At 73.9% G+C, this 57,671-nt stretch carries 49 protein-coding genes (1 of these 49 running past the window's edge); 25 read left to right on the forward strand and 24 right to left on the reverse strand.

The window, feature by feature from the left end; translation table 11 throughout:
• Positions 1-266 precede the first annotated feature (266 nt).
• Together M8330_RS11500 and M8330_RS11505 are read left to right on the forward strand one after the other, a co-directional pair.
• A complete protein-coding gene (locus M8330_RS11500; RefSeq protein WP_250827438.1) occupies positions 267-950 on the forward strand; it encodes a hypothetical protein in 684 nt (227 codons plus the stop codon).
• 146 nt (positions 951-1,096) lie between these two features.
• Entirely contained in the window at positions 1,097-2,230 is a 1,134-nt protein-coding gene (locus tag M8330_RS11505) for a glycoside hydrolase family 6 protein (protein WP_250827439.1), read from the forward strand.
• Between the two features lie 156 nt (positions 2,231-2,386).
• Here M8330_RS11505 and M8330_RS11510 read toward each other — a convergent pair whose 3' ends face one another.
• On the reverse strand, positions 2,387-2,593 hold the full coding sequence (locus M8330_RS11510; protein WP_250055761.1) for a hypothetical protein: 207 nt from the start codon (positions 2,591-2,593) through the stop codon (positions 2,387-2,389).
• 199 nt (positions 2,594-2,792) lie between these two features.
• On the opposite strand from M8330_RS11510, the gene zwf reads away from it, so the two are divergent.
• Entirely contained in the window at positions 2,793-4,214 is a 1,422-nt protein-coding gene (zwf, locus tag M8330_RS11515) for a glucose-6-phosphate dehydrogenase (protein WP_250827440.1), read from the forward strand.
• Positions 4,215-4,307: 93 nt separating this feature from the next.
• Here zwf and M8330_RS11520 read toward each other — a convergent pair whose 3' ends face one another.
• Genes M8330_RS11520 through M8330_RS11535 form a run of 4 tightly spaced genes read right to left on the reverse strand, consistent with a single transcriptional unit; the run spans position 4,308 to position 11,822 of the window.
• A complete protein-coding gene (locus M8330_RS11520) occupies positions 4,308-7,397 on the reverse strand; it encodes an FtsX-like permease family protein (protein WP_250827441.1) in 3,090 nt (1,029 codons plus the stop codon).
• The gene (locus M8330_RS11525) at positions 7,397-9,850 is read right to left on the reverse strand and encodes a hypothetical protein (protein ID WP_250827442.1); all 2,454 of its coding nucleotides are present in this window, start codon (positions 9,848-9,850) and stop codon (positions 7,397-7,399) included. The genes M8330_RS11520 and M8330_RS11525 overlap by 1 nt, the downstream gene beginning before the upstream one ends.
• Positions 9,847-10,815 (reverse strand): ABC transporter ATP-binding protein, encoded by a 969-nt coding sequence (locus M8330_RS11530; protein ID WP_250827443.1) that lies wholly within the window; start codon positions 10,813-10,815, stop codon positions 9,847-9,849. The genes M8330_RS11525 and M8330_RS11530 overlap by 4 nt, the downstream gene beginning before the upstream one ends.
• On the reverse strand, positions 10,812-11,822 hold the full coding sequence (locus M8330_RS11535; RefSeq protein WP_250827444.1) for an ABC transporter ATP-binding protein: 1,011 nt from the start codon (positions 11,820-11,822) through the stop codon (positions 10,812-10,814). The genes M8330_RS11530 and M8330_RS11535 overlap by 4 nt, the downstream gene beginning before the upstream one ends.
• Positions 11,823-12,084: 262 nt before the next feature.
• Here M8330_RS11535 and M8330_RS11540 point away from each other — a divergent pair, with 262 nt between their 5' ends.
• Positions 12,085-13,365, forward strand: coding sequence for an MFS transporter (locus M8330_RS11540; protein WP_250827445.1), 1,281 nt, complete (start codon positions 12,085-12,087; stop codon positions 13,363-13,365).
• Between the two features lie 15 nt (positions 13,366-13,380).
• On the opposite strand, the gene M8330_RS11545 is transcribed toward M8330_RS11540, so the two are convergent.
• Positions 13,381-13,896, reverse strand: coding sequence for a mycothiol transferase (locus tag M8330_RS11545; RefSeq protein ID WP_250827446.1), 516 nt, complete (start codon positions 13,894-13,896; stop codon positions 13,381-13,383).
• Positions 13,897-13,995: 99 nt separating this feature from the next.
• On the opposite strand from M8330_RS11545, the gene M8330_RS11550 reads away from it, so the two are divergent.
• The 5 genes from M8330_RS11550 (at position 13,996) to M8330_RS11570 (ending at position 21,376) form a co-directional block, all read left to right on the forward strand.
• Positions 13,996-14,958, forward strand: a complete 963-nt coding sequence (locus tag M8330_RS11550; RefSeq protein WP_250827557.1) for a sigma factor-like helix-turn-helix DNA-binding protein — start codon at positions 13,996-13,998, stop codon at positions 14,956-14,958.
• 89 nt (positions 14,959-15,047) lie between these two features.
• Entirely contained in the window at positions 15,048-15,584 is a 537-nt protein-coding gene (locus M8330_RS11555) for a hypothetical protein (protein ID WP_250827447.1), read from the forward strand.
• A 111-nt stretch (positions 15,585-15,695) separates the two neighbouring features.
• Positions 15,696-16,676: an ATP-binding cassette domain-containing protein gene (locus tag M8330_RS11560; protein WP_250055781.1), complete on the forward strand. Its 981-nt coding sequence runs from the start codon at positions 15,696-15,698 to the stop codon at positions 16,674-16,676.
• Positions 16,673-17,512 (forward strand): ABC transporter permease, encoded by an 840-nt coding sequence (locus tag M8330_RS11565; RefSeq protein ID WP_250827448.1) that lies wholly within the window; start codon positions 16,673-16,675, stop codon positions 17,510-17,512. The genes M8330_RS11560 and M8330_RS11565 overlap by 4 nt, the downstream gene beginning before the upstream one ends.
• 627 nt (positions 17,513-18,139) lie before the next feature.
• Complete coding sequence (locus M8330_RS11570) at positions 18,140-21,376, forward strand: SCO7613 C-terminal domain-containing membrane protein (protein ID WP_250827449.1); 3,237 nt, start codon at positions 18,140-18,142, stop codon at positions 21,374-21,376.
• Positions 21,377-21,422: 46 nt separating this feature from the next.
• Here the strand turns inward: M8330_RS11570 and M8330_RS11575 are convergent, their stop codons facing one another.
• Positions 21,423-22,667 carry a patatin-like phospholipase family protein gene (locus M8330_RS11575; protein WP_250827450.1) on the reverse strand — a complete coding sequence of 415 codons (1,245 nt, stop codon included), beginning with the start codon at positions 22,665-22,667 and terminating at the stop codon, positions 21,423-21,425.
• A 183-nt stretch (positions 22,668-22,850) separates the two neighbouring features.
• On the opposite strand from M8330_RS11575, the gene M8330_RS11580 reads away from it, so the two are divergent.
• From M8330_RS11580 to M8330_RS11590, 3 genes are all read left to right on the forward strand, one after another.
• Positions 22,851-23,279 (forward strand): pyridoxamine 5'-phosphate oxidase family protein, encoded by a 429-nt coding sequence (locus M8330_RS11580; protein WP_250055788.1) that lies wholly within the window; start codon positions 22,851-22,853, stop codon positions 23,277-23,279.
• Between the two features lie 166 nt (positions 23,280-23,445).
• Entirely contained in the window at positions 23,446-23,868 is a 423-nt protein-coding gene (locus M8330_RS11585; protein WP_250827451.1) for a hypothetical protein, read from the forward strand.
• Between the two features lie 388 nt (positions 23,869-24,256).
• Entirely contained in the window at positions 24,257-24,757 is a 501-nt protein-coding gene (locus tag M8330_RS11590; protein ID WP_250827452.1) for a hypothetical protein, read from the forward strand.
• Positions 24,758-24,799: 42 nt separating this feature from the next.
• On the opposite strand, the gene M8330_RS11595 is transcribed toward M8330_RS11590, so the two are convergent.
• Entirely contained in the window at positions 24,800-26,056 is a 1,257-nt protein-coding gene (locus M8330_RS11595) for a RimK family alpha-L-glutamate ligase (RefSeq protein ID WP_250827453.1), read from the reverse strand.
• 109 nt (positions 26,057-26,165) lie between these two features.
• On the opposite strand from M8330_RS11595, the gene M8330_RS11600 reads away from it, so the two are divergent.
• Together M8330_RS11600 and M8330_RS11605 are read left to right on the forward strand one after the other, a co-directional pair.
• Positions 26,166-26,693, forward strand: a complete 528-nt coding sequence (locus M8330_RS11600) for an ATP-dependent zinc protease family protein (RefSeq protein ID WP_250055795.1) — start codon at positions 26,166-26,168, stop codon at positions 26,691-26,693.
• 262 nt (positions 26,694-26,955) lie between these two features.
• On the forward strand, positions 26,956-27,957 hold the full coding sequence (locus M8330_RS11605) for a succinylglutamate desuccinylase/aspartoacylase family protein (RefSeq protein WP_250055797.1): 1,002 nt from the start codon (positions 26,956-26,958) through the stop codon (positions 27,955-27,957).
• Between the two features lie 33 nt (positions 27,958-27,990).
• Here the strand turns inward: M8330_RS11605 and M8330_RS11610 are convergent, their stop codons facing one another.
• Both M8330_RS11610 and M8330_RS11615 read right to left on the reverse strand, forming a co-directional pair.
• Positions 27,991-28,773: a class I SAM-dependent methyltransferase gene (locus tag M8330_RS11610; protein WP_250827454.1), complete on the reverse strand. Its 783-nt coding sequence runs from the start codon at positions 28,771-28,773 to the stop codon at positions 27,991-27,993.
• Positions 28,774-28,810: 37 nt separating this feature from the next.
• On the reverse strand, positions 28,811-29,011 hold the full coding sequence (locus M8330_RS11615; RefSeq protein WP_250827455.1) for a hypothetical protein: 201 nt from the start codon (positions 29,009-29,011) through the stop codon (positions 28,811-28,813).
• Positions 29,012-29,198: 187 nt separating this feature from the next.
• Between M8330_RS11615 and M8330_RS11620 the strand changes: the two genes are divergently transcribed.
• Complete coding sequence (locus M8330_RS11620) at positions 29,199-29,693, forward strand: acyl-CoA thioesterase (RefSeq protein WP_250827456.1); 495 nt, start codon at positions 29,199-29,201, stop codon at positions 29,691-29,693.
• Between the two features lie 12 nt (positions 29,694-29,705).
• Here the strand turns inward: M8330_RS11620 and M8330_RS11625 are convergent, their stop codons facing one another.
• From M8330_RS11625 to M8330_RS11640, 4 genes are all read right to left on the reverse strand, one after another.
• Positions 29,706-32,276, reverse strand: a complete 2,571-nt coding sequence (locus tag M8330_RS11625; protein ID WP_250827457.1) for a family 78 glycoside hydrolase catalytic domain — start codon at positions 32,274-32,276, stop codon at positions 29,706-29,708.
• 100 nt (positions 32,277-32,376) lie between these two features.
• Positions 32,377-33,207, reverse strand: coding sequence for a carbohydrate ABC transporter permease (locus M8330_RS11630; protein WP_250827458.1), 831 nt, complete (start codon positions 33,205-33,207; stop codon positions 32,377-32,379).
• Between the two features lie 2 nt (positions 33,208-33,209).
• On the reverse strand, positions 33,210-34,094 hold the full coding sequence (locus tag M8330_RS11635) for a carbohydrate ABC transporter permease (RefSeq protein ID WP_250827459.1): 885 nt from the start codon (positions 34,092-34,094) through the stop codon (positions 33,210-33,212).
• 117 nt (positions 34,095-34,211) lie between these two features.
• On the reverse strand, positions 34,212-35,528 hold the full coding sequence (locus tag M8330_RS11640) for an ABC transporter substrate-binding protein (RefSeq protein ID WP_250827460.1): 1,317 nt from the start codon (positions 35,526-35,528) through the stop codon (positions 34,212-34,214).
• Positions 35,529-35,760: 232 nt separating this feature from the next.
• Here M8330_RS11640 and M8330_RS11645 point away from each other — a divergent pair, with 232 nt between their 5' ends.
• Both M8330_RS11645 and M8330_RS11650 read left to right on the forward strand, forming a co-directional pair.
• Entirely contained in the window at positions 35,761-36,792 is a 1,032-nt protein-coding gene (locus M8330_RS11645; protein ID WP_250827461.1) for a LacI family DNA-binding transcriptional regulator, read from the forward strand.
• A gap of 72 nt (positions 36,793-36,864) precedes the next feature.
• The gene (locus tag M8330_RS11650) at positions 36,865-37,824 is read left to right on the forward strand and encodes a diacylglycerol/lipid kinase family protein (RefSeq protein ID WP_250827462.1); all 960 of its coding nucleotides are present in this window, start codon (positions 36,865-36,867) and stop codon (positions 37,822-37,824) included.
• Between the two features lie 116 nt (positions 37,825-37,940).
• Here M8330_RS11650 and M8330_RS11655 read toward each other — a convergent pair whose 3' ends face one another.
• From M8330_RS11655 to M8330_RS11670, 4 genes are all read right to left on the reverse strand, one after another.
• A complete protein-coding gene (locus tag M8330_RS11655; RefSeq protein ID WP_250827463.1) occupies positions 37,941-38,585 on the reverse strand; it encodes a hypothetical protein in 645 nt (214 codons plus the stop codon).
• Positions 38,586-38,619: 34 nt separating this feature from the next.
• Positions 38,620-39,360, reverse strand: coding sequence for a hypothetical protein (locus M8330_RS11660; RefSeq protein WP_250827464.1), 741 nt, complete (start codon positions 39,358-39,360; stop codon positions 38,620-38,622).
• 88 nt (positions 39,361-39,448) lie between these two features.
• Positions 39,449-39,823 carry a hypothetical protein gene (locus M8330_RS11665; RefSeq protein WP_250827465.1) on the reverse strand — a complete coding sequence of 125 codons (375 nt, stop codon included), beginning with the start codon at positions 39,821-39,823 and terminating at the stop codon, positions 39,449-39,451.
• 108 nt (positions 39,824-39,931) lie between these two features.
• Positions 39,932-42,634, reverse strand: a complete 2,703-nt coding sequence (locus M8330_RS11670; protein WP_284704593.1) for a replicative DNA helicase — start codon at positions 42,632-42,634, stop codon at positions 39,932-39,934.
• Between the two features lie 590 nt (positions 42,635-43,224).
• Here M8330_RS11670 and M8330_RS11675 point away from each other — a divergent pair.
• Positions 43,225-44,577 (forward strand): MATE family efflux transporter, encoded by a 1,353-nt coding sequence (locus M8330_RS11675; RefSeq protein WP_250827466.1) that lies wholly within the window; start codon positions 43,225-43,227, stop codon positions 44,575-44,577.
• An 83-nt stretch (positions 44,578-44,660) separates the two neighbouring features.
• Here the strand turns inward: M8330_RS11675 and rplI are convergent, their stop codons facing one another.
• From rplI to rpsF, 4 genes are all read right to left on the reverse strand, one after another.
• The gene (gene rplI, locus M8330_RS11680) at positions 44,661-45,107 is read right to left on the reverse strand and encodes a 50S ribosomal protein L9 (protein WP_250055832.1); all 447 of its coding nucleotides are present in this window, start codon (positions 45,105-45,107) and stop codon (positions 44,661-44,663) included.
• Between the two features lie 15 nt (positions 45,108-45,122).
• Entirely contained in the window at positions 45,123-45,359 is a 237-nt protein-coding gene (rpsR, locus tag M8330_RS11685) for a 30S ribosomal protein S18 (RefSeq protein WP_250055834.1), read from the reverse strand.
• Between the two features lie 95 nt (positions 45,360-45,454).
• Complete coding sequence (locus M8330_RS11690) at positions 45,455-46,027, reverse strand: single-stranded DNA-binding protein (protein ID WP_250055836.1); 573 nt, start codon at positions 46,025-46,027, stop codon at positions 45,455-45,457.
• A 164-nt stretch (positions 46,028-46,191) separates the two neighbouring features.
• Positions 46,192-46,482: a 30S ribosomal protein S6 gene (rpsF, locus tag M8330_RS11695; protein ID WP_250827467.1), complete on the reverse strand. Its 291-nt coding sequence runs from the start codon at positions 46,480-46,482 to the stop codon at positions 46,192-46,194.
• Between the two features lie 263 nt (positions 46,483-46,745).
• On the opposite strand from rpsF, the gene M8330_RS11700 reads away from it, so the two are divergent.
• From M8330_RS11700 to M8330_RS11715, 4 genes are read left to right on the forward strand one after another with little or no spacing between them, the layout of a single operon-like run.
• Positions 46,746-47,720, forward strand: coding sequence for a serine/threonine-protein kinase (locus M8330_RS11700; RefSeq protein WP_250827468.1), 975 nt, complete (start codon positions 46,746-46,748; stop codon positions 47,718-47,720).
• Positions 47,721-47,746: 26 nt separating this feature from the next.
• Positions 47,747-48,559, forward strand: a complete 813-nt coding sequence (locus tag M8330_RS11705) for a deoxyribonuclease IV (RefSeq protein WP_250827469.1) — start codon at positions 47,747-47,749, stop codon at positions 48,557-48,559.
• A 10-nt stretch (positions 48,560-48,569) separates the two neighbouring features.
• The gene (locus M8330_RS11710) at positions 48,570-49,766 is read left to right on the forward strand and encodes a lipid II:glycine glycyltransferase FemX (RefSeq protein ID WP_308196281.1); all 1,197 of its coding nucleotides are present in this window, start codon (positions 48,570-48,572) and stop codon (positions 49,764-49,766) included.
• 7 nt (positions 49,767-49,773) lie between these two features.
• Positions 49,774-50,919, forward strand: coding sequence for an alanine racemase (locus M8330_RS11715; protein ID WP_250827470.1), 1,146 nt, complete (start codon positions 49,774-49,776; stop codon positions 50,917-50,919).
• A gap of 34 nt (positions 50,920-50,953) precedes the next feature.
• On the opposite strand, the gene M8330_RS11720 is transcribed toward M8330_RS11715, so the two are convergent.
• Both M8330_RS11720 and M8330_RS11725 read right to left on the reverse strand, forming a co-directional pair.
• Positions 50,954-52,465, reverse strand: a complete 1,512-nt coding sequence (locus M8330_RS11720; protein WP_250827471.1) for a glycosyltransferase family 87 protein — start codon at positions 52,463-52,465, stop codon at positions 50,954-50,956.
• 40 nt (positions 52,466-52,505) lie between these two features.
• The gene (locus M8330_RS11725; RefSeq protein ID WP_250827472.1) at positions 52,506-54,896 is read right to left on the reverse strand and encodes a transglycosylase domain-containing protein; all 2,391 of its coding nucleotides are present in this window, start codon (positions 54,894-54,896) and stop codon (positions 52,506-52,508) included.
• Between the two features lie 244 nt (positions 54,897-55,140).
• Here M8330_RS11725 and M8330_RS11730 point away from each other — a divergent pair, with 244 nt between their 5' ends.
• From M8330_RS11730 to M8330_RS11740, 3 genes are all read left to right on the forward strand, one after another.
• The gene (locus M8330_RS11730) at positions 55,141-55,752 is read left to right on the forward strand and encodes a PadR family transcriptional regulator (protein WP_250055850.1); all 612 of its coding nucleotides are present in this window, start codon (positions 55,141-55,143) and stop codon (positions 55,750-55,752) included.
• Positions 55,753-55,766: 14 nt separating this feature from the next.
• Positions 55,767-56,852, forward strand: coding sequence for an inositol-3-phosphate synthase (locus M8330_RS11735; protein WP_250827473.1), 1,086 nt, complete (start codon positions 55,767-55,769; stop codon positions 56,850-56,852).
• A gap of 126 nt (positions 56,853-56,978) precedes the next feature.
• Positions 56,979-57,671: the 5' portion of an IclR family transcriptional regulator gene (locus M8330_RS11740; RefSeq protein WP_250827474.1), read on the forward strand. It continues 75 nt past the right edge of the window; 693 of the gene's 768 nt are visible here — the first part of the coding sequence; its start codon is at positions 56,979-56,981; its stop codon lies off the right edge, out of view.

Consider the following 57,671-nt stretch of genomic DNA (forward strand, 5'->3'; position numbering starts at 1 on the left):
GGCGGCCGCCGCCCGGCCCGCCACGCCCCGGGCGGCCGCGGCCCCCGTCGAGCGGGCCGTCGGCGGGACTGGTGTCGAAGGTGTCGTCGTTCATCTGTGGTTCCTCGTTCTCGTGGTGTCGCTCCCTTCGGAACGATCTGTTGGCGATATATCGCGACTGTACGCCGATGATCGGCCGCTGCCAAGAGGTGCGGGTGAGCACCGCGGAGCGGGCGCCTCCTCTACGCTGCTCGGACCGCACGGACCACCGACGCAGAGGCAGGGCCATGACCGACTGGGGGGCGCTGTACGCCGCCGTGGTGGCCGCGGTCGCCGACCTCGCCACCGAGATGCTCGAGGAGCAGGGGCCGGACGCGCTCGAGGTCGTCGTCCCGGCGACGCCCGCCTGGCGTGCGCGCGACGTGCTCGCCCACCTCGCCGGCGTGGCCGCCGACAACGTCTCCGGCGACGAGGCGGACATGGCCGGTGCGCCGAGCCCCGCCTGGACGGCCCGGCAGGTCGCCACGCGCGCCGAGGCCCCGGTGGCCGCGCACCTCGCCGAGCTGCGCGGCCACGTGCCCGCCGTCCGGGCCCTCGTGGCCGACGCGTCGCGGCCCGCCGTCGTGTGGGACGTCTGCGTCCACCACGCCGACCTCTGCGAGGCCCTCGGGACGGGGCGGCCCGACCCGGCGCTGTGGCGGCCGGTCGCGCACGCGGTGGCCCCCGGCCTGCTGAGCACCGTGACGGCGCGCGTCACCGTGGGCGCTGCCGTCTACGGGGCCGGCGGACCCGAGGACCCCGTGCTCGCCCTGGACGAGTACGAGCTGTTCCGGGGCGCGTTCTCCCGCCGCTCCCGCCGGCAGATGGCCGGCTGGCTCGACGGGCTGCTCGACACCGACGCGCTGGACGCCCTGTGCATCTTCGGCCCGCGCGACGACGACCAGCCGCTGCCCGTGGCCGCGCCGGCCTGAGCCACGCCCCGTACGGGTCCGCACGACGGGAGCACGACCGCGCCCTGCGAGGACGACCGTCCCGGGCGCAGCCCCGGCCGGGGACCCGTGCGCGGATGTTGCCCGTTGGCGGGACGTCGACGCCGCCTCGTCCCTACCCTGGTGCGGTGCCCCTCCCCGACCGGCGTGCACGCCGGGTGGGGCCCTCGTCCCGGACGACCCTCCTCGGGCTCGTCGGGCTCACCGCCGCCGCGGTGCTGCTCGGCCTCCTCCCGACCGGGTCCGCCGGTGCGCAGGCCCCCGCCGCGACGACCGCCACCACCGCCCTGAACACCGCCCCTAACACCGCCCAGAACACCGGCCTGAACACCGGAACCAGCACCGGGCTCAGCAGCCTGAGCACCGACACGAGCACCGCCGCCCGCAAGGACCCCCGCCGCCGGCTCGGCCTGTTCGTCGACGACCACATGCCCGTGCACGGCCAGGGCCGGCGCTACCGCGGCATCGCCAAGTTCGCGCAGGCCTTGTGGCTCTCCCACGACTACTACGCCACCCGCGAGATCAAGGGCGTCGCCCGCGCCTACCTGCGACGGGCCAAGGACGCCGGCAAGACCCCGATCCTGGTCGTCTACTCGCTGCCGAACCGTGACTGCGGGGGCTGGTCCAGCGGTGGCGCCAGCGGCAAGCGGCCCTACAAGCGGTGGGTCAGCAAGCTGGCCGAGGGCATCAAGGGCAGCAAGCCGCTGCTGGTGCTGGAGCCCGACGCGCTGCCGTTCTACGGCCAGCACAGCTGCGAGGGCACCAAGCCCTGGCCGGAGCTGATGCGTTTTGCCACCAAGCGGCTCTCCGCGGCCGGCGCCTGGGTCTACCTCGACGCCGGGCACTCCGGCTGGACCCCGTACAAGAAGCGGGCGCGGCTGCTCAAGCGCGCGGGCGTCCAGTACGCCCGAGGCTTCTCCACCAACGTCTCCAACTTCCGCCCCACCGGCGACGAGAAGCGCTACGCCCGCTTCCTGGTGCGGCGACTGAAGGCCCTCGGGGTCACGGGCGTGCACTACGTCGTGGACACCTCGCGCAACGGCGCGAAGGACCCGGTGGACGGTGACGTCATCAACCCGACGTGGGCGCGGATCGGCGCCGGGCCGCGGCTGCTGTTCCGCCGCGCGTTCGACGGGCGGCTGTGGGTCAAGCACCCGGGCGAGTCCGACGGCGAGGTCAACGGCGGCAACGCGTCCGGGTCCTGGTGCGACCTGCTCGCCGACCGCCTGATGGGCCGGAGCAAGGTCCGCAACTACTGCTGAGCCCCCGGCAGCCCTGCACAGGTGGACTCAGCAGGAGGGCTCAGGCACCACGAGCGGCGGCCCGGTCGGGCTGCCGCTCGTCGTGGTCGTGGGGGAGGTGGTGCTCAGGGGTGGTGGTGCTCAGGGTGCTGCTGGTGGGGGTGGTGCCGAGGTCGGTCAGACGTCGTCGTCGGTGGACGGTACGGGGGCCGTCTCCGCGCGCAGGTTCATCAGGTCGAGCGCCGACAGCAGCTCGTCCACGCTGTCGTAGACCTCGGACGCCTTCTCGAGGAGCACGGTGCTCCACGTCGGCTCGTCGATGAAGACGTTGCCGCCGAAGTAGGCCCCGATGGCCTCGGCAGCGCTGTCATTGCTCATGCTCATGACAGCAATATGACAGGTCAGAGGCCATTTGGGGACACCCAACCCACAATTGCGGCGACCAGGGTCACACCACGGGGTGAGGCCCCGGGCACCAGCAGGGTGGTGGGAGGAACGACCGTACGGGGTTCTGTGGAGGGAGAGGAGGGGGCGGTGCAGACGTCCTCACCGTCCTGACCCACCACCGACAGAAGGTACCCACATGTCCGAGCAGCAGCAGTCCGGCGACGCGCTGCGACCCCACGTCCTCGTGCTCTTCGGGGCGACGGGGGACCTGGCCGCCCGCAAGCTCTTCCCCGGCCTCTACCACCTCGCCGCGGCCGGTCGGCTGCCGCAGGAGTACGCGATCATCGGCTCGGGCCGGCACTCCCCCGGCACCGACGAGGAGTTCCGGGACCAGATCCGCTCGGCCCTGGAGGAGTTCGTCGACGACCTGGACGGCGGCGTGGCCGACGACCTGCTCGGCCGGCTGTCCTTCCAGACCTCCGACGCCGACGACGGCGCCGACCTCGCGAAGGCCGTGCGGGCCGCCGAGGAGCAGATGGCGGACGACGTCGGCGAGGTCCGCCGCCTCGTCTACATGTCCATCCCGCCGGCCGCGATGAAGCCGATGATCGCGATGCTGGGCCGCGAGGAGATCACCGAGCGCGGCCGCCTCGTGGTGGAGAAGCCGTTCGGGCTCGACCTGGACTCCTCCCGCGAGCTCGACGCCGCCCTCAAGGAGGTCGCCGACGAGGAGCAGGTCTTCCGCATCGACCACTTCCTCGGCAAGGAGGCCGTGCAGAACCTGCTCGCCGTGCGGTTCGCCAACGGGCTGTTCGAGCCCGCCTGGAACCACGAGACCGTCTCCTCGGTGCAGATCGACGTGCCCGAGGAGCTCGGGCTCGAGGGTCGGGCCTCCTTCTACGAGGGCACCGGTGCCCTGCGCGACATGATCTCCACCCACCTCTCCCAGCTGCTCGGCTTCGTCGCGCTGGAGGACCCGGGCGAGTTCGACGCCGACGCGCTGCGCGACGCCAAGTCCGCCGTGTTCGCCGCGATGCGCCCGCTCGACCCCTCCCGGGCCGTCTTCGGCCAGTTCGAGGGGTACCGCGACGAGGAGGGCGTCGACCCGGACAGCCAGGTGGAGACGATGGTCGCCATCGAGGCGTTCGTCGACAACGACCGCTGGCAGGGCGTGCCGTTCTACCTGCGCACCGGCAAGGCCATGGCCAGCGGCCAGCGGGTCATCACGCTGCGGTTCAAGACCCCCGACACCGAGATCTTCGCCGGCCGCACCGCCTGCAACGAGATCCAGTTCGACCTCTCCGACAACCCGAAGATGCGCGTCGCGCTCCAGACGAAGAACCCCGGCCCCGACATGACCCTCGGCCGCTCCTTCATGACCCTCGACATGGGCCAGCAGGAGCACGACGAGGAGCCCCTCGAGGCCTACGAGCGCCTCCTGCTGGACGTGCTGCGCGGCGACCGCACCCTCTTCACCCGCGCCGACGAGGTCGACCGCATCTGGCAGGTCGCGCAGCCCCTGCTCGACGACCGCCCCCAGGTGCAGCCCTACGCCCAGGGCTCGTGGGGCCCCCAGGCCGCGCTCGACCTGCCGGAGGGTGGCTGGAGCTTGCACTGATCGGTCGCCTCCGGCGACATGTCGCGAGTCCGGGAGAGCACGATCCCCAGAGGTACACCTCCTGTGCCTCTGGGGATCAGTGCGTTCTCCGGGCTACCTCCCGTCCTCGCGGAGCACCGCACCCCGCGCACCGCGGACGGTGAGCACCGCGCTGGTGCCGGCGACGACACCCAGGACGACGGCCGCCACGACGGCGAGCAGCACGAGCCGGACGACGTCGACCCCGCTGGTCAGGGCCGGCGTGGAGAGGGTGTCGACGTAGCCGAGGACGAGGGTCCGCAGCACCACGACCTGGGCGAGCGTGCCCGCGAGCAGGCCGGCCACCGCGGTGCCGCCGAGCACGACGCCCAGCTCGAGCAGGACCGCCCGCGCCACCGCGCGGCGCGGCACGCCGACGACGCGCAGCGCTGCCGCGTCCCGCCGCCGGGCCGGTAGCTGCACGGCGGTGGAGACGGCGAGCGAGGCCAGGGCCATGACCAGCACGAGCAGCGCGACCACGGCGTAGAGCCGCAGCGCCAGCGCGTACGGCGTCGAGTCGAGGCCGGCCTTCACCTCGGCGTAGGTGGTGTCCTCGGTGACGCCGGCGCGCAGCAGCGCCCGACGCAGCGGCGCGGGCAGGCCGTCGCGGGCGAGCACGTAGGTCTGGGTGCCCTGGTCGTAGAGCGACCGGTCGAGGGTGAGGGTGTCGACGTCGACCAGCCGGCCGACGGGGCCCAGCAACGGCACCGAGCTCGCCTCGAGCACGCCGGTGGAGTAGATGTCCCCGCGGGTGCGGATGGCCTGCGCGTCGTCCCCCATGGCGGGGGCGTCGACGCCCGCGACCACGGGCAGCGCGGCGCCCAGGCCGCCGGTGGAGAGCTGCACGATGGCCGTGTCCTCGCCGGTGTCGACGTCGACGGTGAGGGCGTCGTCGGTGACCTCCACGCCCTCGACGACCTCGGGGCTGGAGGCATCTGCGGAGACACCCCAGTCGGCCGGTCCCAGCCAGTCCGCGACCGGCTCGCCGTCGGCGGTGAGGCCGCTGAGCGTGAGGCTCCCGGTGAGCCGGGTGGGGCGGGCCACCGTGGTGCCGATGGTGACGCCCTCGAGGCGGCAGCCTCGGGCGCAGCCCTCCAGGTCGAGGTCGAGGCGGGTCGTCTCGCCCGTGGGCAGCGGCAGGGAGTACACCGTGTGGCCGTCGCCGCCGTCGGAGACGAGGTCGAGGCGCACCACGACGGGCTCCTCGGAGGTCAGGTCGTTGGTGACGTCCACGCCGAGGCTGGTGCCAGCGACCTCAGGGATCTCGCCGGGCGGGCGCAGCAGGTCGCTGACCTCCTCGGCGTCGGTGCCGGGGGTCCAGGAGTCCGGCCACCGGCCCACGGCGGCCAGCCGGTCGGTGTCGAGCACGGCGTAGGACTCCGAGGTCGTGTAGAAGGCCCCGGCGGCCATGAGCCACTCGCCGTCGGGGTCGAGCCGACGCGTGAGCGCGACCGTCTCCTCCAGGCCCAGCTGGGAGGTCCACACCTGGTCCGCCGGGGCGCGGGTGGCGGCGACGCTGGAGCGCCACTCGGCCGCGCTCTGGTCCACGCCCGCGCCGAACACGCCGATCGCGACGGCCGCGGTGAGCGGCAGGATCACCAGCGTGCCCTCGCGCCGGCGGCTCAGGGTGCGGGCCGCGACCCAGCCGGCCACCGAGCGCCCGTGCGGACGACGGCGGGTCACCCAGCGCGCCAGCACCTGCGTCAGCCGGCTGGCGGCGAGGCCCGCCACGGACGCGAGCAGCACGGGCAGCACCAGGTCGACCAGGTCGGGGTCCGAGCTCCCGGAGGTGAGCCGGCTGACGACGGCGGCCACCGCGAGCGCGACGAGCACCAGCTGCGCCAGCACGGCCGAGCGCCGGCTCGCGCCGGGGCGGCGCACCCCGGCCAGCTGCTCGTCGAGGCCGGTGCGCAGCACGAGCCGCACCGCCAGTGCGGCCACGGCCACGGAGCCCACGACCACGGCCAGCCCGGCGGCCACGGAGGACACCGGCACGCGCAGCGGCAGCCCGGGCACCAGCCAGGCGCGCTGGAGCGCGACCGTGGTCGCGACACCCAGCGCGACGCCGATCGGCACCGCCAGGCCGAGCAGCGTGAGCGGCTCGGCCAGGCCCAGGCGCCACAGGCCGCGGCGCGGGAGGCCGCGCAGGGTGGCCAGGGCCATCTCCGGGGTGCGCAGGTCGGCCGCGGCGGTCAGCAGTCGCAGCAGCAGCGCGAGCGCGACGAGCACGAGGGAGAGGACGGCCGGGGCGATCGAGGCCGCGGCGGTGCCCTGCTCGTCGGTGATGTCGGCGATCACCGTGGCGACGTCGTTGATGCCGGTCGGGGTGAGGGTGCCGGCGGCGACCGCGACGCCGGTGACGCTGTCGTCCGACCCGTGGCCCTCGGAGACCGCCTCGATCGCGGGCAGGTCGTCGACGGTGAGGTCGGCGGGCGGGTCGAGGCGCGCGTCGACCCGGACGGTCCAGGGGTGGCCCAGCCAGCCGAGCCGGTCGAACGCGGCCGGCACCGTGACGAAGGGGGCGGGTCGGTAGGGCTGCGGGGCGGCGCCCATCTCGGTCGGCGGGGCGGAGGAGAACCGGGAGACGTCGAACCAGAAATCAGCCTCGTCCGCGCCGGGGGCCGCGTAGGTGCCGACGACCCGCACCTCGCCCGCGTACCCGGGCAGGCGCACCCGGTCGCCGATCCCCAGCCCGGTGCGGGCGGCGTCGCCGGCCAGCAGGAGCACCTCGTCGCTGTCGGCGGGGCAGTCGCCGGTCACCTGCAGGTGGTCGCAGGCGTCGGCGGCCGCCAGGAGCGTCACCTCGCCGCCCAGGGCCTCGAACGGGCCGCTGACGAGGCTGGTGCGCGGGGCTGCGTAGGCGGCGTCCGCGCCGGCGTCCTCGATCAGCGCCTGCGCGGCGTCGGCGGCCGCGGCCTGCGCCTGGACGGGATCGGTGCCCGCGTCCCCGCCCGGGCTGAGCTGCCAGGTCAGGCCGGTGAGCGGGGTGGCCGCCTCGGCGAGGCTGCGCACGAGGTAGGAGGAGGTGACGGCGCCGGCGAAGGCCGGGCCGAGCACCGCGGAGGCCACGGCGACCGCGGTCAGCAGCACGGTGCCCAGGGAGAGCAGGCCGCGCGAGCGCAGACCGCGCCAGAGCGTGCCGGCCTGGACGGGCAGGCGGGCCATCAGCGGGCCTCCTCGCGGAGCAGGCCCGGCCGCGTGGAGACCGCCCCGACGGAGCGGCCGCGGCCGACGACCGCGACGACCACCACGGCCACGACGGCGGCGAGGACGACGAGCGGGCCGGTGGTCACCCCCGGCTCGAGGGCGAGCCCGTGGTCCGGCACCCGGACGAGGCCGAGGGAGGGCAGCAGCAGGGCCGCCGAGAGCGCGGTGCCCAGGGCCGCGCCGGCGGCCCCCAGGACGAGCAGGCCCGCGACCTCGCGCCGCACCGAGTCGCGCAGCGTGGCGATCGGGACGCCCGCGACGCGCAGGGCCGCCACGTCCCGCACCCACCCGCGCCGCTCGCGCACGACCGCGGTGGTGAGCACCAGCACGGCGGCGAGCAGGCAGAAGGCGGCGATGAGCAGGTAGACGCGTGCCTGCACGGCGCCGGTACCGGCCTCCACGTCGGCCCGGACGTCGGCGAGGGTCCGCGGCTGGGCGCCCAGCGCGTCGGCCACCTGCGTGAGCAGGTCGTCGGAGGTGCCGGCCGCCGCCACCACGCTCAGCTGGGCCAGCGGCACCGTCGGCGAGGCGCCCTCGAGGGCGCGTGGCAGGTCCATCAGCAGGCCGTCGGCACCGACCAGCGGGAGCGCCGGCGCGGACGCGACGACCACCGCGTCCAGGTCGTCGCCGCCCGGGGACTCGGCCACCGGGTCGTCGCCGAAGGTCTCCCCGTCCTCGACCTGCGTCGAGGTGAGGCCGCTGGTGGAGGCCAGGGCGGTGTCGGTGGCGACGACGGGCACAGCGCCCTCGGCTGTGAGCGGCACCGCGGTCAGCGGGTCGCGCGTCGCGGTGGCCAGCAGGCCGTCCGAGGTGACCGTCGGCGGGGCGTGCACCTCGCCCTCCTCTACGTGGTCGGGGCGGCGCAGCACGCCGCCGCGCTCGAAGGTGATGCCCGTCGTCGAGGCGCCCAGGCGCGTGGCAAGGAGGTCGCCGGCCTGCTCGTCCTCGTCCGCGGCACCCGGGGCCGTGACCCGCAGGTCGCGCAGGAGCCACGGGAGCGTGGAGGTGCCGTCGGGGCGGGCCAGGGTGACCGAGGTGAGGGTGCAGCCGTCGGTGCAGGCCACCCGCCGGGTCAGGGTCAGCGGCTCGCCGCTCCTCGGCAGCCGTCCGGCCAGCATCACGGTGAGGCCGCGCCCGTCGGGACGGGCCAGCTCCACGACGACCTCGGGCCGTACCCGGCCGCGGCTGCGGGCGCTCACGCCGGAGACGGTGGCGGTCAGCCGGGTGCCCTGCACGAGGGTGGTGGACTCGCTGCCGCCCAGCACGTCGCCGAGGTCGGCGACGCCGGCGGCGGGGGTGGAGTCGTAGAAGTCGCCGAGCACGGCGCCGGCGCGGGCGCTGTCCCAGTACACCCGCCGCGCGGGGGCCGAGCCGGTGCCGGGCACGGTGACGACGGGCAGCAGGGAGGTGCCGGCGGGGTCCAGCCTGCGGGTGAGCGCGAGCAGCGCGGCGGCGTCCAGGTCCACGTCGTCGCTCGCGCGCACCACGACCGGCCCGCCGGCCTCGAGGCGGGCGGTGTCCTCCACCCACGCGTCGACGTCGGACGCGGCGCTCACGGCCAGGCCCGCGACGACCGCGGCGGCCACCAGCACGCGGACGGCCGCGGCCGCGTCGGCGGTACGGGCCAGGCGGCGGGTGGCGACGTAGCCCGCGAGGCCGGCGTCGCGGCGGCGGACCAGCGCACGGGCGCCGGCGCGCAGGAGCACGAGGACGAGGCCACCGACCGCGAGCCCGACCAGCGCCGGGCCGGCCAGGACCACGAGGTCGGGCTCGCCCGTCCCGCTGCCGCTGCCCGTGCCGTCCTGGCCGGCGACCACGGCCCGGTAGCAGGCGAGCGCGCCCGCGACCACGACGAGCACCTGCCCGAAGGCGGCGGCCGCACCGGCGGCGGCGTGCCGCGGGCGTCCGCCGACCTGGTCGGCCAACGGCTCGCGCAACGCGGAGACCATGCCGACACCCACCGCGACCAGGCCGGCCAGCAGCACGACCACGGCCGCGACCAGCGCCCCGACGAGCACCCGGGCGGTGAGGACGACGGAGGCCGGCTCGCTCGTCCACGCGGGCACGGCCACCAGCGCGACCCCGAGCCCGGCGACGACGCCCAGCGCACCGCCCAGCAGGAGCACCAGCAGCGGCTCGGCGCTCAGCAGCGCGACCAGCGGGGCGCCCTCGTGGCCGCGGAGACGGGCCAGGGCGATCTCGCCGCGCCGCGCCACGGCCAGCTCGCGGCCGGTGGTGGGCAGGGCGACCGCGCCCAGCACGAGCAGGGGCAGCGCGAGCGCGCGGGAGGTGCCGGTGGCGCCGGCGACGCCGAGCACGGAGACGACCCCGGCCACGACCACCACCGTGAGGCCGAGCAGCGGCAGCAGGGTCCCCCGGCGGGACCACGCACCGCGCAGCGTGCGCGTCACGGTGCTCCCGGCGGACGGCGGAACGCGGCGTGGTCGTCGTCGGTCTCCGGCTCCGCAGCGGCGGCCGGTGCCTCGGGGACCGGTGCGCCCTCGACGGGCGGGACCTCACCGGGGGCAGCCTCGTCCGTGTCGGTCGCGGGGGTGTCCGTCGCGGGGGTGTCCGTCGCGGAGGTGTCCTGGGTGGAGCGGTCCTGGGGCGCCTCGGCTGCCTCGTCGAGCACCACCCGGCCGTCGTCCAGGGCGACGTGGCCGTCGCAGGCCTCGACCACGGCCGGGTCGTGCGTGGCGACCACGACGACCGCGCCCCGGTCGGCCTCGCGGCGCAGCTCGGCGAGCACGTGGCCGCGGTTGGTCTCGTCCAGCTCGCTGGTGGGCTCGTCGGCCAGCAGGACCGCGGCACCGACCGCGAGCCCGCGGGCCAGGGCGACGCGCTGCATCTGCCCGCCGGAGAGCTCCTCGACCTGCCGGGCACCCAGGTCGGCGATACCGAACCGGGCCAGCGCGGCCAGGGCCTGCTCGTCCGCCGCCTCGGGCGCCACCCCGCGGGCGCGCAGCGCCACGGAGACGTTCTCGGCCGCCGAGAGCACGGGCACCAGGCCGTAGACCTGGAGCACGAAGGCCACGTCCGGACGCGGGTCGCCGGTGCCCGTCCAGGTGGGCTCGGCGCCGTGGGTGGCGGAGCCGGCGGTGGGACGCAGCAGCCCGCCGGCCACGGAGAGCAGCGTGGTCTTGCCCGAGCCGCTGGGCCCGGAGAGCGCGGTCATGGAGCCGGCCGGGAAGCGGACCTCGACGTCGGCGAGCAGCGTGCGGCGGCCGGCCTCGTGGGTCACGCCGGTGACGACCAGGTCGGCCGGGGCCGCGACGGGCTGCTCGGCCAGCGGGCTGCCGGAGGCGCCCTCGGTCTTCTGCTCGGCGTTCTTCTGATCGGCGGTCTGCTCGGGGGTGGTGGGCTCGGTGGTGCTCACGGGTGCCTCCGGTCGTTCTGGAGCGTCTCCGAGATCCCGCCACCGGCCCCGCCGGCGTCCGGGCCCCGTCCACGGTCCGGGCCCTGGTCCTGGTCGCCCGCCCCGCGGGAGACGACGAGCCGGTCCACGTCCTCCGGCTCGATCCGCACCAGCGTGCCGGCGGGCCACTCCTCGGCCAGGTGCGTGGGCAGGTGGACGACGCCCTCGGCGCCGACCACCACGTACTCGGCGCCCGCGTGGCCCTCGGAACCGACGCGGCCGCCCTTCATCGTGACGGTGCGGGGGAACGTGTCGGCGACCTCGGGGGCGTGGGTGACCACGACGACGGTGGTGCCGAGCTCGTCGCCGAGGTCGTGCAGGAGCGCGACCACGGCGTCGCGGTCGGCGTGGCTGAGCTGGCTGGTCGGCTCGTCGGCGAGGAGCAGCTGCGGGCCGCAGGCCACCGCGCAGGCCAGCGCGAGCCGTTGCCGCTGGCCGCCGGAGAGCGTGGTGACCACCTGGTCCGCCACCTCCTCCAGCCCCACGCGTGCGAGCAGCTCGCGCTCGGGCACCGCCTCCTTGCGCTCGGCCCGGGTCAGCGCGAGCCGCGCGAAGCCGACGTTCTGCCGCGCCGTGGCGTAGGGCAGCAGGTTGCGGGTGGCGCCCTGGAGCATCGTGGAGACCCGACGCGAGCGCAGCGCCGCGAGCTCCGGCTCGGGCATCCGCGAGATCTCGTGCTCGCCGAGGAAGATCCGCCCCGCGCTGGGCTTCTGGATGCCGCCGAGCAGGGTGAGCAGCGTCGACTTGCCCGAGCCCGAGGGCCCCAGGAACGCGACCCGCTCGCCCGGCCGGATCACCAGGTCGACGCCGGAGAGCGCGACGACGTCGTGCCCCTCGAAGGTGCGGTAGAGGTGGACGACGCCGGAGCAGCGCACGCCGAGGCCACCGGGGTGCTCGCCGGCCGTGCTGGGGCGCGACGCGTCGTCGTGACGCAGCAGGTCCTGGGCGGGTCCGCCGGCAGGGGGCACGGAAAGCTCCTCTGGCTCTGGGGGTGACGGCGGCGATGGTCCGGCACCCGGGCCCGGCCACCGTAGACCGTCCTGCCGACCCTGCCGAAGCCCCTGTGCGGGGTCGTGCTCCTTCCGTGACCTCGGCGCGCGGTCTCCACCGGTGCGCCCGGCCGCCCCGTCCCGCTGCTCCGGCGGCGCTGGGAGTGACCCGTGCCGCAGCCGCGCGACGGCCCGCAGGACGGATGCCGAGGTCCACCACCTGCAGTGGCACAGTGCGGCGGTGAGCACCCGTCTCCGCGCCGCGCTGGCCGACACCCGCCCGCTGGCCGAGCCGCACTTCCGGCGGCTGTGGACGGCCAACATCGTCACCGTCGTGGGCGCCCAGCTGACGATCGTGGCGGTGCCCGCGCAGATCTACGCCGACACCGGCTCGTCCGCCTACGTGGGCCTGACCGGCGTGTTCGGGCTGGTGCCCCTGGTGGTCTTCGGCCTCTACGGCGGCGCCCTGGCCGACGTCTTCGACCGGCGCGCGATCCTGCGGGTCACCACGGTGGGGCTCATCGTCACCAGCGGGCTGTTCGCCGCCCAGGCGTTCGCCGGCTCCACCAACGTGTGGCTGCTGCTGAGCCTGTTCGCGGTGCAGCAGGCGTTCTTCGCGGTCAACCAGCCCACGCGCAGCGCGATCCTCCCTCGGCTGCTGCCGGCCGAGCAGCTGCCCGCGGCCAACTCGCTCAACATGACGGTGATGCAGGCCGGTGCGATCGCGGGGCCGCTGGTCGCCGGCGTCCTCATCCCCTTCACCGGGTTCGCCTGGCTCTACGCCGTCGACACCGTCTTCCTCTTCGCCACCCTCTGGGCGGTGCTGCGGCTGCCGTCCCTGGCCGTGGAGGGCGGGGCCGCGCAGGCCCCCGGCATCCGGGCGGTCGTGGACGGGTTCGCCTACCTGCGCCACCAGCCGGTGCTGCTGATGTCCTTCGTGGTCGACCTGGTCGCGATGGTCTTCGGCATGCCGCGCGCGCTGTTCCCCGAGATCGCGCACGTCGACTTCGGCGGCCCGGACGAGGGCGGGATCGTCTTCGCGCTGCTGTTCGCGGCCATCCCCGCCGGCGCCGTGCTGGGCGGCGTGTTCAGCGGCTGGGTGTCCCGGGTGGAGCGGCAGGGCCTCGCGGTGCTCGTCTGCATCGCCGTCTGGGGCGCCTCGATGACCGGCTTCGGCCTCGCGGTGTGGGCCGCCACCGGCGCCGGCTCGCACGTGGCGCTGCTGGTCGCCCTGCTGATGCTCGTGGTCGGCGGGGCCGCCGACATGGCCTCGGCCGCCTTCCGGACCTCGATGCTCCAGAGCGCGGCGGAGGACTCCGTCCGCGGCCGGCTCCAGGGCGTCTTCATCGTCGTGGTCGCGGGCGGGCCGCGCGTGGCCGACACGGCGCACGGCGTCGCGGCCGCCTCCGTCGGGGCCGCCGCGGCCGCCGCCGGCGGTGGCGTGCTCGTGGTGGTCGGGATCGTCGTGGCCGCGCTGCTGGTGCCGTCCTTCGTGCGCTACCGGGTCACGCGCACGGTCTGAGCGGCCGCGCCGCCCTCACGCGTCGAGCAGGCCGCGCAGGTAGCCGGCCTGGCCGGCGTGCTGGGCGTCGTCGTCCACGACGCTGACCAGCCGCACCCCGAGGGTCACCGGCGGGTCCCACCGGGTGTCGACGACGGCGTCGAGGTCGGCCGGCGAGAGCGTCGCCAGGAAGGCCGTGGTGGCCTCCGTGACGGCGGAGAGGTAGGCCAGGAGGTCCGCGGCCGAGGCCCGGACGGCGGCCACCTGCTCGGCCGTGTGGCCGTACCCGGTGTCCGCGCGCTCGACCCCGGCCCCGAAGCCGGGCAGCAGCCGGTCGGCGAAGCCCTGCGCCTCCCACACCTGCGGGGTGCCCGCCACGTCCGCGACGTGGTCGTCCTGGACGCGGGTCAGGTGCCAGACCAGCCACGCGATCGAGTTCGCCCCCGGCGACGGCTGCCACGCGAGCTGGTCGTCGGTGAGGCCCTCGACCGCGGCGGTCACCGACTCCAGGGAGCGGGAGAAGGCGTCGGTCAGCAGGTCGCTCGGGGTCATGCCCCCGACGCTAGCCCGCCCCGTTCACCCCCTCGGCTGCGCGCGGCGGGGGTCCCCTCGGGCGTGCCGGGACGGCCCGGCTGGCAGCATGGAGGGGTGATGGCAGCGACGCCCGAGCACCCGTCCGAGCAGCACCCCGACCAGCACCACGAGCCCCTCGAGGGGCTGCACGAGCCCCTGCTCCGGGTGGCCGTGCGGCTGCTGGGCACGCGCACCGAGGCGGAGCCGGTGGTCACCGAGGTCGGCCGCCGCGCCGCCGACGCCGACCCGGCCGAGGTCTTCGACCTCGCCACCTGGGCACGCACCGAGGTCGCTCGGGCCTGCCTGCGGCTGCTGCTGGAGCGCTCGCCGGGGCGCCGCGCCGCCGACGCCTCGCTGGAGCCGGCCGCGCTGGTCGGCCCCGAGGACCTCGCGGACCTCTACCTCGACGTCCCCGACGACCCGGCCGCCGCCCGGCCCCACGCGCTCACCCTCACCGCGTCCGCCCGCGAGCTGCTCGCGCACCTGCGGCCGGCCGAGCGGGTCGCGTTCGTCCTCCACGACCTCTTCGGCGACCACTTCGAGGACGTGGCGGGCGTGCTGGGTCGCACGCCCATGGCGTGCCGCCAGCTGGCCGACCGCGCGCGCCGCCGGCTCGCCGAGCTGCGCCGGGCCGCCGACGCCGGCATCGAGCGGCTCGACCGGGACGCGGCCGACCGGGCCGAGGACCTCGCCCTCGACGCCGTGGTGACGGCCGCCCTTGCCGCCCCCGCGGGGCTGGAGCCGCTGCTCTCCCCGGCGGTCGTGCTGCGCGCCGACCCGGCCGCCGCCGACCCGGACGGACCGCTGACCGGGCTGCTCGACGCCGCCTACCTGAGCGGCCCCGCCGCCGTGGCCGCCGCCCTCTCCCCGCTGCTCGCCGACGCGGTGGCCGCGCGGCTGGACGGCTACCCCGCCGTCGTCCGCCGGGACGACGGGGGCGTGCGCGCGGTCGTCGGCCTGGCCCTGGACGCGGCGGGGCGGGTGCGCGAGGTGGACGTGCTCGCCGACCCCGACGTCCTGGCCGTCACCGACCTCTCCTGACACTCCTCCCACCCACCCGGCTCCGCCCCACAGGGTCCGCAGGACGGCGGGGTGAACCGACCCGGCGCGCCCGCTGGGAGCCTGGGCCGGTGCGCCTGCCCAACCCCCTCGACCCCGTCTCCCAGCTGCTCGACCTGCTGCCCCGCGTGGTCGGTCTCGTGCCGACCGTCGAGGGCCTGCTGGACCGGATCGAGTCCACCAGGCTGGCCGCCGAGGAGCTGATCGCCCGGATCGAGACGACCCGCCGCAGCGGCGAGGACCTGCTCGTCGGTGCCGCCGGTCAGGTCGCCCGCATCGAGGCGCTGGTCGACTCCCTGGAGCCGCGGCTGACCGAGCTCGGCCCCGTGCTGGACCGGCTGGTGCCCATCGCCCGCGAGCTGGCCGACACCACCTCTCCCGACGAGGTGGCCGCCCTGGTGAAGCTCGTCGACCAGCTGCCCGAGGTGGCCGACAAGATGGAGAGCGAGGTGCTGCCGGTGCTGAGCACGCTGGGCACCGTCGCGCCCGACGTGCACGACCTCCTCGGCGTCGCGCGCGAGCTCAACGAGGTGCTGGAGAAGGTGCCGGGCGTCAGCCGCGCCAAGAAGAAGATCGACGCCGAGCAAGCCGAGCGCGGCATCGCCTGACCTGCGGCGGGAGAAATCTGTGTAGCCGCTGTCGGAGGGCGTGCCTAGGGTGCCGAGCGTGGCCGGGGCGTCCGGTCGCGACTCCTTCCCCGCTCACCACGCGAGGTGCCCATGACCGCCATGATCTCCGCCCGCGGGCTCACCAAGCGCTTCAAGGACGTCGAGGCCCTCTCCGGCCTCGACCTGGACGTGCCCGAGGGCACCGTCCTCGCGCTCCTGGGCCCCAACGGTGCAGGCAAGACCACCTCGGTGCGCTGCCTGACCACCCTCCTGCGCCCGGACTCGGGCACCGCCACGGTCGCCGGCGCCGATGTGCTCGCCGACCCCGACCTCGTCCGCTCGCGGATCGGCCTCTCCGGCCAGTACGCCGCCGTCGACGAGCACCTGACCGGGTTCGAGAACCTCGTGATGGTCGGGCGGCTCTACGGCCTGGGGCGTCAGCGCTCGCGCGAGCGCGCCCAGGAGCTGCTCGAGCGGTTCGACCTCACGGACGCCGGCGGGCGACCGTCGAAGACCTACTCCGGCGGCATGCGTCGTCGCCTCGACCTGGCCGGGGCGCTCGTGGCCTCGCCGCCGGTGCTCGTCCTCGACGAGCCGACCACCGGGCTGGACCCGCGCTCGCGGCTGCAGATGTGGGACGTCATCCGCGACCTCGTGGCCGGGGGCGCCACGCTGCTGCTCACCACGCAGTACCTGGAGGAGGCCGACCGGCTCGCCGACGACATCGTCGTCATCGACCACGGCCGCGAGATCGCCCGCGGCACCGCCGACGAGCTCAAGGCCCGCACCGGTGGCGAACGGGTCGAGATCGTGCTCGCCGACGGGTCGCACGCCGAGGCCGTCCGGTCGGTGCTGGCCACCGTGGCGGTCGGCGAGGTCGGCGTCGAGGAGAACGGTCGCGAGCTGACGGCCGCCGTGGAGGGCGGCGTCCTCGCCCTCCAGCGGGTGCTCACCGGCGTCCAGGAGCTACCGGGCGTGGAGGTCCTCGACGTGGGGCTGCGCCGCCCCACGCTGGACGACGTCTTCCTCACCCTCACCGGCCACGCGGCCGAGACCGACACCAGCGACGAGACCGCGGAGGCCACCCGATGAGCACCACCGAGAAGGCGTCCCTCGCCCGCGCCGGCCGCGGCCCGCTGGGGGCGCTGGAGGACGGCTGGGTCGTGGCCCAGCGCAACCTGGTCAAGATCAAGCGGGTGCCCGAGGTGCTCGTCTTCGTGCTGATCAGTCCGATCATGTTCGTGCTGCTCTTCGCGTTCGTCTTCGGCGGCGCGATCGACCCCGGCGACGGCAGCAACTACCGCGAGTTCCTGATCGGCGGCATCTTCGCCCAGACCGTGGTCTTCGGGGCCACGTTCACCGGCGCCGGCCTGGCCGAGGACATGCAGAAGGGCATCATCGACCGTTTCCGGTCGCTGCCGATGTCGCCCTCGGCGGTGCTCGTCGGCCGCACCACCTCCGACGTCGTCTACAACGTGCTGAGCCTGATCATCATGGCGCTCACGGGGCTGCTCATCGGGTGGCGCGTGCGCGAGGGCGTGCTCGACATGCTGGCCGGCTTCGGGCTGCTCCTGCTGTTCGCGTACGCGGTGAGCTGGGTGATGGCCTACGTCGGCCTGCTGGTGCCCAGCGTCGAGGTGATCAACAACGCCAGCTTCATCGTGATCATGCCGCTGACGTTCGTCTCCAACGCGTTCGTGCCCCTGGAGTCCTTCAGCGGCGTGCTGCGCCAGTTCGTGCTCTGGAACCCCGTCTCCGCGCTCACGCAGGCCAGCCGCGAGCTGTTCGGCAACACCAGCCCGGCCTCGGCGCCGGACGCCTGGTCGATGCAGCACCCGGTGCTCTACACGCTGCTGTGGGTGGTGCTGATCCTCGTGGTCTTCGTGCCGCTCTCGGTCAACCGGTACCGCCGCGCGACGTCCCGCTGACCCGGGCCCCGACCCGGCCCTGCCCGGCCCCGGTGCCGCTCCGGCCGGGGCCGGGTCGGTGCCCCGGGCCTGTGGAGAAGGTCCCGCGCGCGGGGCCGCGCTGCGCGATGATGGAGGTCCACGCGGCGTGCGCCGCCGGAGCCGAGGAGGCAGGTCGTGACCACGGACCCGACAGCACCTCCGACCGGACCGTCGGGGCGAGCCTCGAGCGACGGCGGCCACCGACGACTCTCCGACCCGTCCCGGTGCCCGGACTGCGGCGCTCGGCTCGGCCCCGCGCCGCGGCAGTGCCCCGCCTGCGCGCTGCCGCTGGACACCACTGACGCCACGACACTGCTCGACGCGCTCGGGCGGGCCGACGCGGCCCTCGACCGGATGCGGGCCGAGCGCGACCGCCGCGCCGAGGCTGCGGCCGCAGCGGCCGCAGCGGCCGCCGCAGCAGCGTCCCCTGCTGCTCCGACGGACCCCGCGGCCTGGTCCCCGCCACTGCCCCGGCCGACCCCGGTCGCCGCCACGGACGTGGCGACCCCTCCCCCGTCTGCGGCCCCTGCGGCCCCTGCGGCCGCTCCACCCCGGACCGGGCTCACCGGGGCCACCGTCCCACGCCTGCTGTTCACGCTGGCCGTGGTGAGCCTGCTGCTCGGCGCCGCGATCTTCATGGCGGTCACCTGGACGCGCCTCGGGGTGGGCGCCCAGACGGCGCTGCTCCTGCTCGTCACCGCGCTCGCCGCCACGGGCGCGCACCTGGCGGTGCGGGCGCGGCTCCGCGGTGCGGCGGAGTCGGCCGCGCTCGTGGCGGCCGGCCTCGCCGGGCTGGACGCGTTCGGTGCCCGAGCGGCCGGGTGGCTGGGCGCGGACCCCGACCCGGGGCTCGTGACTGCCCTCGTGGGGGCGGCGTTCGCGGTCGTCCCGGCGCTCCTGCTCCTCCTCCAGCGCAGGGCCGGGTCCGTGGAGCGTCCGCGGCCGCCCCTGCCGCCGCTGGTCACCTCGCAGGTGATGCTGGGGCTCGGCACCGTGCTCGCGGCGTTCGGGCTCGCGATCGCGGCCGGGGGCGCCCGCAGTCGCGCCGGCGCCGACGACGTCGCCGTGCTCACCGCCGCGCTCTGGGTGCTCGCCCTGGCCGTGCCGGTCCTGACGCTGCTGGGCCGGACCCTGCGGGCCAGGCTCGTGGTGACGGCCGTCGTGCTCGTCGCCGGGGCGGCGCCGGCCTCCGCCTCCCTGCTGACCGAGGCCCTCGTCGCCCTCGTGGACGACGGCGACTGGTACCCCGGCATCGCCGCACGCCTGCTCCTCGCCGCGCTCGGCTGGGCCCTCCTGGTGCCCCACGCGTCGACCCGGTCCACCAGCGCTGGGACCGGGCAGCTGCGGGAGTGGGGTCGCGCGGCGTCCTCCCTCGTCGCGCTCGCGCTCGGGGTGCTCGGCCTCGTCGGGCCCGCCCTCACCGCGCGGCCCGAGACCACCGTGCTCGTGGCCACCGTGGTCGCGCTCGTGCTGACGGTGCTCGCCGCCCTGGCTCCCTCCCCGGCTCGCGACCCGTGGCGCCGCGCCGGCCGCGGCCTCGGCCTGGGTGTCGGCGGCGGTGCCGCGCTGGTGCTGGCGGGCCTGGTAGCGCTACCGGCCGTCTGGTTCACGTCGCTGCCGAGCCCCTGGGAGTCCTCGGCGCTGGTCAGCCTCGACCCCACCACCGACGGCCGGGGCGCCGACCTGCCCGACCTGGCCTGGCTGGTCGCGGCGCTGCTCCTCGTCCCGCTCGTCCTCGTGCCCGTCCTCGTCCGGCTCGCGCTGCCCCGCCGGCCCGAGCGAGCCACTCCCCGGGCCCTGCGCCCCACCGGCTGGGTGCTCGCCGTCACTGGCACCGCGTGGCTGCTGCTGCTCGGCACCGACCTGGTCGTCGTGGTGGTGGCCTGGGCGCTGCTGGGTGTGGTCCTGGCCGTCCGCCTCCCGGCGGACCCCGCACGGGTGCTGCCGGCCACCGGCGCGGCAGTGGTCTGCGCGGGGGTCGGCGTCGGTCTGGGCTCGCCCTCGGCCGGCGCGAGCCTCGTGGCACTGGTCGCCCTGGCGCTGGTCACCGTGCTGCTCCTGCCCGGGGACGCCCTGGCCGCCGCCCTCGGCGTCACGCGCGCCGGGCTGCGAGGCACGCTGCTCGCGGCGCTGCTGCTCGAGGCGGTGGTGGGCACCCAGGCCCTGGCGCGCGTGGTCGCACCGCTGCCCGAGCGCACTGCTGCGGAGGGTCGGGCCGGCGACGCGCTGCTCGTCGCCCCGGGAGTGCTGGGCGCCGGGCTCGTGGTGGTCGGCGTGGCCGCGGTGCTGCGCAACCTCCCGGTGCCCCTGGTCGTCAGCGCGGCCGCCGTGCCGGCGCTGACCGGTGCCGCGCTCGGCACCGCCCTCGACGGGCGGGCCGACCCGCTGGTCGGCGCCCTCCTCGCGGCCGCCGCGGCTGCGGTCGTGGGCGGCGCCGGCACCGCGCTGGACGCGTCCGCGCCACCGCCGGTCGGGCAGCGCGGGGCGGCCAGCGTGGTCGTCCTCCTCGCCGCGCTGGTCACGCTGGCGAACCTGCTCGTCGGGCTCGTGGACCTGCTCGGCCAGGAGTGGCTGAGCCGGCCGGCCACCGAGGAGGTCGGGGGGTTCGCCACGGCCGCGGCACGGGCCACGGCGCCCGTCCCTCTCGTCGCGGCCGCTCTCGCGCTGCTCCCGTGGCTGCCCCTCCTGCGCGCGTCGGGTCCCCTCGGGGAGCGGGCCCGCACCGGGACGCGCCGCGCCCTCGCCTGGGGCGCGCTGGTCCTCGGCGCCGGCGCCCTCCTCGGTGGGGGCGTGCCGCGGTGGCTGCCCGTCCTGCTCCTGGCCGTGCTCGCCGCCGGACTCCTGCTCGCGCTGCCGCTGCGGCGGGTCACCCCGCTCAGCGGAGCGATGGCGGGCGGGCTCGCCGTGCTGGCGACGCTCGGCGCGCTGCCCTCCCACGGCCTGGCGGCGGTGACCCTGGTGCTCCTGGCCGCCGCGGCGCTCGCCGCCGGACTCCTCGCGACCCGCACCGCACCGGCCGCGGGCACGCTGCTGCCGGGCGTCCTCGCCGCCGGCGCCTGGGCCGCGGCCGCGACCGCCGTGCCGGTGCTCGTGACGCTGCCCGGCGGCCCCGGTCTCCGGGTGAGCGGGCCGGTGCTGCTGCTCGGGGCGGCGCTGCTCGTGGTGGTCGCCGCGGTGCGGCGCCGTGAGCCCGTTCCCTTCCTCGAGGTCGTCGTGGCCGCCTCCGTCCCGGTGGGGACACTCATGACCGTGAGCGTGGTCGCCGAGCCACGTGCCGCGCTCGCCCTCCAGCTGGTCGCGGGCGGCGCGGTGGTGGCCGGCCACGCCGCCGCGCAGCCGACCCGCCGCTGGGCCGGCTGGGTGGCCTCGGCGCTGGTCACCGCGGGCACCTGGCTGCTCCTGCACCGCTCGGGCGTGCGGACGCCGGAGGCGTACACGCTGCCGCTGGCCGCCGGGCTGCTCCTGCACGGCGCCTGGCTCCTGCTCCGCGACCCGGCGGTCTCGACCCGCCGGGCCCTCACCGCCGGGCTGTGGCTGGCCCTGCTGCCCAGCCTGTGGCTCAGCCTGCGCGAGCCGCTCAGCACCCGCGCCCTGCTGCTGGGCCTGGCCTGCCTGGCGCTGGTGCTCGTCGGGGTCCGGCTGCGGCTGTCCCAACCCGTGCTGGCCGGGGCGGTGGTGGGCCTCGTCCTGCTCGGGCGCGAGGCGACGCCCTGGCTCACCGCCGGGCCCCGGTGGGTGCCGTTCGTGCTCGCCGGCCTGGTGCTCGGGGCCGTGGCGCTGACCTGGGAGGCGCGGCTGGCCGACGTGCGCCGCGCGGCCGCCTACGTGGGCAGGCTGCGCTGACGCCGCGCCGGGGCCACGAGGGGCACCACCCGGCTCAGAGGGCCCGTCAGACGGACCAGAGGTCGGGGTGCTCCGCGACCCACGCCTCGGCGTCGCGCTTGCCCAGGGCCGCGGCGGCGTCGAAGAAGTCGGTGTCGAAGAGCAGGTAGGAGAGCAGCTCTCCCTGGAGCGGGGAGTCGCTGCCGAGCAGCCGGTGCACCATCTGCAGGTCGGGGTCGGCGGCGGTCCCCCGCAGGGAGCCGTGGTTGGCGCGGTAGACCTCCATCGCCACGTCGGCCAGCTCGTCGCCCCGCTCGGGCGCGAGGGCGACGTGCGGCAGCGGGCGCAGCGGCGCCAGCCCCTGACGCTCCCGGTAGCCGGCGAGCGCGGTCGCGACCTCCTCGTCCGCCAGCATCGCGTTCGTCTCGCGCACGCGGCGGACGTCCTGGCGCAGCGGGTCGTCCATGACGGCGCCGAGCAGCGTCGCCCCGCCGTCGCCGAGGTCCACGGGGCGCTGGTCGGCGGTGGTGTCGGCCGCCGGCGGGCGCATGCTCCCGGTGCCCACGGCCACCACGGCGTCCGCCCCGAGCTCCAGGACCGGGACGAGCGGGTTGCGGCGGCGGGTAGCACCGTCGACGTACCAGCCCTCGGCCTCGGCCGGCTCGCGCACCCGCACCGAGGGGAACAGGACGGGGATCGCGGACGAGGCGAGCAGGTGCTCGACGCCCAGCCGGGCCGGCACGTACGCCCGGTTGTGCGCCTCGTCCAGGGCGGGGAGCGCCTCCGGGCCACCGACCGCGGCGGGCGCGGTCTGGGCGAAGAGGGTGACGCGGCCGGTGCGGACGGCGGTGGCTGTGACGGCGAGCGCGGAGACGAGCCCGCTCTCGACGTTCTCGTTCACCCGGTCCCAGTCGATGGAGCGGCCCAGGGTCCGCGCCAGCGGCTGGGTGCCCAGGAAGCCGCGCAGCCGGAAGCCGCTGAGCCCCACGGTCTCGGAGGCGTAGCGGAGCAGCACCTCGGGGGCCTGGCGCCAGATCGGTCGCATCACGTTCTTCTTCACCGCGCCCTCCAGCACGGTGCGCAGGCCCTGGGCCTGCTCGTCGGCCGGCAGGTGGGCCACGCCGGCGAGCGCCGCGCTGAGCAGCGCACCGGCGCTGGTGCCGATGAGGACCGTGGGCCTCAGGTCGCGGCGCTCGAGCTCGGGGAGCAGCACCTCGAGGGCCCCGACCTGGTAGGCCGAGCGGGCTCCGCCGGCGTCGAGGACGAGGGCGACCTTGCGCTGCGCGGGGTCGGTCGCGGGCTTCGTGGGCACGCCCCGACGCTAGGGCGCGGCGGCCGCGGGCGGCCTCACCCGAGGGCAGGGGCCGGACGGCCCGGCCGGGCCCGGGCAGAGGTCCCGGTCCAGGGGGGACGCCTCCCCTGACACCCGGGACCGGCTCGTCCTAGCGTCGAAGCACGACCACTACCACCAGGACCAGAGCCCACGGAGGCCATCATGAGCAGCGTCTCGATCGACAACCCCGTCGCCCCGCTCAGCGAGGAGGAGTGCTGGGCGCGACTGCGGTCCCAGGAGATCGGCCGCCTCGGCTACCGGCTCGTCGACGAGATCCACGTCGTGCCGGTCAACTACGTGGTCGTCGACTCACGGCCGGCCATCCGCACGGACGCCGGCAACAAGCTGCTCTCCGCCGCCCTGGAGTACGAGGTCGCGCTGGAGATCGACGGCTGGGGCGAGGAGCTCGGCTGGTCCGTGCTGCTGCGCGGCCGGGCGCACATCGTCGGCGAGGCGCGAGCCGAGCAGTACGCCGAGCTGGAGCAGGTGCCCTGGGTGCCCTCCCCCAAGTGGGACGTCATCGAGATCGAGCCCGCGGTCGTCACCGGCCGTGAGGTCTTCCTCACCAAGGGCCGGGTCCCGAGCGCCTGAGCACCCGTCACCTGCGCGAACGGGTGTCCTCCGGTCCCACGGTCCCGGGACCATCGGCCCCGGCGCAGGGGCCTGGTGCGTCGATAACGTCTGCGTCACCACCCTTCCCCACTGACGCCGACGGGCTCCGCCCACCGGCCGACGCCTCTCCCCCTGGAGGCCCGCCATGCGCTCCACCCACGCCTGCCACCAGCTCGACGACGCCCAGTGCTGGGCCGTGCTGCTCGAGCACGACCACGGACTGACGACGCTGCCCGGCACCACCGGCACCGGCACGGCGGTCGTCCCGGTCGGCTACGCCCCGCTCGCCCCCGGTGTGCTCGCCGTGCGCTGCCCCGACCCCGACCTCGCCGACGGCGCCCGTCTCGGTGCCCGCGTCACCCTCGAGCTCAGCGGCGCCGGCCGCTCCTCGTCGTGGACGGTGCTGGTCAGCGGGGTGCTGCGCGAGCTGGAGCCCGACGAGACCGGCCGCTGGAGCGACGACGTGCCCAGCCGCGGCCCGGTCGTGACCCTGCACGTGGACGCGGTGGGCGGCTGCGAGGCGCTGCTCGCCCAGCGGGGCCACGAGGTCCTGCGGCCCGCCTCCTGACCCCGCCTCCTGACTCTGCCTCCTGACGCCCGTCCTGGTCCGCCCCGCGGGTCTTCGTCGGGCCCGACCGGTCCGGACCGGTGCTCGCACCCGGCTGGACAACCGCCAGGACGCCCCGGACAGCGTGCGACGCGGCACGCACACGATTACGTCGTCCTCTACCTGCGCGAATGACCAAGGTCTTGGGACCTGGGTCACGTGCGGAGGGTCGAAGGTCCCGACGGATGCACCCCGATCGGTGTGAAGAGCCTGTTCAGATACCTAGGCTGGTGTCTCAGCAGCATCCGTCGCACCGGTTTCCCCCCACCCGCGAGCACGGCCCCGGCACGACTCGACCTCGGAACCGTCGACGGCACCCCCCACCCACCCTCGCTTCCCCGGAGGGCCCGTGACCACGTGCCACACCTTCACCACCGCGCAGTGCTGGACGACGCTGCGTGAGCACTCCTACGCCCGCCTCAGCCTCGTCGCGTCCGTCTCCTGCGTGGTCGGCTTCGCCGTCGTCGACGCCGGCCTGGTCGCCGTCCGCTCGTGCGAGGCCCGACTGAGACAGGCCGCCGAGCGGGGCGAGCCCGCCAGGCTCGAGGTCAGCTGGTCGGGGCCCGTCTCCGGCTGGCTCGTCGTCGCCGAGGGCCGGCTGAGGCCGGCCGGTGAGGCGGAGCGAGGACGCTGGGGCGACGTGCCGGCCAGCGGTGCACCGGTCGCCCTCCAGGTCACCCGGGTGCGCGGCGTCGACTCGCTCGCGCTGGGCTCCCGGGACGAGGACCGGGCGCCCGGGGTGGACCGGACGGAACGGAGGCAGGACGCGCCGGGCGACGACACGCCCCCGGCGCTCGCCCGACTGCTGCCCGCCCCCGTCCGCCTGCGCCGCCTGCGCCGCGTGGGCTGAGCGCCGGCGCGAGCTGAGCGGCTGGGCCGCCTGGCGCGAGGCTCAGCTGCCCCCGGCGTCCCCGCCGTAGACCGGCGTCGAGCCCTGCGAGGGGTGCGCCGGCGCGTCGGCGACGTCGTGGATGGGCTGCTCGGGCAGCTTCTTGAGCTTGGTGCGGCGCTTGCGGCGCGTCGGGATCATCGACCGCATCTCCTCGAGCTTGCCGAAGCAGAGCAGGCGGTCGCCGGCCTCGAGCACGTGACCCGCGTGCGGGTTCGGGATCACCTGGGTGCCCTGGTGCAGCGTGAGCGCGGTGATGTCGCGCTCGCGCAGGCCGGAGTCGCCGAGGCTCTTGCCGACGAGGTCGGACGCCTCGCCGACCTGGATCTCCGCGACGCCGTAGCCGGTGGAGACCGTGAGGCGCTGGCGCACGTCGATCTCGGGGAAGGCGACCTGGTTGTCGATGTAGTCGATGATCGCGCCGGCCACGTCGAGGTTGGTGGCGCGCTCGATGCCCTCCAGGCCCGGGGAGGAGTTGACCTCCATCACCAGCGGACCGTCGTTGCCCTCGAGCATGTCGACACCGGCGACGCGCAGGCCCATGATCTGGGCCGCGCGCACGGCCACCTTCTCGAACTCGGGGTCCAGCTTCACGGCCTCCACCGAGCCGCCGCGGTGGACGTTGGAGCGGAACTCGTCGCCCTGGGCCACGCGCCGCATCGCGGCCACGACACGGTCGCCGACGACGAGGGCGCGGATGTCGCGACCCTTGGACTCCTTCACGAACCGCTGGATCAGCACGTTCTGTCGGGTCGACTGGAGCGTCTCGATGATCGCCTCGGCGACCTTCAGCTCCGGCGCCAGGATGACGCCGATGCCCTGGGTGCCCTCGAGCAGCTTGATCACGACCGGGGCGCCGCCGACCCGCTCGATCGCGGGGATCACGTCGGCGCGGTCGCGCACGAACGTGGTGGCCGGCATGCCGATCTGGTGCCGGGAGAGGATCTGGGTCGCACGCAGCTTGTCGCGGCTGTTCGCGATGCCCCACGACGTGTTGGGCGTGTAGACGTCCATCTGCTCGAACTGCCGCACGACCGCGGTGCCGAAGTAGGTCACCGAGTTGCCGATGCGCGGCAGGATCGCGTCGTAGGTGGAGAGCGGCTTGCCGCGGAACTGGAGGTCGGGCTCGTCGCCGGCCAGGTCGATGCCGAAGCGCAGCGTGTTGAGCACCTTGACCGTGTGCCCCCGGTCCGCGGCGGCGGTGCGCAGGCGCTGCGTGCTGTACGAGCGCGGGGCACGGGACAGGATGGCGAGCTTCAAAGGGATCCCCCGATGGATGGCCTGGGTCGGCTGGGTGGTCAAGTGGCAGGGTGGGTGTCGTTCAGCGGGCGTCCCGGGCGCCCGTCGCGAGCCGGAGAGGAACACCAGGGTGACCGAAGCCGTGCACACGGACGAGAGCGACCTCGAGGACGAGGGCGGACCTGCCGAGACCCCACCTTCCTACACGGTGGCGGGATGGCGCGAGTGGGTCGCCCTTCCGGGCTGCGAGGTCGCGTGGGTCAAGGCCAAGCTCGACACGGGTGCACGCTCGTCCGCGATCCACGCCTTCGACCTGGAGGAGATCGAGAAGGACGGGGCGCGCTGGGTGCGCTTCACCATCCACCCCTGGCAGGCCTCCGACGAGGACGCCGTGGTCGTCGAGCGGCCGGTGCTGGACGTGCGCGAGGTCCGCTCCTCCTCCGGCCACGCCGACGAGCGCTTCGTCGTCCCCATGGACGTCACCCTCATGGGCCGGACCGTCACCACCGAGATGACCCTGTCGCGCCGCGACGAGATGGGCTTCCGCATGCTGATCGGCCGCGAGGGCCTGCGCCAGGGCTACGTCGTCGACCCCGCGCAGTCCTACTTGGGCGGCAAGCCGCCGCTGGCCACGCGGAGGCGCAACCGCGGCCGCTGACTACCGGTCGTCGAGGTGCGAGGAGCCCCGGCGACGAGCCACGAGACGCCCGCACCCGGCCACCCACCTCGACCAGCGCAGGACCGGTCGTCGAGGTGCGAGGAGCCCCGGCGACGAGCCACGAGACGCCCGCACCCGGCCACCCACCTCGACCAGCGCAAGACCGGTCGTCGAGGTGCGAGGAGCCCCGGCGACGAGCCACGAGACGCCCGCACCCGGGCACCCACCTCGCCCTCATCAGTCACGATGAAAGACTGACCCGGTGCGTCCTTCCTTCGAGATCGGCCCGGTGCGGGTGCGTGCCGGCCGCACGCAGTCCGTCTCGCTGCCCATCACCCGCCTCGTCACGGGCGCGGACGTCGACCTGCCGGTGCGCGTGGTCCACGGCCGCGAGGACGGCCCGACCGTCTGGATCGACGCCGCCATCCACGGCGACGAGGCCGTCGGCGTCGAGGTGGTGCGCCAGGTGCTGGCCGGTCTCGACGCGAAGACGATGCGCGGCACGCTCATCGCGGTGCCGATCGTCAACGTCCTCGGCTTCTCCAACGGCGACCGCTACCTGCCCGACCGCCGCGACCTGAACCGCTCCTTCCCCGGGGCGGCGCGCGGCTCGCTGGCCTCCCAGATCGCGCACCTGATGATGACCGAGGTCGTGGCCAAGTGCGAGGTCGGCATCGACCTGCACACCGGCTCGGACCGGCGCACCAACCTGCCGCAGATCCGCGCCGACCTCGAGGACCCCCGGACCCGGGAGCTGGCCAGCGCGTTCGCCGCGCCGGTGATGATGCACGCCCGCCTGCGCGACGGCTCGCTGCGCTTCGCGGCGCGCGAGCGCGGGGCCACGGTGCTGCTCTACGAGGCGGGCGAGGCCTGGCGCATGGACCCCTGGGCCGTGGACGCCGGCGTGCTCGGCGTCCGGCGGGTCCTGGCCGCCCTGGGGATGACCGACCCGGTCGAGGAGGAGCCGCCCGCCGCGTCCGCCGTGTCCTGGCGCTCGGGCTGGGTGCGCGCCCGCGGCACGGGGATGCTGCACCTGGAGGCCCAGCTCGGCGACCGGGTCACCAAGGGCGACCGCCTGGGCGGGCTCTTCGACTCCTTCGGCAAGCGCGTGCGGCTGGTGCGCGCCGACCGCGACGGCATCGTCATCGGGCGCACGGAGGCACCGCTGGTCAACAGCGGCGACGCCGTCATCCACCTGGCGGAGGTGGAGGAGCCGGCGACGCCGGAGGGCGAGCACGGGGTGCCGCACGCCTCCGACTGCTGAGGCCTGCTGAGGCCTGCTCGGTACCCGGACCGCTCAGCCCGCCACGACGCCGACGGCGAGCACCGCGCTGGTCTCCAGCCGGAGCGTCCCGTCGACGAGGAGGTCGGCCACGTGCCGGTCGTGCGCGGCCCGCATCGCCTGCTGCACCTCGGGCGTCTGCGCGCGCAGCGTGACGCCGATGCCGCCGACACCGCCGGCTGCCCCGCGCCACAGCGTGTCGGGCGGGCAGGCATGGGTCCAGGCCACCTCGCGGGCCCGGACGTCGACCAGGCCGGCGCCGGCCAGCAGGTCGGCGAGGCCCTCGACGGTCCGCGAGAAGTCCCTGTCGGCGGGCAGCCGCACCCCGGGTGGTCGCACGGCGCCGGCCTCAGCCAGCACCTGCTCCCACAGCCGCCCCTGGACGTTGGCGCCGCTGGGCCAGATGGTGACCACGACGCGACCGCCGCTGCGGGTCACGCGGGTCAGGTCGGCGACGGCGGCCCGGGGGTCGTCCAGGTGGTTGACCACGAACACGGACGCTGCCGCGTCCACCGCGTCGTCGGACAGCGGGAGGGCGGGCAGTGCACCCTCGACGAGCCCGAGGGAGGCGTCGGCCAGGGCCCGCATGGCCGGGTCGGGCTCGACGGCGACCACCTGCGCGTCCGCGGCGGCCAGGCGGTGCGTGAGGGTGCCGGTGCCGGCCCCGGCGTCCAGGACGCGACGCCCCGCCACGTCCCCGAGCGCAGCCAGGACAGCGGGGTGCACCCCCGCGCACAGCGGCGCGAACGTCTCGGCGTAGGCCGCTGCGACCCCGGGGTCGTTCCATCCACCGCTCACGGGCGGGCAGTGTGCCAGCCCGGGGGCCGGAGCGTCGTCAGCGCGTGCTGACGAGCTGCGCGCCGCTGCCCGAGGAGTCCGTGTCTGAGGAGTCCGTGCTGCCGTCCACGCGGATGGGACCCAGGACGATGATCGAGGCCACCGTGGTGACCACCGTGGTGCGGTAGGCCATCCTCCCCACGCCCGCGCGGCGGCGGGGCGGCTGGGAGCGGTCTCTGTCTCGTCCGGGCGTGCGCATGGTCGGTCACCTCGTCGTCGGGGCATCAGGGGTCGTGCGCGGCACCGCGTCGTTGCGCCGAGATTGCGCCGCTACTCCCTAATGTCACCGTTTGGTAACGGTCCTACACCCCCCGCCCGGTTGGAACCGGTTCCTGAAACGGACCCATCCGCCGACCGGCCCGCCCCGAACGCGCAGGATGGACGGCGTGAGCGACGAGCAGCCCCCGCAGACGAACCCGCAGACCGACCCGCACTCCGACCCGCACTCCGACCCCCGTGACCTGCGCCGCAGCGACTTCGGCGAGCACCGGACGGTCGCGCTGCGCTGGGCCGACACCGACCGCTACGGCCACGTGAACAACGCCGTGCACTACGAGCTGATGGACACCGCGGTGAACGCCTGGCTCTGGGAGACCAACGGGCTCACTCCCGAGGCACTGGACGCCGTGGGCGTCGTGGTGGAGACCGGCATGGGCTACTTCGCCGAGATCCACTTCCCCGGCTCCGTGGAGCTGGGCCTGCGGATCGAGAAGGTCGGCCGGTCCTCGGTGCGTTACCGCTGCGGCATCTTCCTGCCCGGGGTCGAGGAGCCCGCGGGGGTCGGTCACTTCCAGCAGGTCTACATCGACAAGCGCACGCGGCGCCCCGTCCCCGTCCCCGAGGAGGTGCGCCGCGTGCTGGGTCCGATCACCGTCTCCTGACGAAGGTCCAGGTCAGGCCGTGAACGTGTGCGTGCCCGGGCCGACCGCGACCGGCTCCCCGCCGGGCAGCAGCACCGTGCCCGTGGTGCCCGTCGGCAGCGTGGCCTCCACGTGCAGCGCGCCTCCGTCGTCCAGGTGCCAGGCCACCGACGCCCGGCCGTAGGGCGTGAGGTGAGCGGCGGAGGCGTGGGTGAGGCCGCCGCCGGGGCGGGGCTCGACCCGGATCTCCCGCCAGCCGGGGGCCGCCGGAGCCAGGCCTGCGACGCGGCGGTGCAGCCAGTCCGCCACGGCGCCGAGCGCGTAGTGGTTGAAGGACGTCATCTCGCCGGGGTTCACGGTGCCGTCGGGCAGCATCGAGTCCCACCGCTCCCAGATCGTGGTCGCCCCCATGGAGACCGCGTAGAGCCAGGACGGGCAGCCGCGCTCGAGCAGCAGGTCGTAGGCGGCGGCGTCCTGGCCGGTGCGGGAGAGGGCCTCGGTGACCAGCGGCGTCCCCGCGAAGCCGGTGGCGATGCGGTTCTCCGCCTTGGCCACGAGGGCCGCGAGCCGCTCGCCCGCGGCGGGCAGGTCCGCCTCGTCGAGCAGGTCGAAGCAGATGGCCAGCGCCAGCGCGGTCTGGGTGTCCTCGGTCAGGGTGCCGTCCTCGGCGCGCCACCGGCCGAGGAACGCCTCGCGCACCCGGCCCGCCAGCGATCGGTAGTGCCCGGCCACGTCCTCGAGCCCGAGGACGTCGGCGGTGTCGGCGAGGCGTCGCGCGGACTGGGCGAAGAAGGCGGTGGCCACCAGCGCCGGGTCGGTCACCGCGGCGGCCGGGTCCTCCGGCGGGGCGGCCGGGTCGAGCCAGTCGCCGAGCTGCTGGCCGCCCTCGGTCCACAGGTGCGTGGGGCCGGCGAGCCGGTCGACCAGGTCGACCCACCTGCGGCCCGACTCCAGCTGACGCGCCAGCAGGTCGGTGTCGCCGGTGGCGGTGAACAGGTCCCACGGGGTCAGCACGGCCGCGTCGCCCCAGACGGCGCCGGGCTTCGGCGGCGTCCACTGCGGGGTGGTGTCGATGTAGGGCACGTACCAGGGCACGTTGCCGTCCGGCTCCTGCTCGGCGGCCAGGTCGCGCAGCCACCCGGCGAGCATGCCGGTGCAGCGGTAGAGGAACGCGGCGGTGGGCGCGAAGGCCTGGATGTCGCCGGTCCAGCCGAGCCGCTCGTCGCGCTGCGGGCAGTCGGTGGGCACCTCGAGCGTGTTGCCGCGCATCGACCACACGACGTTGGCGTGCAGCCGGTTCACGTCGGGCTCGGAGCAGGCGAACTCGCCGGCCGCCTCCATGCCCGTGTGCAGGACGCGGGCCACGACGGCGTCCTGGATCGTCTCGGGCGTGCCGCCGGGCCAGCCGGTGACCTCGGCGTAGCGGAAGCCGTGGAAGGTGAACCGCGGCTCCCAGGTCTCCTCCCCGCCGGCGAGCACGAGGGTGTCGGTGGCGTCTGCGAAGCGGAGCGGGCGCGTGTAGAGCTCGCCGTCCTGGAGGACCTCGGCGTGCCGCAGCCGCACCTGCTCGCCGGAGGCACCGGCCACGGTGATCCGCAGCCGCCCGACCAGGTTCTGGCCGAAGTCGAGGAGCACCGCGCCGGACGGGGCGGTCCAGGCGGCGACCGGGGCGACCTCGTGGGCGCAGCGGACCGAGGGCCCGTCGGGGGCCACGAGGGTGGCGGGGTCGCGCTCGAGCACGCGGACGCCGCCCGTCGGCTCGGTCGGCCAGCCGGCCGTGCTCCAGGCCGGGTCGGCCGCGCGCGCGTCGTGGGTCTCGCCGTCGTAGAGCGAGGTGGCGGTGATCGGGGCGTCGTGCACGGCCCAGGACTCGTCGGTGCCGAGCGTGACGGTGGTGCCGTCGGTCAGCGTGACCTCGAGCTGGGCCAGCAGGCCGAGGGTGTCGCCGTAGCGCTGGGCGCGGCCGCCGTGGAAGCCGAGGCGGCCGCGGTACCAGCCGTCGGCCAGCCAGGCGCCGACCGCGTTGGCCCCCTCGTGCAGGTGCTCGGTCACGTCGTAGGTCAGGTAGCGCAGCCGGCTGGGGTAGCTCGTCCAGCCGGGGGCGAAGGCGTCCTCGCCGACCCGGCGGCCGTTCAGCTCCACCTCGGTGACGCCGTGGGCCGTCACGTAGAGCCGCGCCGACGCCACCGGGGCGGGCAGGTCCAGCTCTCGACGCAGGCGGACGACGCCGGTGACCGGCACCTCGGCGAGGGGGCCGACCATCACCGCGGACCAGTCGCCGGGCTCCAGCAGACCGGTCTCGACGTGGGTCCAGCCCGACCAGTCGCTGGGGTCGGCGTGCTCGCCCCACACACGGACCCGCACCCGGACCGCCTCGCGGCTGCCCAGCGGGGCGAACGGCCACGGCCGCAGCACGCTGTCGTCGTCCTCGACCCACCCGGAGGTGGTGGTGACGCCGCCGGCGTCCATCTCCACCTCGTAGCTGCGCTGGCGCCAGGAGGCGTCGGCGTCGACGACGAAGGAGAGCCGGGGCCGGGTCTCGCCGATGCCGAGGGCCTCGCGGTGGTGCTCGACGGTGGGCGCGCTGACCAGCGGGGAGGTCATGGGGGTGCCTTTCGTGGACGTGCCGGCGCGGGCCCGAGAGGCCGCCGGACGCGGAGAGGGGGGTGCTGCGGGTGCTGCCGGGTGCGGTGAGGTGCCGGGCTCAGCCCTTGACGGCCCCGCCGGCCATGCCCTTCATGACCTTCTGGTTCAGGAAGAGGTAGAGCGCGAGGGTGCCGAAGACGTTGATGCAGATGGCGGCGAACAGCGGCCCGTACTGGGTCTGGCCGAACTCGCCGGTGAAGTTGAGCAGGCCGGCCTGGATGGTGCGCAGGTCGTCGCTGCTGGTGAAGGTGAGCGCGATGAGCAGGTCGTTCCAGATGAAGAAGAACTGCACCAGCGCCACGGTGACCACGGCGTTGCGGACCATCGGGAAGCCGACGAGGAAGAACGCCTTGTAGATGGAGGCGCCGTCGAGCACGGCCGCCTCGAAGATCTCGCGTGGCACCGCACGGAAGTAGGTGGCCATCATGAACACGGTCAGCGGGAGGCCGATCGCGCAGTAGGTGATGAACAGCGGCCACAGGGTGCCGGTGATGCCGATCTCGAAGTACGCGGTGAACAGCGGCAGCAGGATCATCTGCGCCGGCACCATGATCCCGAGCAGGAACATCAGCAGCACGGTGTTGCGGCCCTTCCAGACCATCACCTCCAGCGCGAAGCCCGCCGCCGTGCCGGCCAGGACGATCACGGCGAGCGCCGGGAAGACCGTGATGACGGAGTTGCGGACGTAGGTCGCGAGGTTGCCGTCGGTCCAGGCGCTGGCGTAGTTGCTCCACACCCACTCCTGGGGCAGCGACCAGGCGCTGTTGTTGAGGAACTCCTCCTGCGTCTTGAGCGAGCCGAAGAACATCCACACCAACGGGTAGACGACGGCCACGAACATGATCGCGACGAGCAGCCGGGCGGGCAGCTGGGTGACGAACGAGCGCATGATCAGGCCTCCGTGACGTCGCGCCGCGCGGAGCGGAAGACGAAGATCGTGAACAGCAGCGACAGGATGGTGAGCAGCAGCGCGATCGAGGCGCCGTAGCCGTAGTCGCCGTAGCTGAACGACGTGCGGAACATGTAGAGCGTGAGCGGCGCGGTCTCCGTGCCGGGTCCGCCGTTGGTGAGGGCGACGATCGAGTCGAAGACCTTCAGCGTGCCGTTGATCGAGAAGATCAGCGAGGAGAGCAGCACCGGCATCGACAGCGGGATGATGATGTGCCGGATCATCTGGAAGGTGCTGGCGCCCTCCATCCGCGCGGACTCCATGACGTCCTCGGGGATGTCGACCAGGCCGGTGTAGAGCAGGACGGCGTAGAAGCCGGCCGAGCGCCACAGGTCCATCAGGATGATCACCCAGAAGGCGCTCATCCCGGAGCCGAAGAAGTCCATCGGCTCCGAGCCCAGTGCCAGGAGCATCTCGTTGACCGGGCCGGTGTTCGGCGCGATCTCGAAGAACTTCTGGAACATCAGGGCCACCGCGACCGTGGGCAGCACGATCGGGAAGAACAGCAGCGTGCGGATCAGCGAGGACGCCCGCTTGAGCACGAACACGTACAGCAGGGCCAGGCCGTAGCCGAGCGCCACCTGCGTGGTGGTGAGCACGAGGGCGTACTTGATGGTGAAGACCAGCGACTGGTGCACCTGCTCGTCGCCCCACAGCCGCGTGAGGTTGTCGACGCCGACGTAGCTGAAGCCGGTGATGGCGTTGCCGTCGAACAGCGAGTACCCGAGCGAGACGAGCACCGGGATCATCATCACCAGCGTGTAGACCAGCATGGCCGGCCCGAGGAGGACCAGGACCGCCTTCCGGTCGCCGAGGACGCGTTCCACTTCAACCTGCTCTCTCCGGGTCGCCGCCCGTGGGCGGCAGGGTCAGGGGGGCCGGGCGTCGGGGGTGCCCGGCGGGTGCCGGTCCCCCGGGGGCACGCCCGGGGGACCAGCCTGTCGTCACTCGCTGTCGAGCGCCGACTGGACGGTGGACATGAAGTCCTCGGCCGAGGTGTTGCCGGAGACGAACGAGGCCGCGTTGGTCTGGCCGACGTTGGTGGCCTGGGCCCCGAAGAGGGCCTCGAACCAGAGCACGGAACTGTCGGCGGCCGCGACCTGGTCGGAGACCTCCCGGGTCAGCGGGTCGAGCTCCACGTCGGAGTTCACGGTGAAGCCGGAGACCATGTCCTGCACCTCGAGCGCGGCGGCGCCCCAGTTCTCGGAGATGCAGGTCAGCCAGTCGCCGACCTCGGAGTTGTACTGCTTGGCCGAGAAGGTCATCGGCAGGCCCACGTTCGCGGGCGTCTGCTCGGCCGACCCGGCGCCGCCCTCGACGTCGGGGAACGGGAAGTAGCCGATGCTGTCGTTGCCGATCTTGTTGAGGTCCTCGTCGGAGAAGTTCGAGAGCACCCAGCTGCCCATGTAGAGCATGCCGGCGTCGCCGCTCATGAACGTGTTGACGGCGGTGTCGTAGTCGATGGAGCCGAGGCCCTGGCCGAACCAGCCCTGCTCGCCGAGGTCGGCGACGGCCTGCGCGCCGCCCACGTACTCGGGGTCGGTCAGCGCCGCGTCACCGTCGGCCACGGCCTGGAGGGCGTCGGGGCCGAGCTCGCGGAAGAGGTAGCCGGAGACCAGGCGGGTCAGCGGCCAGCCCTGCTCACCGGAGGCGGAGAACGGCTGGACGCCGGCGGCGTCGAGCTGCTCGGCGGCGTCGACCATCTCGTCCCAGGTGGTCGGCACGGCGATGCCCAGCTCGTCGAAGAGCTCGGTGTTGTACCAGAAACCCTCGATGTTGTACTGGTACGGCAGGACGTTGAAGCCGCCGTAGAGGGTCTCGATCGTGGAGATCGCCGCCGGCGAGATGTCGTCGATGACGCCGAGGTCGGTGAGCGTCTCGTCGAAGTCGAGCAGCTGACCCGCCTCGTCCAGCGTCTTGACGAGCTCGGGGGTGTTGCCCGCGGCGAAGGAGACGGGCAGCGCGTCCTGCCCGGCGAGCAGCTGGAGCTGCTGGTCGAGCTGGGTCTGCGGGATGGTCTCGATCTCGAGCGGGAGCGCGTCGTTCTCGGCGGAGCACTGGTCCGCGGCGAGCGACTCCAGCACCGGCGGGATGTTGGTGTTCTCGCTGTTGATCAGGAACGAGAACGCCTCCGGGTCGCCCTCGCCGGACGCGGAGTCCGAGCTGCCGCCACAGGCGGCGAGCGTGGTCAGCGAGGCGACGGCGAGGCCGACCCCGACGATCGTGGACCGGCGGCGCCGGCGAGTTCCCCAGGTGTTCACAAGCTTCTCCCTTGATCGCTCGCGCTCTGGATTGAAGCGCTTCAATATTCGTGACCGTAGCCACACGGCCGACGTGGTGTCAACCACATCTCGCGAACTCGTCGGGCGGTGGGGCCTTCGGGCTAGAGTCCGGGGTCCAACGGCACCGGCCTGCGCCGCAGGGCCGGGCGAGGCGCCCGGGAGGCCGGTCGCAGGGGCCGTCAGCAGAGCGAGAACACGCAGGTGAGAGGGGGTGGAGGAGCTGGCCGAGAGCAACGGGCGCCGCAGCGTCCGCATGGCCGACGTCGCCGCCCACGCGGGCGTCGCGCTGGGCACCGTCAGCCACGTCCTCAACCACCCCGAGAAGGTCTCCCCGCACACGCTGGAACGAGTCCGCCGCTCCATCGACGAGCTCGGTTTCGTGCCCAACTCGCGGGCCCGCGCGCTGGCCGCCGGCACCAGCTCGATGATCGCCTTCATCGTCATCGACCTGGGCAACTCGTTCTTCCTCGACATGGCCCGCGGGGCCGAGCTCGAGGCGCAGGAACGCGGTCTGAACCTCGTCCTCGCCAACTGCGACATGAACACCGACAAGGAGCTCGTCTACCTGTCGCTGTTCGACGCCGAGCGCATGGCCGGGGTGCTCATCGCACCGCTGCCGAGCAGCGCGGACGACCAGTGGCGACTCCAGGAGTGGCAGAGCGACGTGGTGGCGCTCAACGTGGACGCCTCGGGGCGCGGCTGCTGCGTCACCACCGACGACGAGCTCGGGGGCTACCTGGCCGCGCAGCACCTGATCGAGGCCGGGTGCCGGCGGCTGCTGTTCACCGGTGGTCCGTTCTCGCTGCTGCCCATCGCGGACCGGTACCGGGGCGCGCAGAGGGCCGTCGCCGAGGCGGACGGGGTGAGCCTGGAGCTGCTCCGCACCCTCCAGACCAAGCCGGCCGACGGCCGCAAGGTCGGCGACGCGCTGGCCGCGCGCGCGGCGGACGCGCGCCCGGACGGGGTGCTGGCGGCCACCGACCTCATCGCCTTCGGCATCATCGAGGCGCTCGGCGTGCAAGGGGTCTCGGTGCCCGACGACGTGAAGGTCATCGGCTACGACAACAACCGCCAGGCGTGGGAGTCCACGGTGCCGATCTCGACCATGGCGCAGCCGGGCGAGGAGATGGGCCGGCACGCGGTGCGGCTCCTCGTGGACGAGATCCGCAACCCCGGCTCGCACGAGCACGAGCACGTGCGGCTCACGCCGACGCTGATCGCCCGGGAGAGCACCGGCACCTGAGCCGTGCTGCGGCCGGCGTCCCGTCTGGACGGGGTGAGGCGCCGCGTCCGCACGCTCTGGGAGCCTGCCCGCGTGAGCGAGCCCCAGGTCGGCGTCCCCGTCGTCGTCGTGAACCCGATCAAGGTCGAGGACCTCGAGGAGGTGCGCTCCTGCCTGGCCGCCGTGGCCGCCGAGCTCGGCGTGCCCGAGCCGCGCCTGGTGGAGACCACCGAGGACGACCCCGGCTTCGGCCAGACCCGCGACGCCGTCGACTCCGGCGCCTCCGTGGTCTGCGCGCTGGGCGGGGACGGCACCGTGCGCGCCGTTGCCCAGGAGCTGGCCGGCAGCGGCGTGCCGCTCGGTCTGCTGCCCGGTGGCACCGGCAACCTGCTCGCCCGCAACCTCGACCTGCCCGTGACCTCCCTGGGGGACGCGGCCCGGGTGGCGCTCGGCTCCTCGACCCGCACCATCGACCTGGGCTGGCTGGTCGCCGACCCGGCGCCCGGCCAGTCACCCGACCTCGCCGACCCGCAGCCGCCGGCACCGGCCGACAACGTGCACGCGTTCGCGGTGATGGCGGGCCTCGGCTTCGACGCCCACGTCATGGACGACGCCCCGGAGGACGTGAAGGCCAAGGCCGGCTGGGCCGCCTACGTGGCCAGCGGCGCCCAGCACCTCATCGACGATCCCTTCGACCTGGAGGTCTGGCTCGACGGCGGCGAGCCGTCGCACGTCGAGGCCCGCACCGTGGTCGTCGGCTCCTGCGGCGAGCTCACCGGAGGCGTGGTGCTGCTCCCCGACGCCGAGGTGGACGACGGCTGCCTCGACGTGGCCGTGCTGACGCCGAAGGGCCTCTTCGACTGGGTCGGCACCGCCGCCCGCGTGCTCGTGGGCCACAGGAAGGACGGTCCGTCGCTGGAGCGCTCGCGGGCCAAGGTCGTGCACCTGCGCACCCCGTCGCCGCAGCCCTGCGAGGTGGACGGCGACGTGCTCGGCGAGGCCACCGAGACGGTGTTCGTCGTCCAGCCGGGCGCACTGGTCGTCCGCGCCTGACCCCTGCCGGCCGGAGGTTGAGGAAGGACGAAGTCCTGTGCCGGCCGGAGGTTGAGGAAGGACGAAGTCCTGTCTCGAGACCACCGGCTCCTGACGATCCTCGAGACCGCCGAACCCTAGATCTCGGCCAGCCAGGGATGCTCGGGGTCGAGGAACGACAGCGTCTCGTGCAGCCACGCCCGGGCGGTGCTGCCGAGCAGCGGGAGGGCGGCGCGCAGGTCGGCCTCGTCCTGCGGTCGTCGGCCGGGCGCCTTGTAGAGCAGCTGGATCTCGGGGCGTAGGTAGGGAACACCGTCCACGCTGGTCAGCGCCTCGGCCATGGGCATGCGGATGCGCTCGTCTCGCCGGTAGACCCACTCCCGCGCGCTGCCCGGCCCGACGAGCACGTCGTACTCCCAGGGGTGCCGCGCGCTGGGGCGTGTCCAGAGCTGGACGCACCCGTCGGGCAGCACCTCGGCGGCGGTGCCGTCCGGGCGGTCGTCCGGCAGCAGGGGCGCCAGCGCACCGCTGGTCGCGCTCCAGCAGTCCAGCCGCCCGGCCACGTGCCGTCGGAACAGAGGTAGCTCGTCACCGAGGACGGCCAGGTCGAGGTCGTGGTGGCCGCGGTGCGGGCCGGTGAGCGCCTCGACCGCGTACCCGCCGGCGACCCACCAGGTGCCCGGGTAGCCGGTCATCAGGGCCACGGCGTCCGTCGGGGTGCGACCGGCCCAGTCGCCGTAGAGCGCGGTGAAGGCGTCGTCCGAGAGGTCGTTGACGCCCATGTGGCAACCCTACGGCGGCCGGGCCGCCCCACGCTCAGCGCTCGACGGCTGCGTCGACGGCCAGGAGGTCGTTCTCGAAGCCGGCCCCGGGCGTGACGCCACCCAGCTCACGGACGCGGACGGCCACCCCGGTGGCCACGTCGACGGCGACGTCGAAGGCCTCGGGGTAGGCGCGCTCCTGCCAGTCGTGCGGGACGTTCTCCTCGCCCTCGGAGAACAGGCCCGCCACGCTGGGCAGCAGCTCGCAGCAGTCCCCTCCGCAGCGGGGCAGGTAGCCGTCGTGCGGCCGCAGCGTCGCGGCCCAGGTGGGCCTGCCGTCCCGCTGCTCGACCCGGACGTCGCTCATCTCCACGCCCGCCGCGAGCTCCACGGGGTCGAGCATCGCCACCCAGCGGAAGCTCCCGACCAGCGGGTCGTCGTAGTCGACCCAGCGTGGTCCCACCCGGCCCGGGCGCGTCAGCACCAGGCCGTCGTCGCGTCGTTCGGGCTCGACCTCCTGGGGCGAGAGCCCCGGACCGGGCTCGATGGCCGGCGCACCGGCGCCGATGGACATCGTCACCCGGCTGTAGGGCACCCCCGTCTCGACGCCGGACGCGTCACCGCGGACCCAGCGCGTCCACCCCGGCCGCACGACCCACGCCTCGGTGTCACCCCCGGGACGCTCCTTGCCACCCACCTCACGGTGGACGAGGTGCAGCGTCGTCCAGCGCCACGGCGAGGACCGACACAGTGCGCGGAGGTCGTCCGCGGTCGGATGGGCCGGCAGGGCGGTCATGACTCGAGGGTGACCGGAGGGCGGGCCCGGCGCCACTGGTTTCACGTGCAACCAACCACCGCTCGCCACACCGTCACGGTGCCTGGGGTCAGAGAGCCTGGACGCGCTCCACCGGGCGGCGCTTCGGCATCAGCGTGCGGAGGAACAGGGCCAACGCCTGCCACCCGACGTAGAGGCCGGTACCGAGCGCCGCGCCCCACACCAGGACGGGACCGCCGAAGCCGTCGATCTGACCCAGCAGCACGGCCCAGAGCAGCGCGCTCGCGAGACCGGGCAGCGCCCAGACGAGCGTCGCCTGCCGGATCGTCATCGTCTCCCTCCGGTAGGCGCGGGCGAGGAAAGTGGACGCGGCGAGCACGTACGGGACGCCGAGCAACAGCAGCGGCCAGGCTCCCAGAGGGACGAGCAGCGCCAGGCCGAGCCCGCCGGCCACCAGGTTGCTGATCAGGATGTCGCGTCGCACCGAGCACCTCCGAGCACCGCCCGGAGCGTCCGGTCGGGCATGCCTGACACTACTCCCGCCGCACGGTCTCGGCTCCCAGAAGTGCAGGTCAGCCGTGTCTGGTCGGTCTCAGTGCGCCATGTCGACGAAGCGGGAGTAGTGACCCTGGAAGGCCACGACGATGTCGCGGGTCGCGCCGTTGCGGTGCTTGGCCACGATCAGGTCCGCCTCGCCGGGGCGCTGCGACTCCTTCTCGTAGACGTCGTCGCGGTGCAGCAGGATCACCATGTCGGCGTCCTGCTCGATGCTGTTGTGGAGAGCGATGCCGTTGGCGACGAAGTTGTGGACCCCCAGCACGGTCGCGTCGTACACGTCCTCCTCACCCATCGGCTCGACGGAAGCGATCTCGTCCCAGTAGACGTCGTTGGTGGCGAGGACCTCGAGGTCGGAGCTGTCGAGGACCTCGGCCACGCGTACCATGCGCTGCCTGCTCGGGGCGTGCTTCCACATCGTGGAGCCGCCGAACGACGTACCCATGGCAGCAGCGAACTCGCGGTGCGTCATGCTCCGCTCCTGGAGCAGCGTCCGGACGTCGTCCCAGACCTGGGTCGGGACGGTGTCGAGATTCGTGTTGGGTCGGACGTCGCGGATGGCGGCTGCCACCCGAGCGACAGCCTCGGAGCGGGCGCCGTGCACCCCGATCTCGTCCAGGAAGCGGAGCTGGTTCTCCACCCCGACGACGTGGACGTGCCACGAGTCGCGGTACCCGTCCTTGCGCACCCGCTTGAGCCGGGTGAACACGTTGTACCGGGCCAGCAGCCTGGCGACGTCGTCCGCCAGCCGCCTGCTGGTGCTGGCGTAGTAGACACGCCCCATCTGCCGCTTCTCGTCGAGGTGCACGCACCCGTCGGTGGCCCACAGGTGGCGCAGGAACAGACGGACTTGTTCCTTGGGCAGGCCGAACACCCACGTCGGGACGAACTTCTCGTGACTGCGCAGGCCGAAGAGGCCGTCCTCGTCGAGCCAGGCCGCGATCGGGTTCCTTCGTCCACGAGCCAATCGGTACGGCGCCGGGAGTCGAAGCGTGGTCACCCGCGCCGCCGGGTAGTCGTCCCGGACAGCGGTGATGCCGAAGCGCCGGCTCGCCGCTTCGGTGACGGCGGCAAGGTTCGCCTCGTCGATGCTGGCGTAGCGGATCGGCTGCCGCCGCACGAACGAACCGTCGCCCAGCAGGTGCGCCAGCACGACGATCTCGTCGGGGTCCCGCGGGGTGATCTCCAGCGGCGGGGGCACGTGCCGTACGGAGCCCACGCGCGAACCGACCGTCAGTTCAGCGAGCGGCACCCAACCGTCGTAGGTCAGGAACGGGTGGTTGCCGGTGGCTCGCACGCGCCGACCGGAGGACAGAGTGACCTCGAACGTCTGCTTGCGACCGCTGGGGAACGCGTGGGTGAGCGTGCGCGGTACCAGCTTGAGGCGGTCGTCCAACGCCCACACGGGGACGTCCGTCGCCTCCGCGCCCATCAGCTCACCGAGGGTGATCTCGCTGTTGTCGTCGGCTCGCAGCAACCGGGTGTCCGCGGTCAGGCATCCCGACTCACGCAGGTCGGACATCATCGGGCGCTTGTCGCCTCGCTGCTCGGGTCCACGGTTCAGCTGGGAGAGCGCGATGATCGGCACCTCGAGCTCCTTGGCGAGGAGCTTGATCTGACGGGAGAACTCCGAGACCTCGAGCTGGCGGGACTCGACCTTCTTGCCCGAGCTCATCAGCTGCAGGTAGTCGATCACGATGAGCTTGAGGTCGTGCTGCTGCTTGAGGCGCCGGGCCTTCGCCCGGATCTCCATCATCGTCATGTTCGGGGAGTCGTCGATGAAGACCGGCGAGCTGGAGACCTCGCCCATCTTGCGGGCCAGCTTCTGCCAGTCGTCGTCGGTCATGTTGCCGTTGCGGATGTGGTTCAGCGGCACCTTCGCCTCGGCGGAGAGCAGACGCATGGTGATCTCCGAGCGCGTCATCTCCAGGCTGAAGAAGACGCTGGCGAGCCCGTTGTGGATGGACGCGGCCCGCACCAGGTCGAGGGCGAACGTCGACTTACCCATGGCGGGTCGCGCCGCGACGATGATCATCTGACCGCCGTGCAGGCCGTTGGTGAGGTCGTCGAAGTCGGCGAAGCCCGTCGGCACGCCGTACACGCCGGCCTCGCGGTTGCCGATGGCCTCGATCTCGTCGAGGACGCCGTCCATGATGTCGGCGAGGGGCACGTAGTCCTCGCCGTTGCGCTTGTCGGCGATCTTGTAGACCTCGGCCTGGGCCTCGTCCACGATCGAGTCGACCTCGCCCTCGCCGGCGTAGCCGATCTGGACGATCTTGGTGCCGGCGTCCACGAGCTTCCGCAGGATCGCCTTCTCCCGCACGATCTCCGCGTAGTAGCCCGCGTTGGCCGCGATCGGCACGTTGGCCGAGAGCGTGTGCAGGTACGGGGCGCCGCCGATCTTCTGCAGCTCGCCGCGGCGCTGCAGCTCGTGGGCGACGGTGATCATGTCGGCGGGCTCGCTGCGCCCGTAGAGGTCGATGATCGCGTCGAAGATCGACTCGTGCGCCGGGCGGTAGAAGTCGGTGCCGCGGATGATCTCGCCGACCTCGGAGATGGCCTCCTTGGAGATCAGCATCGAGCCCAGGACGGACTGCTCCGCCGCCATGTCCTGCGGCGGCGTGCGGTCGCCGCCGCCGGACGTCGGACGCTGCCCCGCCTCGTAGGAGACGGGGCCGTCCCCCCAGTCCTCGAAGGGCGGCTCGCCGCTGCTCCGCTGGGTCTCCTCGGCGATGCTCATGCGGTTCCCGGCTCCCGTCCGTGAGGCGTCGACGTCCCTGCTCCGCCAGGCTAGGTCGCTGCTCCGACACTGCGGTGGACGCAGGGGCGGACGCGCGGCGCCGGGACGGTCGGCTGCTCCGGGTGAGCACCACCCGGAGACGTCATCCGGCGGGACGTTACGACCTCGGGGGCGGCCCGTAAAAGCTGGTTCTCCACAGGTCCTGTGGAGAACGTGGGGATGGCTGGGGAGTCCCTGTTGATCACTGCCCACAGGCTGGGGAGAACTCTGTGGAGCCTCGTCCCCAAATGTGGTGAACGGACGCTCTGACCTGCGGTTTCACAGGACACCGATCTGTGTGGAAAAGAATTTGTGGCCGCGAGCGTTCACTCGTCCGACACGTGGACGCCCCCGTGCAGCCATGTCGACAAAGCTCCCCGACGCACGTTTTCCACCGATCGGCAGGAGTTTTCCACCGTTCCGGGCAGATTCTTCATCGGCCTCTCAGGAAACCGCAGGTGGGGACCCTCCCGGGGGTGTGCCTCACCCCCAGGGCTCACCGCTGGAGGGCGTCCGGCGTCGCGGTCGGAGACGCTGACTAGCCTGGTCCGGTGCCGAGCGAGACGACCCCCAGCGCTGCGCCGTCCACCCGTCGCGAGGTCGACCGGGAGATCCTCCGCCTGGCCTGGCCGGCGTTCCTCGCGCTCGTCGCCGAACCGCTGTTCCTGCTCGGCGACGCGGCCGTCGTCGGGCGCCTGGGCACCACCCCGCTGGCCGGGCTGGGCATCGCCTCGGGCCTCCTCCAGACTGTCGTCGGCGTCTGTGTCTTCCTCGCCTACGGCACGACCGCGTCGGTCTCGCGCCGCCTCGGTGCCGGGGACCGGCGGGGCGCGCTCGCCCAGGGCGTCGACGGGCTCTGGCTGGCCGTGCTCATCGGCGTGGTGGCCACCGTGGTCGCCATCCCCCTCGCCCCGTTCCTCGTCGGTCTCTTCGACCCCACCGCGGCCACCGGAGACCAGGCCGTCGCCTACCTGCGCCCGGCGCTCCTGGGCACGACGCCCTTGCTGCTGATGCTGGCGGCCACCGGCGTGCTGCGCGGTCTCCAGGACACCAGGACGCCCCTCGTCGTCGCCGTGGTCGCCAACGTCGCCAACCTCGTGCTCAACGTGCTCCTCGTGCACGGCCTCGGCTGGGGCATCGCGGGCTCCGCGTGGGGCTCGGTGCTCGCCCAGGCCGGTGCCGCCGCCGCCCTCGTGGTGGTCGTGGCGCGCGGTGCCCGCCGCGAGGGCGCCCCCCTCCGCCCGGACGCCGGCGGGGTGCTCGCGGCCGCCCGGGCCGGTGCCCCCCTCGTGGTGCGCACGCTGACCCTGCGCGCCGCGCTCCTCGCCACGACGGCAGCGGTCACGCTGGGCGCCACCGGCAACGCCCTCGACGTCGACCTCGCCGCCCACCAGCTGGCCATGACGCTGTGGACGTTCCTCGCCTTCGTGCTGGACGCGGTGGCCATCGCCGCCCAGGCCCTCACGGGCCGCAGCCTCGGCGCCGGTGACCTGGCAGGCACCCGGGCACTCACCCGCCGGATGATCGGCTGGGGGCTCGTCGGCGGGGTCGCCACGGGCGCCCTGCTCGCCGCGGCCAGCCCGTTCCTCGGCCCGCTCTTCACCCCCGACCCGGCCGTCGCCGACCGGCTCGTGCCGGTGCTGCTCGTCGCCGCCGTCCTCCAGCCCCTCGCCGGCGTCGTGTTCGTGCTCGACGGCGTGCTCATCGGCGCCGGGGACGGCTCCTACCTCGCCTGGGGCGGGCTCGCGGTGCTCGTCGTCTACCTGCCCGCTGTGCTGCTGGCCGGCCACCTCGCCGGGCTCGTCGCCGTCTGGGCGGCCTTCAGCGTCGTCTTCATGGGTGCGCGGGCCGTCGTCCTGCTCCTGCGCAACCGCTCGGGCGCCTGGATGGTCACGGGCGCCTGAGCAGCAGCCCTCCGGACGCGGACGAGGGCCGGACCCCTCGCGGGGCCCGACCCTCGTCGGATGCTGCTGCGTCGAGCGACGCGTCAGGCCTTGACGACCTCGACGGTCACCGTGGCGGCGACCTCCTCGTGGAGGCGGACGGTCACGGTGTGAGCGCCCAGCGACTTGATCGGGTTCTTGATCGCGATCGTGCGCTTGTCCACCGACTCGCCGGAGGCCGCGCCCAGGGCGTCGGCGATCTCGGCGGGGGTGACGGAGCCGAAGAGACGACCCTCGGCACCGGCCTTGACGGACACCGTGGCCTGAGCGGCCTCGAGCTTGCCCTTGACCTCGACCGCGTGGTCGAGGTCGCGGACGGCGCGGGCGCCGCGGGCGGCCTTGATGGACTCGACGGTCTTCTCAGCACCGCGGGTCCAGCGGATGGCCACGCCACGGGGGACGAGGTAGTTGCGGCCGTAGCCGTCCTTGACCTCGACGACGTCGCCGGGGCCACCGAGACCGGTGACCTCCTGGGTGAGGATGAGCTTCATGTCTCAGGCTCCTTCTCAGCGACCGGTCGAGGTGTAGGGCAGCAGGGCCACCTCACGGGCGTTCTTGACGGCGGTCGCCACGTCGCGCTGGTGCTGGACGCAGTTACCGGTCACCCGGCGAGCGCGGATCTTGCCGCGGTCGGAGATGAACTTGCGGAGCAGGGTGGTGTCCTTGTAGTCGACACCGCCCGTCTTCTCCTTGCAGAACTGGCAAACCTTCTTCTTGGGCTTGCGCATCACTGCCTTGGCCATTGTGGTGCTTCCTTTCTAGAAGCCCGCCCCGGAGTGGCTACCGGGTCGGAATGGTTGAGGTTGATGAGCTGGGTACTGCTGGTGGACGGGCCCCGTCAGAACGGGGGCTCGTCCTGACCGACGCCGGGAGCGCCCCACGGGTCGCCACCGCCGGAGCGGGACGAACCGCCGCCGCCACCGCCCCAGGAGTCGCCTCCGCCGCCACCGCGCTGCGGTGCCGGGGTGGCCCAGGGGTCGTTGGCCTGCTGGGCAGGCGCGGAGGACTGCTGGCCGCCACCGGAGTAGCCGCCACCCCCACCGCCGCGGGACATGCGGGCGACCTTGGCCGTCGCGTTGCGCAGCGACGGGCCGACCTCCTCGACGTCCATCTCGAAGACCGTGCGCTTCTCACCCTCGCGGGTCTCGTAGGAGCGCTGCTTCAGCCGGCCGTGAACGATGACGCGCATGCCCTTCTGGAGGGACTCGGCGACGTTCTCGGCGGCCTGCCGCCAGATCGCGCAGGAGAGGAACAGGCTCTCGCCGTCCTCCCACTCGTTGGTCTGCCGGTTGAACGTGCGGGGCGTCGACGCCACCCGGAAGTTCGCCACGGCCGCCCCAGACGGGGTGAAGCGCAGCTCCGGGTCGTCGACGAGGTTCCCGATCACGGTGATGACGGTCTCGCCTGCCATGGATTCTCCCAACGCGCCGACGTGAGTGCGTCGGCAACTGGTCGTGTGTGCCGGTCGCGGTGCGAGGACGATCCTGCCCTGTCGCACCGACACCCGGCGAAGGTCTTCCACAACCGTCCGTCACGTCGTCGCCGACGAGCGGCGCCGCGGACGGACGGAGAGGCTCAGTGAGCCTCGGGGCGGAGGACCTTGGTACGCAGGATGCTCTCGTTCAGGGTGAACTGACGGTCGAGCTCCTTGACCGTCGCGGGCTCGGCCTTGAGCGAGATGACCGCGTAGATCGCCTCGGAGTTCTTCTTGATCTCGTACGAGAGCCGGCGGCGGCCCCACACGTCGATCGACTCCACGGAACCACCGTCGTTGGTGACGACGGAGAGGTACTTCTCCAGCGACGGCTGGATGGTGCGCTCGTCGAGGCTCGGCTCGAGGATGACCATCACTTCATAGGCACGCACAGCGTCTCCTCCTCCTCTGGACTCAGCGGCCACGGTCTCTCCGTGGCAGGAGGGCTTGCGATCCCCGGCAGCGGCCGCACGGCCGACAGCGGGGTTCCTCGCGCTCGCACTTCCGTCGGTGGAGGCTCACGTGAGGACAGTGCAGGCTACCAGCGGGCGCGCGCCGCCCACGATTCCACGGGACGGGCTCCCCGACGCGCCCCGACGCGGCGCCCACGCGGGTCGTCCGACTGATCCTGCCTGATCAGGGGTACAACCACCCCGTGACCAGTGCCACCACCCCTCCCGCCGACGAGAAGCGGCCCACCACGCCCGTGGCCGGCTCCGTCCTGGCGGGTCGGCTCGTGCTGCGCGACCCGGTCGGCGAGGGCTCCCTCGGCCCCGTCTGGCGGGCCTTCGACCTCGAGGTCGGACGCTGGGTCGCCGCCGCTCCCCTGGAGCCCGCCGAGGTCGGCCGGGCGATCGTCGAGCACCCCCACGTGCTCGGCCTGCTCGACCACGTCCGCACCCCGGAGGGCCCCTGGGCCACGGCGCCGCTGGTCGGTGGGGGCACCGCCACCCAGCTCCTGGCCGACCACGGCCCGCTGCCGACACCGTTCGTGGCCGTGCTGCTCGACCAGCTCCTCGACGCCCTGGTGGCCGTGCACGCGGCCGGGCTGGTGCACCGCGACGTCACCACCACCAACCTGCTGCTGCGGCCCACCGGCTCGGGGCGTCCGCACCTGCTCCTCGCCGACTTCGGCCTCGCCACCCGCGCCCACGGCCGTGGGCGCATCCTGCTCGGCACCCCCGGCTACGCCAGCCCCGAGCAGGACGACGGCGCGCCACCGCACCCGCGGGCCGACCTGTACTCCGCGGGGGTCGTGGCACGCGAGCTGCTCACGGGGGCACCGCCGCCCGGCCACGGCTCGGAGCCGCCGCAGCCCACCGTGGCGGGCCCGCTGGCCGACCTGGTCGCCGAGCTGACCGCCGAGGACCCCGACGAACGTCCCCTCTCGGCCCGCGAGGCCCGGTCGATGCTCCAGGCGGCCGGGGTGCCGCCGTCCGCCCCGTGGGCCGAGGACCTCCGACCGCCGTGGGTGCCCGACCGGCTCGGGCCCGACCCCGAGCCGCCCGGCGAGGTGGCCGTGGCCGGGTCGCCCCGCGCGCAGGAGGACCGGGACGAGGCCGGCCACCGGCACCGCTGGTGGGTCCGCTGGCTCGTGGGCGGCGAGGGGAGCGACGAGCAGCCCGGGTGACGGTGCCGTCTCCTACGCTTCGGGCCATGAGCACCACCGCACCCACCGGGCCCCTGCTGGGCGCCCACGTCGACCAGACCGACCCGATCGCCGAGGCCGCCGCGCGCGGCACCACGCTGGTGCAGATGTTCCTGGGCGACCCGCAGTCCTACAAGGGCCCCGTCGTGGAGTACCCCGGCGGCGCCGAGGCGCTCCGGGCGGCCGCGCAGGAGGCCGGCGTGCAGGTGGTGGTGCACGCCCCCTACATCGTCAACGTGGCCACCACGAACAACCGGATCCGCATCCCCAGCCGCAAGCTGCTCCAGCAGCACGTGGACGCCGCGGCCGAGATCGGGGCGATCGGTGTCGTGGTGCACGGCGGGCACGTGAACAAGACCGACGACCCGGCGAAGGGCTTCGACAACTGGCGCAAGGCGATCGAGGCCACCGACCTCAAGGTCCCGGTCTGGATCGAGAACACCGCCGGCGGCGACCACGCCATGGCCCGGCGGCTCGACCGCATCGCGGGCGTGTGGGAGGCGGTCAGCAAGGCCGAGGGGTTCGAGCAGGTCGGCTTCTGCCTCGACACCTGCCACGCGCACGCCGGCGGCATCGAGCTGGGCGACGTGGTCGAGCAGGTGAAGGCGCTGACCGGCCGCATCGACCTGGTGCACTGCAACGACTCGCGCGACGAGTTCGACTCCGGCGCCGACCGGCACGCCAACGTCGGGGCCGGGGCCATCGGTGCCGACGTGCTCGCCGACGTGCTGCGGGCCGCCGGCGCCCCCGTCGTCCTCGAGACCCCGGGCGGCGCCGCCGAGCACCTGGCGGACTTCGAGGCCCTGCGCGCCCGGCTGTAACGTCACCGCCGTGCCCGCCGAGACCCTTCCCCCGCCGACGCTGCGCGTCGCCGAGATCGACCCCGCGGACCACCTCGCCTTCCTCGAGTCCCGCCCCGCGGCCAGCTTCCTCCAGACCCCGGCCTGGGGCCGGGTCAAGGCGGAGTGGCGCCGCGAGTCCGTCGGGTTCCTCGAGCAGGGCCCGGACGGCGGCGAGCGACTCGTCGGCGTCGCGCTGGTCCTCTACCGGCAGCTGCCCAAGGTGCGCCGCTACCTGGCCTACGTGCCGGAGGGGCCCGTCCTCGACGACTGGGACCGCGACCTGCGCTCGGTGCTGCCGCCCCTGGCCGCGCACCTGAAGGGTCGCGGCGCGTTCGCCGTGCGGATCGGCCCGCCGGTGGTGCTCTCGCGCTGGGACGCCAAGCAGGTCAAGGAGGGCGTCGCGGACGAGGCGGTGCGCCGCCTGCACGACATGGCACCGAGCGAGCGCAGCGCCGAGGGCGCCCGCGTGGTCTCCCAGCTCACCGAGCTGGGCTGGCGCGCGCAGGTGGCCGAGGGCGGCTTCGCGGCGGGCCAGCCGCAGTACGTGTTCCAGGTGCCGCTGACCCGCGCCGACGGCACCCCCCGCACCGAGGACGAGGTCCTCAAGGGCATGAACCAGCTGTGGCGGCGCAACATCAAGAAGGCCGACAAGCTGGGCGTCGAGGTCGCCTGCACCTCCGGGGTCGCCGAGACCCTCGAGGCCCTGGCCGACTTCCACCAGCTCTACGTGCACACGGCCGAGCGCGACCACTTCACCCCGCGTCCCCTTTCCTACTTCCGCACCATGGTCGAGGCGCTGGCCGGCGAGGGCGAGGCGCTCGGGCAGGACGACCGGCTGCGGATCTGGACCGCCCGGCACGAGGGCGACCTGGTCGCCTCCACGATCTCGGTGCGGGTCGGCACCCACGCCTGGTACTCCTACGGCGCCTCCTCCACCGAGAAGCGCGACGTGCGCGGCTCCAACGCGATCCAGTGGGCGATGATCCGCGACGCGCTCGCCCACGGCGCCCACGTCTACGACCTGCGCGGCATCACCGACACCCTGGACGCCGACGACAGCCACGTCGGCCTGATCCAGTTCAAGGTCGGCACCGGCGGTGAGGCCGTGGAGCTGGCCGGCGAGTGGGACCTGCCGCTGAACCCGCTGCTCTACAAGGCGTTCGACCTCTACATGGGTCGGCGGTGACCCTGCCGTGAGCCTCTCCCTCACCGTCGACGGCGCCCGCTGGCGCACGCACCTGCTCGACGTCGCCGCGGCGCTGCCCGGGCTCGTGCCCGTGGCCAAGGGCAACGGCTACGGCTTCGGCCTCGGCCGGCTCGCCCGCCGGGCCCAGTGGCTGCACGAGCGCGCCGTCGCGGGCGACACCGGCAGCGCCGGCACCCCGCTGGACCCGGGCGTCGCGGACACCCTGGCCGTGGGTACCTACGAGGAGCTGGGCGAGGTCGCCTCCCGCTTCGACGGCGACCTGCTCGTGCTCACCCCCTGGCGCCCGTTCGGTGCCGCGCTGGACGTGCTCGAGCACGAGCGCCTCGGCCGCCGCGTCATCCACACCCTGGGTCGCCTCGAGGACGTCGAGGACCTGCTCACCCGCCGTCCCGACGCCCGCGTCGTGCTCGAGCGGAGCACCACCATGCTGCGCCACGGGTTCAGCGCCCGCGACCTGTGGGAGGCCTCCGCCGCCCTGCGTCGCCACCCCGCGGCCCGGCTGGAAGGCGTGGCGCTGCACCTGCCGCTCGCCCAGGGCGACCACTTCTCCCAGGTCAACCGCCTGCTCACCGACGTCGTCGGCGCGGACCTGCCCGGGGCGGCCGACGGGCACGCCGGCGCCCACCGCGTGTGGGTCAGCCACCTCACCGACTCCGAGCTCGGGCGGCTGCGGCACGACTGGCCCGACCTCACCTTCCGCCCCCGCACCGGCACCCGGCTGTGGCTCGGCGACCGCGACGCCCTGCGCGTGCGCGCGCACGTCCTCGACGTGCACCCGCTCGAGCGCGGCGACGTCTACGGCTACCGCGGTCGCACGGCGCCCCGCTCCGGCCACCTGCTCGTCGTCTCCGGCGGCACCGCCCACGGCATCGGGCTGGAGGCGCCCACCGGCTCCCTCGACCTGCGCGGCCGCGCAGGCACCCTGGCCCGCGGCGGGCTGGACGCGCTCGGCCTGGTGCGCAGCCCGTTCAGCATCGACGGCACGCAGCGGCTCTTCGCGGAGCCGCCGCACATGCAGGCCTCCATGCTGTTCGTGCCCACCGGTTCCCGCGTCCCGGCGGTGGGCGACACCGTCGACGTGCGGGTCCGGTTCACCACCACGTCCTTCGACGAGGTCGTGATCGAGGGCTGAGGCCCTGACCCTCTGACGCCCGGCCCGCCCGGCCTCAGGCCCGGACGGGCAGCCGCGAGCGCAGCCGTGGCGCGGCGAGCCGGCCGGCCACGGGCCCGCGCACCGGGTCGTGGCGCGGGCTGAGCACGTCGCGGACGACGAGGCTGACGAGGTAGACCTCGCCCAGCACCCGCAGCACGATCGCGAGCCAGTAGAAGCCGGCGTCACCGCCGCCCGCGGGGGCCAGGAAGCCGCCGAGGTACCACCAGACGAAGGCGAAGTAGAGCACCTCGGTGCCCTGCCACACGACCTGGTCGCGCCACCGCGGCCGGGCCAGCGCCGCCAGCGGCAGCAGCCAGAGCACGTACTGGGGCGAGTAGACCTTGTTGACCAGCAGGAAGCCGGCCACCAGCAGGAACCCGAGCTGGGCCAGGCGGGGCGGCTCGGGCGCCACCAGCCCGAGCACCAGCACGCCCACGCACCAGGCCGCGAAGAAGACCAGCGAGACGTCGTTGATCAGGCCGATGTCGATCGTCGTGCCCGAGGCCTGCTGCGCGACCAGCCAGAGGGAGCCGAGGTCGGCGCCCCGGTCGTCGTTGAAGGACCAGAAGACGGTCCAGGGGCCGGTGCCGCCGAGCAGGGCCGGCACCTGGGCCACGACCCAGGCCGCGACCGCGGCCAGCGTGGTCAGCCCGAAGCCGGCCAGGTCGCGCCGGGGCACCGCGGCCGGGTCGATCGTGCCGCGGGGGCCGGGGCGCCGGTCGCGTCGCAGGGCGAGCACCAGCACCGCGCCGAGCAGGAACAGCGGGTACAGCTTGGTCGCCGTGCCCAGCCCGATCATCAGGCCGGTGAGCACCGGTCGGCCCCGCGCGTGCGCCCACAGCGCGCCGGCGACGAGCACGACCGCCACGAGGTCCCAGTTGACCAGCGCCGTGAGCAGCAGGGCAGGGCTCGCGGCCATGAACACCGCGTCCCACGGCCGCCCCGGGGAGACCCCGGCCAGCAGCCACACCGCCAGGAGCGTCAGCAGCGCGAACCCGGCCGCGTTGACGATGACGTAGCCGCGGATCTCCCGCTGCACGTCGAGGTCGCCGAAGAGCTGGTCCACGGAGAGCGCTGACCGGGCGTCCAGGTCCGGTACGTCGCCGGTGGCCCCGGCCAGCCACTGCGCGGCCACGGCCGTGCCCCAGGCCCAGTAGGAGATCCCGACCGGGTACTCCATCACCTGCGGGTAGCGGTCGCGGACGTCCTCGTCGGTCGAGTACGGCCAGGCCAGCTCCGCGAGGCCGCGTCCGGTGTAGAGGTAGGGCAGGTCCGAGTAGCACATGTGCGTGTAGCGCGTCGTGCCGTCGGTCCAGGTGTTCTCGTAGCAGGGCGCCTTCTGCAGCATCCCCAGCGCGAAGGTGATCGCGGTGATCGCGAGCAGCACGCGCACCGGCGTCCACCAGGGGTGCCGCCCGGCCCGCGAGCCGACCGGGCCCCCGAGGGCCTCGCTCAGCCGCCCGGCGACGGGGTCGTCCTGGGTGGGGTGGACGTGCGCGTCGCCGCGCTCCTGGCTACCGGGCACGGGGCCCACCCCACCAGAGACGCTCACGCGGTGCCAGTGCTCATGCGGCCGCACCCGTGCGGCCACCGGTGCGCCGGCGGCCGGAGCGGCGGCGCTGACGACGACGGCGCTCGGCCGTCGTCCGCCCCTGCTGGCCCGCGGCCGAGGCGCTGCCGCTCGGCTGCGTGGTCTGCGAGGGGCTGGACGAGGCGCTGGAGCCGTCGCTGGGGCACAGGACGAGGCCGCACGAGTCGCTCGCGGTCGGGTCCGTGGGGCTGGGCGAGGACGTGGGCGTCTCGCTGGCCGTCGCCGACGGGGTCTGCGTCGGCGTGGGGGTCTCGCTCGCGCTCTCGGACGGGGACTCGCTGGGCGACTCGCTGGCCGACTCGGACTCCGTCGGGGTCGGCGCGGAGGTGGTGGGCTCGTGGCCCTCGGGCGCGTCGCCGTCGACGTAGGCGGGCTCCGGGAAGTCCTCGACCTCGACGCCCTCCATCAGCCGCTCCATGACCGCCTCCCAGGTGGAGGCCGGGTAGGCGGAGCCGAAGTAGGAGGGCAGCCAGCCGTCCAGCTGGTCGTCGCCGTCACCGCGGACGTACATGACGGCCGTGGCCATGTTCGGGGTCATGCCCACGAACCACGCGGAGGAGACCTGGTCCTTGTCGTTGGTGGCCGTGCCGGTCTTGCCGCCGACCGGGCGGCCCAGCGCCAGGGCGGTGCGGCCGGTGCCGTTGTTGACGACCTGCTGCATGGCGTAGGCGGTGTCGGCGGCGACGTCCGCGCTCATGGCACGCGTGGTGTCGTCGGCGTCGTAGCGGTAGTCGACGCTGCCGTCGGCGAGCTCGACCTTCTGCACGACGTGCACGTTCGCCCGGACGCCGCCGTTGGCGATGGTCGCGTAGGCGTTGGCCATGTTGATCGCGCTGATCCGCGCCTTGCCCAGCGTCAGGAGCGTGTCGTCGCTGTTGAAGTCGCGGCTGGTGCTCGGCATGCCGGGGTAGCGCTGGTCGGCCTCGTTCGGCGGGATGCCCATCTTCTCGGCCATCCGGTAGATCTTCTGCGGGCCGTTGTCCATCGCGGCGGACATGTCGACGAAGGCGGTGTTGACCGACTGCTCGAGGGCGTAGATCGCGTTGATGGCCGAGCCGTAGTCGTTGCCCAGGCCGTCGTAGCCGGTGCCCTCGTTGCGCACCTCGAGGCCGTCGGGGAACTCGAACGGGCTGTTGCCGTCGAAGGTGTCCTTCAGCGAGAAGCCCTGGCTCAGCGCCGTGGCGAGGGTGATCGGCTTCATCGTGGAGCCGACCATGCCGCCGGCGGTGGCCCAGTTGATCTGGGACTCCAGGTAGTCCTGGCCGCCGTAGAAGCCGCGCAGCGCGCCGGTGCCGGGCTCGACGCTGGCGACCGCGACGTGCAGCTTCTTGTTCTTCTTCATGCCCTCCGGCTTGGCCTCGCGCACCCCGCGCTCGGCGGCGCGCATGGCCTTCTGCGTGAGGGTGGTGGTGACCCGCAGGCCGCCGCCGTCGATCTGGTCCTCGGTGTAGCCGAGCTGGAGCAGCTCCTTCTTCACCAGGGTGAGCATGTGGCCGCGCTGGCCGCCGTAGGTGCTCTCGCCCTCGATCTTCGGGAAGGCGGGCAGTCGCTTCTTGGCCTGGTCGGCCTGCTGCTGGGTGATGGAGCCGAGCTTGGCCATCGAGTTCAGCGTGTACTCGTAGCGGCCGATCAGCGCCTGCCGGTTCTCCTTGCCGTTGGCGGGGTCGAACCGGGTCGGGTTGTTGATCACCGAGGCGAGCACGGCGGACTCGCGCAGCGTCAGGTCCGCCGCGTCCTTGGCGAAGAAGGCCTGGGCGGCCGCCTGCACGCCGTAGGCGCCGCGACCGAAGTAGATGGTGTTGAGGTAGTTGGCCAGCAGCTCGGACTTGCTGACCTGGCGCTGCAGCTTCAGCGCGAGCAGGGCCTCCTTCAGCTTGCGGCTGTAGGACTGCTCCTGGGTCAGGTACATGATCTTGATGTACTGCTGGGTGATCGTGGACGCGCCCTGGGTGTCGTTGCCGGCCGCGTTGTTGACCACCGCGCGCAGGATGCCCTTGAAGTCGATGCCCGAGTCGGTCCAGAAGGTCTGGTTCTCGGCCGCGACCACCGCGTCCTTCATGTTCTGCGGCATCTCGTCGTAGGAGATCGAGGTGCGGTCCTGGGTGGCGAACTGACCGATCTGCGAGGAGCCGTCGGCGTAGTAGACGAACGACGTCTGCGTCTCGAAGTCCTCGTTCGGGTCGGGCAGCTCGGTGACCTGGTAGAGGTAGACGAGCGAGCCGACGCCGACCAGCGCCAGCACCAGCCCGGCCACGAGGCCCCACTTGACGACGCTCAGCAGGCGCCGCTTCCACGAGCGCTTCGGCTTCGGCGGCTTCGGCGCCTTGGTGACCGGGGGCCCCTCGGCCCGTCGCTTGCCACTCACTTCGTCGTGCTCCGTCGTTCGGGGACAGGGTGGGTCGGGGCCGGGAGCGGCCCCGAGGACGCTCCAGAACGGGCGCGCCTCGCCGGGGCGCTGACCCCGGACCGTCGTTCAGGGTACGCACACGCACCCGGGACTCCCCCCTCCGCGAGGGCGACGAGCCTCACGTCCGCGGAGCCTGCGGATCTCGGCAGATTCTCAGGACGGGTGACTAGCGCCACACGGATATATCAATACGATACGTCGTGTGACACGCCGTGCGGAGACCATCGAGCTGGCGGTCCTCGGGCTGCTGCACGAGGGCCCGATGCACGGCTACGAGCTGCGCAAGCGGCTCAACCTCATGCTGGGCTGGGGTCGCGTCCTCTCCTACGGGTCGCTCTACCCCACGCTCAAGAAGATGCTGCGCACCGGCCTCATCGAGGAGGCCGAGCTCGGGAGCGTCCGCCCGAGCCGCCGACCCCGCATCACGTACCAGCTCACGGACGACGGCCATCACAGGTTCGAGCACCTGATGACCGAGGTAGGACCGACCGCCTGGGAGGACGAGACCTTTGGCGTGCGGTTCGCATTCTTCGGCCGGACGGACATGGAGAGCCGACTGCGGGTCCTCGAGGGACGACGCAGCCGGCTCCAGGAGCGCCTGCACCGCGTGCAGGCCGACCTCGCGCGCACCCAGAAGGAGGTCGACCGCTACGCGGCCGAGCTCCAGCGGCACGGCGTGGAGTCGGTCGAGCGCGAGGTGGACTGGCTCTCCCGGCTCATCGACGCCGAGCGGCGCGGTGGGCAGCCCGGACCCGTGGATGGCGCCCACCTGCCGGCGGGCACCCCGGACGGGGGCCCGCCGGACCGCACCTGAGAAAGGACACCCACATGGGTTCTGTTCGCGTCGCCATCGCGGGAGTCGGCAACTGTGCCAGCTCCCTCGTCCAGGGCGTGACCTACTACGCCGACGCCGACCCGCGGACCACGGTCCCGGGCCTCATGCACGTCGAGCTCGGCCCGTACCACGTCGGTGACGTGGAGTTCGTGGCTGCGTTCGACGTCGACGACCTCAAGGTCGGCAAGGACCTCTCGGAGGCCATCGGCGCCTCGCAGAACAACACGATCACCTTCGCGCAGGTGCCGACCCTCGGCGTCGAGGTGCAGCGCGGCCCGACCATGGACGGCCTGGGCAAGTACTACCGCCAGACCATCGACGAGTCGCCGGCCGAGCCGGTCGACGTCGTGCAGGCGCTGAAGGACTCCGGTGCCGACGTCCTCGTCTCCTACCTGCCCGTGGGCTCGGAGGAGGCCGACAAGTTCTACGCCCAGTGCGCCATCGACGCGGGTGTCGCGTTCGTCAACGCGCTGCCCGTGTTCATCGCCTCCGACCCGGTGTGGGCCAAGAAGTTCACGGACGCGGGGGTGCCGATCGTCGGCGACGACATCAAGTCCCAGGTCGGCGCCACCATCACCCACCGCGTGATGGCGAAGCTGTTCGAGGACCGTGGCGTCGCGCTGGACCGCACCTACCAGCTCAACGTGGGCGGCAACATGGACTTCAAGAACATGCTCGAGCGCGAGCGCCTGGAGTCGAAGAAGACCTCCAAGACCCAGGCGGTCACCTCGAACCTCACCGGCGAGCTGGCCGGCAAGATCAGCGACCGCAACGTCCACATCGGCCCCTCGGACCACGTGGAGTGGCTCGACGACCGCAAGTGGGCCTACGTGCGCCTGGAGGGTCGGGCGTTCGGCGACGTGCCGCTGAACCTGGAGTACAAGCTGGAGGTCTGGGACTCCCCGAACTCCGCCGGCATCATCATCGACGCCGTGCGCGCCGCGAAGATCGCCAAGGACCGCGGCATCGGCGGCCCGATCGTCTCGGCGTCCTCGTACCTGATGAAGTCGCCCCCGGTGCAGCTGCCGGACGACGAGGGACGCCGTCGGGTCGAGGCGTTCATCGCGGACGCCGATTAGGTAGTACTGCCCGTCATGCCCCGCCGGCCCGGACCGGTGGCCTCGAGACAGGACCTCGTCCTCCTCGACCTCCGGTCCGGGCTCACGCCCCAGCTCGGGCCTTCCGCTCAGTGAGAGCATGAGGGCATGGCCGGCAACACCTCGACCCCCGGCGCCACGGTCACCTCCCGCGTGATGGCGCTGCTGGGCGCGTTCGACGAGCACCACCGCCGGCTGGGGCTGACCGAGCTCGCCCGGCGTGCCGGGGTGCCGGTGCCCACCGCGCACCGGCTCGTCGGGGAGCTCACCGCGCACGGGGCGCTCGCCCGGGACGCCGAGGGCCGGTACACGATCGGCCGGCGGGTCTGGGACCTCGGGCACCTCGCCCCCGTGCAGTCGGGCCTCGTCGAGACCGCCTCGCCGTTCCTGCACGACCTGTACGCCGCCACGCTCGTCACCGTCCACCTGGCGGTGCGCGACGGCGAGGAGTGCCTCTACCTCGACCGGCTGCGCGGCCACGCCTCGGTGCCGGTGGTCAGCCAGGTCGGCTCGCGGCTGCCGCTGCACGCCACCGGCGTGGGCAAGGTGCTGCTCGCCCACGCGCCGGCCGAGGTGCAGGAGCGGGTGCTCGCCCGGCCGCTGCGCCGCTCCACGCCGCACACGGTGGTCAACGCGCGGGTCCTGCGCACGCAGCTGGAGGCCGTCGTCCGGGACGGGTGGGCGACCACGTCCGAGGAGATGACGCTCGGGGCGGCCTCCGTCGCCGTGCCCGTGCTCCGCCGCACGGAGGAGGGTCCCGACGTCGTCGCCGCCCTCGGGGTGGTCGTGCCGCCCAAGCGG

Source organism: Nocardioides bruguierae, assembly GCF_023656415.1.
Classification (GTDB): domain Bacteria; phylum Actinomycetota; class Actinomycetes; order Propionibacteriales; family Nocardioidaceae; genus Nocardioides; species Nocardioides bruguierae.

What these genes read in the sequence shown, in the direction of transcription:
- M8330_RS11500 (WP_250827438.1), top strand. Translation starts at nt 267, where the DNA reads ATGACCGACTGGGGGGCGCTGTACGCCGCCGTGGTGGCCGCGGTCGCC.
- M8330_RS11510 (WP_250055761.1), bottom strand. Translation starts at nt 2,593, where the DNA reads ATGAGCATGAGCAATGACAGCGCTGCCGAGGCCATCGGGGCCTACTTC.
- zwf (WP_250827440.1), top strand. Translation starts at nt 2,793, where the DNA reads ATGTCCGAGCAGCAGCAGTCCGGCGACGCGCTGCGACCCCACGTCCTC.
- M8330_RS11520 (WP_250827441.1), bottom strand. Translation starts at nt 7,397, where the DNA reads ATGGCCCGCCTGCCCGTCCAGGCCGGCACGCTCTGGCGCGGTCTGCGC.
- M8330_RS11545 (WP_250827446.1), bottom strand. Translation starts at nt 13,896, where the DNA reads ATGACCCCGAGCGACCTGCTGACCGACGCCTTCTCCCGCTCCCTGGAG.
- M8330_RS11550 (WP_250827557.1), top strand. Translation starts at nt 13,996, where the DNA reads ATGGCAGCGACGCCCGAGCACCCGTCCGAGCAGCACCCCGACCAGCAC.
- M8330_RS11560 (WP_250055781.1), top strand. Translation starts at nt 15,696, where the DNA reads ATGACCGCCATGATCTCCGCCCGCGGGCTCACCAAGCGCTTCAAGGAC.
- M8330_RS11565 (WP_250827448.1), top strand. Translation starts at nt 16,673, where the DNA reads ATGAGCACCACCGAGAAGGCGTCCCTCGCCCGCGCCGGCCGCGGCCCG.
- M8330_RS11580 (WP_250055788.1), top strand. Translation starts at nt 22,851, where the DNA reads ATGAGCAGCGTCTCGATCGACAACCCCGTCGCCCCGCTCAGCGAGGAG.
- M8330_RS11585 (WP_250827451.1), top strand. Translation starts at nt 23,446, where the DNA reads ATGCGCTCCACCCACGCCTGCCACCAGCTCGACGACGCCCAGTGCTGG.
- M8330_RS11615 (WP_250827455.1), bottom strand. Translation starts at nt 29,011, where the DNA reads ATGCGCACGCCCGGACGAGACAGAGACCGCTCCCAGCCGCCCCGCCGC.
- M8330_RS11625 (WP_250827457.1), bottom strand. Translation starts at nt 32,276, where the DNA reads ATGACCTCCCCGCTGGTCAGCGCGCCCACCGTCGAGCACCACCGCGAG.
- M8330_RS11630 (WP_250827458.1), bottom strand. Translation starts at nt 33,207, where the DNA reads ATGCGCTCGTTCGTCACCCAGCTGCCCGCCCGGCTGCTCGTCGCGATC.
- M8330_RS11655 (WP_250827463.1), bottom strand. Translation starts at nt 38,585, where the DNA reads ATGGGCGTCAACGACCTCTCGGACGACGCCTTCACCGCGCTCTACGGC.
- M8330_RS11660 (WP_250827464.1), bottom strand. Translation starts at nt 39,360, where the DNA reads ATGACCGCCCTGCCGGCCCATCCGACCGCGGACGACCTCCGCGCACTG.
- M8330_RS11670 (WP_284704593.1), bottom strand. Translation starts at nt 42,634, where the DNA reads ATGAGCATCGCCGAGGAGACCCAGCGGAGCAGCGGCGAGCCGCCCTTC.
- rplI (WP_250055832.1), bottom strand. Translation starts at nt 45,107, where the DNA reads ATGAAGCTCATCCTCACCCAGGAGGTCACCGGTCTCGGTGGCCCCGGC.
- rpsR (WP_250055834.1), bottom strand. Translation starts at nt 45,359, where the DNA reads ATGGCCAAGGCAGTGATGCGCAAGCCCAAGAAGAAGGTTTGCCAGTTC.
- M8330_RS11690 (WP_250055836.1), bottom strand. Translation starts at nt 46,027, where the DNA reads ATGGCAGGCGAGACCGTCATCACCGTGATCGGGAACCTCGTCGACGAC.
- M8330_RS11705 (WP_250827469.1), top strand. Translation starts at nt 47,747, where the DNA reads ATGAGCACCACCGCACCCACCGGGCCCCTGCTGGGCGCCCACGTCGAC.
- M8330_RS11735 (WP_250827473.1), top strand. Translation starts at nt 55,767, where the DNA reads ATGGGTTCTGTTCGCGTCGCCATCGCGGGAGTCGGCAACTGTGCCAGC.